The 40,993-nt window shown below is 54.3% G+C and carries 40 protein-coding genes and 1 other RNA gene (1 of these 41 running past the window's edge); 10 read left to right on the plus strand and 31 right to left on the minus strand.

Annotated elements, in window-relative coordinates; all coding sequences use genetic code 11:
- Both LC431_RS21015 and LC431_RS21020 read left to right on the plus strand, forming a co-directional pair.
- Positions 1-632, plus strand: the 3' portion of a protein-coding gene (locus LC431_RS21015) for a tagatose bisphosphate family class II aldolase (RefSeq protein ID WP_119261918.1). Its footprint begins 223 nt before the window's first position; 632 of the gene's 855 nt are visible here — the last part of the coding sequence; its start codon lies beyond the left edge, outside the window; its stop codon occupies positions 630-632.
- A 121-nt stretch (positions 633-753) separates the two neighbouring features.
- A complete protein-coding gene (locus LC431_RS21020) occupies positions 754-1,458 on the plus strand; it encodes a GNAT family N-acetyltransferase (RefSeq protein ID WP_112150852.1) in 705 nt (234 codons plus the stop codon).
- 53 nt (positions 1,459-1,511) lie between these two features.
- On the opposite strand, the gene LC431_RS21025 is transcribed toward LC431_RS21020, so the two are convergent.
- The 3 genes from LC431_RS21025 to LC431_RS21035 all read right to left on the minus strand — a co-directional run bounded on the left by LC431_RS21025 (position 1,512) and on the right by LC431_RS21035 (position 3,814).
- A complete protein-coding gene (locus LC431_RS21025) occupies positions 1,512-2,045 on the minus strand; it encodes a GNAT family N-acetyltransferase (RefSeq protein ID WP_013576753.1) in 534 nt (177 codons plus the stop codon).
- 53 nt (positions 2,046-2,098) lie between these two features.
- A complete protein-coding gene (ada, locus tag LC431_RS21030) occupies positions 2,099-3,196 on the minus strand; it encodes a bifunctional DNA-binding transcriptional regulator/O6-methylguanine-DNA methyltransferase Ada (protein WP_223510302.1) in 1,098 nt (365 codons plus the stop codon).
- Between the two features lie 96 nt (positions 3,197-3,292).
- Positions 3,293-3,814 (minus strand): GNAT family N-acetyltransferase, encoded by a 522-nt coding sequence (locus tag LC431_RS21035; protein WP_037036720.1) that lies wholly within the window; start codon positions 3,812-3,814, stop codon positions 3,293-3,295.
- A gap of 86 nt (positions 3,815-3,900) precedes the next feature.
- Here LC431_RS21035 and LC431_RS21040 point away from each other — a divergent pair, with 86 nt between their 5' ends.
- Positions 3,901-4,455 carry a helix-turn-helix domain-containing protein gene (locus tag LC431_RS21040; RefSeq protein ID WP_013576756.1) on the plus strand — a complete coding sequence of 185 codons (555 nt, stop codon included), beginning with the start codon at positions 3,901-3,903 and terminating at the stop codon, positions 4,453-4,455.
- Here LC431_RS21040 and LC431_RS21045 read toward each other — a convergent pair.
- From LC431_RS21045 to LC431_RS21055, 3 genes are read right to left on the minus strand one after another with little or no spacing between them, the layout of a single operon-like run.
- The gene (locus tag LC431_RS21045; protein ID WP_223510303.1) at positions 4,439-6,124 is read right to left on the minus strand and encodes a M28 family peptidase; all 1,686 of its coding nucleotides are present in this window, start codon (positions 6,122-6,124) and stop codon (positions 4,439-4,441) included. The two genes, LC431_RS21040 and LC431_RS21045, sit on opposite strands and share 17 nt — an antisense overlap.
- A gap of 2 nt (positions 6,125-6,126) precedes the next feature.
- The gene (locus LC431_RS21050) at positions 6,127-6,921 is read right to left on the minus strand and encodes a transporter substrate-binding domain-containing protein (protein WP_013576758.1); all 795 of its coding nucleotides are present in this window, start codon (positions 6,919-6,921) and stop codon (positions 6,127-6,129) included.
- 42 nt (positions 6,922-6,963) lie between these two features.
- On the minus strand, positions 6,964-8,166 hold the full coding sequence (locus LC431_RS21055) for a M20 family metallopeptidase (RefSeq protein ID WP_153376499.1): 1,203 nt from the start codon (positions 8,164-8,166) through the stop codon (positions 6,964-6,966).
- A gap of 196 nt (positions 8,167-8,362) precedes the next feature.
- On the opposite strand from LC431_RS21055, the gene LC431_RS21060 reads away from it, so the two are divergent.
- A complete protein-coding gene (locus tag LC431_RS21060; RefSeq protein WP_126125097.1) occupies positions 8,363-9,232 on the plus strand; it encodes a LysR family transcriptional regulator in 870 nt (289 codons plus the stop codon).
- On the opposite strand, the gene LC431_RS21065 is transcribed toward LC431_RS21060, so the two are convergent.
- The gene (locus LC431_RS21065) at positions 9,233-10,114 is read right to left on the minus strand and encodes a PhzF family phenazine biosynthesis protein (protein ID WP_037036707.1); all 882 of its coding nucleotides are present in this window, start codon (positions 10,112-10,114) and stop codon (positions 9,233-9,235) included.
- Between the two features lie 155 nt (positions 10,115-10,269).
- On the opposite strand from LC431_RS21065, the gene LC431_RS21070 reads away from it, so the two are divergent.
- Positions 10,270-11,562: a lysine N(6)-hydroxylase/L-ornithine N(5)-oxygenase family protein gene (locus LC431_RS21070; protein ID WP_013576762.1), complete on the plus strand. Its 1,293-nt coding sequence runs from the start codon at positions 10,270-10,272 to the stop codon at positions 11,560-11,562.
- Positions 11,563-11,623: 61 nt separating this feature from the next.
- Here LC431_RS21070 and LC431_RS21075 read toward each other — a convergent pair whose 3' ends face one another.
- Entirely contained in the window at positions 11,624-12,274 is a 651-nt protein-coding gene (locus LC431_RS21075; RefSeq protein ID WP_112197003.1) for a hemolysin III family protein, read from the minus strand.
- A gap of 338 nt (positions 12,275-12,612) precedes the next feature.
- On the opposite strand from LC431_RS21075, the gene LC431_RS21080 reads away from it, so the two are divergent.
- Complete coding sequence (locus LC431_RS21080) at positions 12,613-13,221, plus strand: HD family hydrolase (RefSeq protein WP_013576764.1); 609 nt, start codon at positions 12,613-12,615, stop codon at positions 13,219-13,221.
- Between the two features lie 44 nt (positions 13,222-13,265).
- Here LC431_RS21080 and LC431_RS21085 read toward each other — a convergent pair whose 3' ends face one another.
- The 23 genes from LC431_RS21085 to LC431_RS21195 all read right to left on the minus strand — a co-directional run bounded on the left by LC431_RS21085 (position 13,266) and on the right by LC431_RS21195 (position 38,660).
- Positions 13,266-14,573, minus strand: a complete 1,308-nt coding sequence (locus LC431_RS21085; protein WP_223510304.1) for an ABC transporter substrate-binding protein — start codon at positions 14,571-14,573, stop codon at positions 13,266-13,268.
- Positions 14,566-15,672: an ABC transporter ATP-binding protein gene (locus LC431_RS21090; protein WP_223510308.1), complete on the minus strand. Its 1,107-nt coding sequence runs from the start codon at positions 15,670-15,672 to the stop codon at positions 14,566-14,568. Before LC431_RS21090 ends, LC431_RS21085 begins: the two co-directional genes overlap by 8 nt.
- On the minus strand, positions 15,672-16,499 hold the full coding sequence (locus LC431_RS21095) for a phosphodiesterase (RefSeq protein ID WP_013576767.1): 828 nt from the start codon (positions 16,497-16,499) through the stop codon (positions 15,672-15,674). Before LC431_RS21095 ends, LC431_RS21090 begins: the two co-directional genes overlap by 1 nt.
- A gap of 11 nt (positions 16,500-16,510) precedes the next feature.
- Positions 16,511-17,410, minus strand: coding sequence for a carbohydrate ABC transporter permease (locus LC431_RS21100; RefSeq protein WP_112150858.1), 900 nt, complete (start codon positions 17,408-17,410; stop codon positions 16,511-16,513).
- Entirely contained in the window at positions 17,400-18,272 is an 873-nt protein-coding gene (locus tag LC431_RS21105) for a carbohydrate ABC transporter permease (protein ID WP_013576769.1), read from the minus strand. The genes LC431_RS21100 and LC431_RS21105 overlap by 11 nt, the downstream gene beginning before the upstream one ends.
- A 162-nt stretch (positions 18,273-18,434) precedes the next feature.
- Positions 18,435-18,836, minus strand: coding sequence for a hypothetical protein (locus tag LC431_RS21110; RefSeq protein WP_013576770.1), 402 nt, complete (start codon positions 18,834-18,836; stop codon positions 18,435-18,437).
- A gap of 263 nt (positions 18,837-19,099) precedes the next feature.
- Positions 19,100-19,420 (minus strand): hypothetical protein, encoded by a 321-nt coding sequence (locus tag LC431_RS21115; protein WP_223510305.1) that lies wholly within the window; start codon positions 19,418-19,420, stop codon positions 19,100-19,102.
- A 504-nt stretch (positions 19,421-19,924) separates the two neighbouring features.
- Positions 19,925-20,857 carry a ribokinase gene (rbsK, locus tag LC431_RS21120; protein ID WP_223510306.1) on the minus strand — a complete coding sequence of 311 codons (933 nt, stop codon included), beginning with the start codon at positions 20,855-20,857 and terminating at the stop codon, positions 19,925-19,927.
- Positions 20,854-21,798: an allose kinase gene (alsK, locus tag LC431_RS21125; RefSeq protein WP_153376504.1), complete on the minus strand. Its 945-nt coding sequence runs from the start codon at positions 21,796-21,798 to the stop codon at positions 20,854-20,856. Before alsK ends, rbsK begins: the two co-directional genes overlap by 4 nt.
- 15 nt (positions 21,799-21,813) lie before the next feature.
- Positions 21,814-22,494, minus strand: a complete 681-nt coding sequence (alsE, locus tag LC431_RS21130; protein WP_131638266.1) for a D-allulose 6-phosphate 3-epimerase — start codon at positions 22,492-22,494, stop codon at positions 21,814-21,816.
- 38 nt (positions 22,495-22,532) lie between these two features.
- Positions 22,533-23,618 carry an ABC transporter permease gene (locus LC431_RS21135; protein ID WP_112150865.1) on the minus strand — a complete coding sequence of 362 codons (1,086 nt, stop codon included), beginning with the start codon at positions 23,616-23,618 and terminating at the stop codon, positions 22,533-22,535.
- A gap of 11 nt (positions 23,619-23,629) precedes the next feature.
- Entirely contained in the window at positions 23,630-24,619 is a 990-nt protein-coding gene (locus LC431_RS21140; protein WP_112150866.1) for an ABC transporter permease, read from the minus strand.
- A complete protein-coding gene (locus tag LC431_RS21145) occupies positions 24,612-26,144 on the minus strand; it encodes a sugar ABC transporter ATP-binding protein (RefSeq protein WP_013576777.1) in 1,533 nt (510 codons plus the stop codon). The genes LC431_RS21140 and LC431_RS21145 overlap by 8 nt, the downstream gene beginning before the upstream one ends.
- 2 nt (positions 26,145-26,146) lie before the next feature.
- Complete coding sequence (locus LC431_RS21150) at positions 26,147-27,133, minus strand: substrate-binding domain-containing protein (protein ID WP_013576778.1); 987 nt, start codon at positions 27,131-27,133, stop codon at positions 26,147-26,149.
- A gap of 18 nt (positions 27,134-27,151) precedes the next feature.
- Positions 27,152-28,009, minus strand: coding sequence for a DeoR/GlpR family DNA-binding transcription regulator (locus LC431_RS21155; protein WP_013576779.1), 858 nt, complete (start codon positions 28,007-28,009; stop codon positions 27,152-27,154).
- A gap of 331 nt (positions 28,010-28,340) precedes the next feature.
- Complete coding sequence (locus tag LC431_RS21160) at positions 28,341-29,084, minus strand: SDR family oxidoreductase (protein ID WP_131638274.1); 744 nt, start codon at positions 29,082-29,084, stop codon at positions 28,341-28,343.
- A gap of 221 nt (positions 29,085-29,305) precedes the next feature.
- Positions 29,306-32,179, minus strand: a complete 2,874-nt coding sequence (gcvP, locus tag LC431_RS21165; protein ID WP_013576781.1) for an aminomethyl-transferring glycine dehydrogenase — start codon at positions 32,177-32,179, stop codon at positions 29,306-29,308.
- Between the two features lie 109 nt (positions 32,180-32,288).
- Positions 32,289-32,675: a glycine cleavage system protein GcvH gene (gcvH, locus tag LC431_RS21170; protein ID WP_112150869.1), complete on the minus strand. Its 387-nt coding sequence runs from the start codon at positions 32,673-32,675 to the stop codon at positions 32,289-32,291.
- Positions 32,676-32,738: 63 nt separating this feature from the next.
- The gene (gcvT, locus tag LC431_RS21175) at positions 32,739-33,836 is read right to left on the minus strand and encodes a glycine cleavage system aminomethyltransferase GcvT (protein WP_119261922.1); all 1,098 of its coding nucleotides are present in this window, start codon (positions 33,834-33,836) and stop codon (positions 32,739-32,741) included.
- A 452-nt stretch (positions 33,837-34,288) separates the two neighbouring features.
- Positions 34,289-35,515 carry an FAD-dependent 2-octaprenylphenol hydroxylase gene (ubiI, locus tag LC431_RS21180; RefSeq protein ID WP_112150871.1) on the minus strand — a complete coding sequence of 409 codons (1,227 nt, stop codon included), beginning with the start codon at positions 35,513-35,515 and terminating at the stop codon, positions 34,289-34,291.
- A gap of 17 nt (positions 35,516-35,532) precedes the next feature.
- Positions 35,533-36,711, minus strand: a complete 1,179-nt coding sequence (ubiH, locus tag LC431_RS21185) for a 2-octaprenyl-6-methoxyphenyl hydroxylase (RefSeq protein ID WP_013576785.1) — start codon at positions 36,709-36,711, stop codon at positions 35,533-35,535.
- 1 nt (position 36,712) lies between these two features.
- Positions 36,713-38,029 carry a Xaa-Pro aminopeptidase gene (gene pepP / locus LC431_RS21190; RefSeq protein ID WP_013576786.1) on the minus strand — a complete coding sequence of 439 codons (1,317 nt, stop codon included), beginning with the start codon at positions 38,027-38,029 and terminating at the stop codon, positions 36,713-36,715.
- A 58-nt stretch (positions 38,030-38,087) separates the two neighbouring features.
- On the minus strand, positions 38,088-38,660 hold the full coding sequence (locus LC431_RS21195; protein ID WP_015690331.1) for a YecA family protein: 573 nt from the start codon (positions 38,658-38,660) through the stop codon (positions 38,088-38,090).
- A 253-nt stretch (positions 38,661-38,913) separates the two neighbouring features.
- Here LC431_RS21195 and zapA point away from each other — a divergent pair, with 253 nt between their 5' ends.
- The 4 genes from zapA (at position 38,914) to asr (ending at position 40,792) form a co-directional block, all read left to right on the plus strand.
- Complete coding sequence (gene zapA, locus LC431_RS21200; protein WP_013576788.1) at positions 38,914-39,243, plus strand: cell division protein ZapA; 330 nt, start codon at positions 38,914-38,916, stop codon at positions 39,241-39,243.
- A 47-nt stretch (positions 39,244-39,290) separates the two neighbouring features.
- Positions 39,291-39,474, plus strand: a non-coding RNA gene (ssrS, locus tag LC431_RS21205) — 6S RNA.
- A gap of 39 nt (positions 39,475-39,513) precedes the next feature.
- On the plus strand, positions 39,514-40,110 hold the full coding sequence (locus tag LC431_RS21210) for a 5-formyltetrahydrofolate cyclo-ligase (RefSeq protein WP_015690332.1): 597 nt from the start codon (positions 39,514-39,516) through the stop codon (positions 40,108-40,110).
- A 271-nt stretch (positions 40,111-40,381) separates the two neighbouring features.
- On the plus strand, positions 40,382-40,792 hold the full coding sequence (gene asr / locus LC431_RS21215; protein WP_013576790.1) for an acid resistance repetitive basic protein Asr: 411 nt from the start codon (positions 40,382-40,384) through the stop codon (positions 40,790-40,792).
- Positions 40,793-40,993 lie beyond the last annotated feature (201 nt).

Genomic DNA, 40,993 nt, shown 5'->3' on the forward strand with positions numbered 1-40,993 from the left:
TTCCACTGGCGCTGCATCTGGACCACCATGAAGATCAGGGCGATATCGAAAACAAAGTCCGGTCGGGGATCCGCTCCGTAATGATTGATGCTTCACATTTCCCGCTGGCAGAAAACATCCAACACGTGTGTGAAACTGTACGGTTGTGTCATGCCTTTGATGCCAGTGTCGAAGCAGAACTCGGCCGTCTTGGCGGGCAGGAAGACGATCTGGTGGTAGACGAAAGCGACAGTTTTTTCACCGATCCCGTTGTGGCCAGGCACTTTGTTGAATCCACACGCATTGACTCGCTGGCCGTTGCGATTGGCTCCGCGCATGGTCTGTATCAGGGCGAACCGAAACTGGACTTCTGCCGCCTTGGGCAAATCCGTCAGCAGGTCGATGTCCCGCTGGTCCTGCATGGTGCGTCCGGTATTCCTGAAAGCATGATCCGTGAGGCAATAGAACTTGGGATTTGCAAAGTCAATATTGCGACCGAGCTGAAAATCGCATTTGCTGGCGCGGTAAAAGAGTATTTTGCACAACATCCGGATGCTAATGATCCCCGCAAATACATCGTGCCTGGAAAACTGGCGATGCAAAAAGTTGTTGAGGAAAAAATCAGGATCTGTGGTAGTGCCGGATGCTTATAACTGGCCTGTATTAACGAAGCGGGCTAAGCGCCCGCTTTCCGGATTTTTATTAAAGCGCCGGTTGCAGGCGTCATTCCATTCTGATTTTATGGAAGTTCATTGAGAGTAAAATGGAAACGCTATGACCACCCTTAACCACTTCGGCCAACCCATTGGTGATGCCCTTCCCGACTGGCAACCCCGCGAACGACCTTCTCATGTTCAGCTTGACGGCCTCTGGTGTCGTCTGGAGCCTCTGAACGCTGAACGCCATAGTCAGGATCTCTTCAGGGCCTGGCACAGCATTGATGATAATCGCGACTGGACATATCTCTCCGTCGATCGTCCTGCGACCCAGGCTGATTGCGATCTGTTTATTTCTCAACAGGCCAGAAGTGAGGATCCCTTGTTCTTTGCGGTTGTCGATATGCAGACACAACGCGCAGTCGGCAGTGTTTCTCTGATGCGCATTGATGCGGTGAATGGCGTTGCCGAAATTGGCTGGGTGAACTGGTCTCCGCTGATGAAACGCACGCGTTTTGGCACTGAAGCAATTTATCTGCTGCAACGCTATCTGTTCGATACGCTGAAATATCGCCGCTGCGAATGGAAATGCCACAGCCTGAATGAGCCATCAAAACTGGCCGCACAGCGTTTTGGTTTCCACTATGAAGGTATGTTCCGTCAGGCCATCATCAATAAAGGCCACAACCGTGACACCTGCTGGTATTCCGTTCTCGACTATGAATGGCCAGCGTCGAAAGCCGCGTTTGAACGCTGGTTAAGCGCAGATAATTTCACGCCGGAAGGTCAGCAAAAACAACGGCTGGAAACACTGCGTGGGTGAATATTGCCTGCGCTATTCACTGACGCAGGCGGGGGTTTGACCGCCAGGGGAATTTACAGTGCAGTCAGCACGGTAATATCAGGCCACGCATAGATTATGTTAGGCGAGCGCCAGAGTGGCCCGGCATCGGTATATCGTCCGGCTTCGCGGCCACCTAAAGCCTGGTAAAAACGAATGGCCGGTTCGTTTCCTTCGACAACACCCAACCCTGCGCTGCGAAAACCTTCAGCGGAAAGATGCTTTGCGGCTTTGGCGATCAACAGTCGGCCAATTCCCCGACGTTTAAATGCCGGAGAAACATACAGAAATTTGATTTCTGCCATGTCGCCAAATTCCGGGTTTGAGGAAGCCGAAGCCAGACAAAATCCGGCGAATGCTCCATCAGTTTCCGCAATAAAAATGCCCTGACCGTCAGCAGGATGTGCAAATTTATCCTGCCAGAACGCTTGCCGACGCGGTACATCGAGAGCCACAAAAGCCTCCGGAGGAGCAAGCTCACGATAAGTATCACGCCAGATGGCAACATGTAATTGAGCAAGAGCATCGATATCTTTGGGTTCAGCAATCCGTAAAGTGCAGGCTGGCACGGCATCCCTCGTTATAAAAAAGTTCATGAGATCATAAAGTCTGCTCAGTATAGTCAGCCCTTCTCTTCCCGCGCCAGCAAACTGCGTTTTCGTTCTACCCCCCAGCGGTAACCGGAGATATTGCCACCGGTTTTCACCACCCGATGGCAGGGGATGGCGACCGCCAGCAGGTTCGCGGCGCAGGCCCCGGCCACCGCGCGGACGGATTTCGGCGAGCCAATTTTGTTGGCGATCTCGGCATAGCTGGCTGTTGTTCCCGGCGGAATATCACGCAATGCCTGCCAGACACGCTGCTGGAAAGCCGTGCCGCGAATATCCAGCGGCAAATCCAGACCAATATCTGGCGCTTCCACAAAGCCGACGACCAGGGCAATACGCTGCTCGAAATCCGGATCACCGCCCAGTAATTCTGCCTGCGGAAAACTGTTTTGCAGTTCGTTAATCAGCTTTTCAGGGTCATCTCCCAGCAAAATGGCGCAGATCCCCCGCTGACTTTCGGCGACCAGTATATCGCCGAGAGAAGATTTACCGATGGCAAACCAGACGCGTACATCACGGCCGCCGGAGCGGAAATTTTGCGGCGTCATACCCAGTGTCGCCACGGAGGTTTCGTAAAACCGGCCATCAGAAGGATAGCCCGCCGCGTGGATCGCCTCGGTGACCGTCGCAGAATCTGCCAGTTTTTCACGTACCCGGCGTGCTCGCTGCGCCTGTTGGTACTCTTTAGGTGTCACGCCGGTTTGTGCTTTAAACAGGCGATGAAAATGATATGCACTGATGCCCACTTTGGCAGCCAGCTGATTCAGCGTCAGCATGTCGGCTGATTGTTCCAGCAACCGGCAGGCCTGAGCCACACGCTGAGCATGAAACTGCGCCAGTGAAATCAGCCCCTGACGGCAACGCTTGCAGGGACGGAATCCTGCCTGTTCTGCGGCTTCGGCATCATCAAAGTAAATAACATTTTCCGGATTAGGCTGCCGCGACGGACACGACGGTGCGCAGTAAATTCCGGTGGTTTTTACCGCATAAACAAATTTACCATCCGCATTCGCATCACAGTTGACGACCGCCTGCCAGCGAGGATCCTGGCTCTGCACACAGGCAATATTTCCCCATGCCTTATCTTTGATGACTTCTGTTTTACCTGACATTTTATGCCTCACGTTTGCGACTGGATAACTGCCAGCATAAATCGCCGTGAACACCCGCGCCCTCCGGCTCTTGCTTTCTCATTCAGCGCGGCGCCCTCAGCCTGCAACCGGTTTTAAGGGCGTTTCGAGGATCATCTGATAAAAAGCCAGATCCAGCCAGCGATCAAATTTGAAAGCCGCCTGTTTAATCGTGCCGGTATGACTGAATCCATTTTTTTCGTGCAGGGCAATACTGCCACTGTTAGCCGCATCAATGGCGCCAATCAGCGTATGCACGCCCCGTTCACGGGCAGCTTCCACCAGTGCGCTTAGCAGGATTTTTCCCAACCCTTTTCCACGATGATCTTTATGGATATAAATCGAATGCTCGACCGAATATTTATACGCAGGCCAGGCGCGGAACGTGCCATAACTGGCAAAACCCAGTAACGTCCCCTGCGCGTCTTCCAGCCCAATCACCGGAAAGTTATGGGTCAGTTTAGTGGCAAACCACGATGTCATGCTGTCGATATGGCGTGGCTTATAATCATAAAGCGCCGTAGATGTCAGAATCGCATCATTAAAGATATCCAAAATTGCGACAGCATGCTGGCGTTCAGTGCAGGTAATCATTTTCATCAGTCGTTCCCCGGTGGCTTCCGTTATGCGTTTAATTCCACTATAGTAGAATTATTTCCACAAAAGTAAACAACGGAACTTACCTCATGTCAATCGACCAATTGATCGCCACGCGCCTGCAGGCTTTGCGAAAATCTCAGGGTTTAAGCCTCGAACAACTGGCCAGCAGTTCGGGCGTCAGTAAGGCAATGATTTCGAAAATTGAGCGGCAGGACAGCAGCCCGAGCGCCAGTCTGTTAGGCCGCCTCGCGGCCAGTCTGGGCGTGTCGCTGGCGCAGTTGCTGTCAGAAGATAACGAGCAGCCTGCACCCTTGCGCCCGCTGGCGCAGCAGGAAGTCTGGCAGGATCCGGATATCGGTTATCTGCGCCGTCAGGTGACGGCGCATGAGGAAAACGGCGGCGCGGAACTGGTCGAAATTACGCTGCCAGCGGCGGCTCGCGTCAGTTATCCGGGCTGGAGCCATCAGGCCTATAAACAACGTTTATGGATGGTGGAGGGGTCGCTGACGATTGATTATGGTGATGAAAAATATGCGTTAACCGCGGGTGATGCGCTGACGTTCGGCGTTGATTTGCCCATCACATTCAGTAATCCCGGCACCAAGCCCTGCCGGTATCTGCTGGTCATGAGCGACAAATAGCCTCCACGCTGTCCAGCAGCGCCAGCGCACGGTCACGCTGACGGCGAAAGCGCGTTGCCATCATCAGCCACATTTCCGGCGAGGTATCTTCCCGCCGTGCAGCCAGTTCCTGAAAACCGGGGAACGCACCGCCGCGATAACTCAGATCGTAATGGAAGTCATCCACGGAGCTGTAACGCAGGCGATGTAAACCGGCGATCGCCTGTTTCAGTTGCCGCTGCCAGGTCTGCGGATCCGCCTGCCAGTTCGTGGTCAGTTCGCTCAAAACAGGCTGTAATTGTTGTAATTTTTCAGCCACGGTAAAGAGATCAAATTCAGGTGAAATTATGGCGGCGAGTTCTGCCAGCGATTGCTGCAAACCGTTCAGGTAAGCCAGCGGATCAAGCGGCAGCGCGGGTTGTGTCAGCAGGCCTTCCAGCCAGTGCGCGTGGATTTGCGTATCGCGCCAGAGAATATTCAGATCCACTTTATCGTAAGTGTCGTCTTGCGTGTGCCACCACCAGCCGCCGCCGCTGCCCGGCGACTGACTGTTTTTTTCCAGCGGGACTTCGCGAAAGGCAAAATGCAGTGGCAGACCGCACCCCCAGAATGACTGATCGCCGCCTTTGCCCAGGGGGGTAATGCGCTGCGCCGGTTCACCGGTCACGGCTTTCACCGCCGCATTTAAAAAGGTCTGTGATTCCGCACCACTGGCATTGAGCACAACATTCACCGCATCCTTACACCCCGGTGAATCGACGTTAATATGTGCCACGCAATGCTGTTTCAGTTGCTGGCGGTAGTTGTCAGCGTACCAGGCCGAGCCACCATAACGGGCGTTGGAATGGCCGGGCCACCAGATAATCCGCAGTCCGCGCAGCAACGTTTGTGGTTGCTGATGAATATGAATTGCCATCGCCAGACAAAGCGCATTACCGGTCGCGTTATCCGTGACGCCTTCGTGCCAGGAATCATAATGTGAAGAAAGGAGAACGAACTCCGGCGAACGGCCGGGAATTTCCACCACCGGCATGCTGCATTCAGCAACGTGAAAATTCAGTTCCGTGGCGATTTCCAGCGTCATCAGCGGGTGTTGCTGATACTGCGCCAGCAAACGCTGACCATCCTGATGATTAACGGAAATCACCGGCAAGCGCGGATAACGCAGAAAATCATCCGGTTCCGGCGTCCCCCAGACCGGCCCGACGGTTTCTTCATGCAGTGCGGTTTCAGCCGACCCCCAGATATGGATAAGTCCGGCGGCACCTGCAGCGCACAGGCGTTGCACGTAATCTTCAAAGCCCTGCCCCGCAATCACAATTTTGCCTTTTACGTCCTGCGCCCAACGTTGCCATTCAAGGTCGGTACGCGGCTGACAGGCACCGTCATCGTGATAACCCTGTGCTTCCACGCCCTGCGGAAAATGGGCCGAGAACGAACGGGTTTTGGCGTCGCACTGCCATTGCGGAAATTCAGGCAGCCGCAATCTTCCGGCCAGGGGATCGCTGAGATACAGCGGGCACTGCATCAGCCGCGCATCCAGTCCGTGATCCTGCAACACAGACACCATGTGCTGCGCCGCCCGTTGTGCATCATCGCAGCCGGAAAGCCGGTGCAACCCGGAAAACTCGCGCAACAGGTCATCCATCAGCGGTAACAAATGCTCACGAACAGGCGGGCGCAAACTCATGATTATTTAGCCTTTTCCTGATGAACGGATATATCCAGCGGACCGAAGTATTGCGTCTTAATCTTTTCCCAGGTGCCGTCGGCAATGATTTTCGCCAGCCCGTCATTGAGCAGTTTTTTGATATGGTCGTCGCCTTTACGCAGACCGTACGACGAACCGATACTGAACAGTTTGTCGTCGCGCACTTCCGGGCCGGTCAGGGTAAAATTCTTGCCTTCCGGTTTGTTGAGGAAACCAAAGGTCACCGCCACCGCCGGGCTGAGCGCGCCGTCTAAACGACCGGCCACCAGATCCTGATAAATGGTGTCCTGATCGGCATATGCCACCACATCCACCCCTTTCGGCTGCCAGAAAGTATTGGCATACATTTCCTGAATCGACCCCTGCTGAACTGCGATACGTTTGCCCTGCAACGATTCCGGCGTCGGCAACAGCGGACTGCCTTTTTGCACCACCAGTTTGGTCGGGATGTGATACACAAAATCGCTGAAGTCGATCACTTTACGACGTTTTTCGGTCGCACCCTGCGGCGAAATGAAATCCACTTTTTTGGCGATCAGCGAAGGAATTTCAGCGTCAAAGCTGCTGACCACATAGTCACATTTCACTTTCATCTCTTTGCAGATGGCATTGGTGACGTCAATTTCAAAGCCGGTCGGCGTGCCCGCCGCATCACGGAACTGGAATGGCGGATAACTTAAATCTGCGCCGACACGCAAAGTTTCGCCTTCGGCATGTGCCAGCGCACTGCCAAACGTCAGTGCCATAACGGCAGCCGCCAGTGTTTTTTTCATCATTATCCTGTCCTCTTACCCAAGGTTATTATTTTGATTGTTAAGTTAAAAATGAGACTTCCAGTTTAAAAACTCTTCCCGCACGGCCTGAAGTTTTGCGCCGTCCTGACACAAATCCACTGTCGTCATCGCCAGCGCTTTTGCCGCCTGCAACATGGCCTGCAAACCGGCCCCGGAACCGGCCGCTTTGGCAAATTCCGGTGTATGCGGCAGCACATCACCGATACGGATATACGGGTGGATCGCCGCTGTTATCTGACTGACATTGCCGATATCCGAAGAACCGATCCCGCCACTGAGCGGCGGCGGAACCACTTCCACACCCAGAATGTCCAGATTCTGTTTAAAGTATTCCGCCAGCGTCAGATTGTTATTGCGCTCGGCGTAGGTCAGCCCTTCTTCAACTTCCAGCCGCGCACCGGCCATCAGCGCCGCGCCTTGTGCCGCATCAAACACTTTTTGTTTAACAATGCTCAGCCCTCTGACCGTACTGGCCCGCATCAGGAACTTCGCCTCCGCATAAGCCGGAACAATATTGGTCGCGCTGCCGCCGTCGGAAATGATGCCGTGCACGCGCACATCGTCGGTGAACATTTGACGCAGGGCGTTAATGCCGTTGAAAGTGTGGATCACCGCATCGAGTGCGCTGATGCCGTTTTGGGGTGCCGACGCCGCATGCGCCGCTTTGCCATAGAACTTAAACACCGCATCGACACACGCCAGCCCGCCGCGCACCACCATGGTTTTGTCGCGCGGATGGAACATCATTACGGCGTCCACATGGTCGAAAATGCCTTTCTCGCTGAGAATAATTTTGCCGCCGCCCTCTTCTTCTGCCGGTGTGCCGATCACTTCCAGCTTGCCGGTCAGCAGATGCGATTGCTGTTTCAGCGCCAGCGCGGCCGTCACGGATGCCGTGCCAATCAGGTTATGTCCGCAGGCATGCCCCAGATCCTTCAGCGCATCGTATTCCGCCAGCAACGCGATCACCGGACCCGGCTTGCCACTGTCATAGGTTGCGCGAAACGCCGTCGCCAGGCCGCCAGGTTGTTCCTCAATCTCAAACCCCGCAGCGCGCAGTGGTGCAATCAGTGCCGCTGCGGATTCGACTTCCTCAAAGCTGAGTTCAGGGTTGGCATGAATATTCATCGCCAGCGCGCTGGCCTGCGCGGCGAGTGAATCCACAGCCGCAATAATCTGAGTTTTCTGTTCCCCGGCGTGATGAACTGATGTAGTGCAATTCGACATGTTTATTCCCTGCGATGGTGCAAAAAACCAAAAAATATTTTCGGATGAATAAAATCTGGCACTGCGATAAGTCGTCTCTGTGCCTTACAGAAATAGGGCTTTTGACGTTTTCGGTCAAATTGAGCCTTTTTATCTGTTGCGTCTTTTACGCAAAAATTATTTTATGACTAAGGGATTTTACTGGCGGCGGAAAACGATGAACGAGAAAGACTGGCTGATATTGCGGGCGGTATATCAGCATAAAAACATTACCCGGGCGGCAGAGCAGCTTTATACCTCGCAGCCCGCGCTCAGTTACCGTTTGCGCCAGATTGAACGCAAGCTGGCGATCCGTCTGTTTGAAGAAGGACAAAAAGGACTGGTCTTCAGCGCGCAGGGGGAATATCTCGCGCAACACGCGTTGACCGTGCTCAACGATTTACAGCAACTGAAACTCAATCTGCACAGTCTGGATCAGGAACAGCAGGGAGAGATTTCGCTGGGCGTGTCGAGCAACTATGCAGCGTACCGTCTGCCACCATTACTCAGCCAGTTCCGGCAGACGCATCCGGGGATCCGCGTGAATCTGATGAGTGGTTTTAGCGAGGAAATCATTCAGAAACTGTTGCGCGGGGAAATTGATATGGCGCTGGTCAAGGACGATTTTAACTGGAAGGAAGGCAAGCATCTGATTGAGGAAGATGACTACGTGCTGATCAACAGTCAGGATTTTGATTTCGCCCTGCTGCCGCACATGCCGCAGATAAAAATTCATCACGGCCCGCACGTGACACAACTGATTGAGCGCTGGTGGAATGCCAACTTTTCCCATGCGCCGACTATCACGATGGAAGTCGACAAACTGGAAGTGTGCATGGCGATGGTGGAACACGGGCTGGGTTACGCGATTGTCGCCACTTATTTACCGCTGCCGGAGCATTTTTACCGCCGCCCGATTAACGTGGACGGCGCGACGGTAAAAAACCGCACCTGGCTGCTGCACCGCCATAACCTGAACGCCACGCCGTACATGCAGGCATTTATTCATCTGTTACAGACGGCACAGCACGGGCTGACGCCCCGCTGATCAGAGATCTAACGTGCCGTCGATCAGCGTACAGGTATCGCCACCGATCCAGGGTTCGCCATCCACAAACGTGACCGTCACGCGGCCATCGCGCTGGAGTTTGGTGCCCTGCCGCACGCGGTAAGTTTGTGCCATCTGAGCGCCATCCGGGAAATTCGCCGCTTTCAGCACCCGGGCCAGACAGGCATTGGCGCTGCCGGTGACCGGATCTTCTTTCAGCACACCGTCCTCATCGATAATCGCCCGCACTTCATAATCCGCCGGGCCATTTTTATCGTGTAAACCATAGACCGCGATACCGTTAATCCCGAGTTGTTTTTGTAGCTGGCTGACTGCCGCGGCATCGGCGGTGATGTTCAGGCAATCCTGCGCACTTTCCATCCGTACGACCAGCCAGATGATGCCCATATCAACCGCAACCGGCATGACATCAGCCTGAATATTACCGCCGCGCAGCGCGGTTTCCAGCAAGGTGTGATGTTCAGCCGCCAGCGGTTTCATCTGCGCAGGCGGCGCGGAAAATGCCTGACCGCCATCTGCCAGTTGCTTCACCTGCACCAGCCCGACACCGCATTCCTGCACCAGATATCCCGCGTTTTTTGGCTTCAGCCCGCTTTGCAACAGCGCGTACGCCGTGCCCAGCGTCGGATGTCCGGCGAACGGCAGCTCTTTGTCGGTCGTAAAAATCCGCACACGGTAATCCGCTTCGGGTGAAACCGGTTTGAGCACAAACGCCGTTTCCGCCAGATTGGTCCAGCGGGCCATCGCAAACATTTCGGCATCCGTCAGTCCTTCCGAATCCAATATCACGGCCAATGCATTGCCTTTGAGTGGCTCAGCGGTGAACACATCAACTTGTTTAAAACGGCGCAGGCGGGTCATAGCAAATCCTTTTAAATCATTAAGAAAGAGAGGGCAAACTGACTGAGTTTAGGAATATTTCGATAAGTTATCGAGAAAAATGTCAGCCGCTGTCGGCTGACCTATGCTTAATAACGTCGTTTCCAAAATATCCTAAAAACATAAGGAACAGAAAGATGCCCGTGAAGGATTTAATTGGTATTGGTATCGGCCCCTTTAATTTAAGTCTCGCCGCCATGGCAAAAGACACAGAAAAACTCAACGCCGCTTTCTTTGATGCTAACCCGGAATTCAGCTGGCATCCCGGTATGTTATTACCCACGGCGACCATGCAGACCTACGTCCTGCAGGATCTGGTCACTACCGTTGCGCCGCGCAGCGAATTTTCGTTTATTAATTATCTGGTTGATCAGAAGAAGATTTACCGTTTTCTGGCCACGGAACAGCTGATCATCAGCCGCGATGAGTTTTCCGACTATCTGCGCTGGGCGTGTGACCGCATTGCGGGTTTGCATTTTTCCGAACCGGTTGAGCGCATTGATTTCGACGATAAGCGACAGGAATTTATCGTACAGAGTGAAAAAGGCGAGCACCGCGCGCGCAATATTTGCCTCGGCACCGGTCATGCACCGTGGATCCCAAAACCGGCACGGGCGGCGCTGGGTGATAACTGTTTTCACGCCGCAGAAATAGAACTACGTGAGCCAGATTTCACCGGTAAACGTGTGGTTGTTGTCGGCGGCGGACAAAGCGGTGCCGACATCGTTCTCAACGCGCTGAGCGGCCACTGGGGCGAGTTCACCGAACTGAGCTGGATATCACGACGCCCTAACTTCCAGCCGCTGGATGAATCCATTTTCACCAATGAATATTTCACGCCGGAGTATGTGAATTACTTTTATACGCTGCCGGAAGAGGTGCGCGAGCAGGAAATCGAAACACAAAAACTGCCCTCTGATGGCATCAGTTATCACACGCTCGAAGACATCTACAAGCAGCTTTATCACCGTTTCGACGTGCTGCATCAGCGGCGTAACGTGCGTTTGTTGCCGCACCGTGCACTGGATCATATCGTGCGTAATGCGGCCGGCGATTTCAGTTTGCAGGCAAAACACGGGCTGGAAAAATGCGAGGAACATTTCAGTGCCGATATTGTGATCCTGGCAACCGGCTACCGTCCCGGTTTGCCGGATTATCTCGAGCCATTGCTGGATCGTATTCCTTATGACCGCGAGCAGCATCTGCCGCTGCAGCCGAATTTCAATCTGCGCTGGGACGGCCCGGAGCAGAACCGCATTTACGCGGTGAATGCCGGTATTCACAGCCACGGCAGCGCCGAGGGGCAACTGACACTGACTGCGTGGCGATCGGCGAAAATCCTCAATCATCTGCTGGGCGAAGCGCATTACGATCTGCGGCCGGTGCCTTCACTGGTGCAATGGTGGTCGGACGACGCGGGTAAGAAATAGCAGGCACAAAAAAGCGGAGCATCAGGCTCCGCTTTCCTTTTACTGAATTGAATTAAATACATCAGACGTAAAAATAGATGGCTAAAAAGTGGCAGGCGCTGCCGCCGAGCACAAATCCGTGCCAGATCGCGTGGCCGAACCGAAAGCGTTTCGAGGCGTAGAAAATAACGCCCAGCGTGTATATCACGCCGCCCAGCGCCAGCAATATCACACCGCCAAGAGAAAGTGTGGTCGCAAGCTGGTAAATCACAATCAGTGACAGCCAGCCCATCGTCAGATAGGTGACCAGCGAAAGCACCTCAAAACGGTGCGCGAATGCCAGTTTAAAAATCACGCCGAACAGTGCCAGCCCCCAGATCACCGCCATTAATCCTTTCGCCAGCGGGGAATTGAGCCCGACGAGCAGGAACGGTGTGTAGGTTCCGGCGATCAGCAAATAAATCGCGCAGTGATCAAGTTTTTTCAGCCAGTATTTGGCTTTCTGATGCGGTATCGCGTGATACAGCGTGGAGGCCAGATACAGCAAAATCATGCTGCCGCCGTACAAACTATAACTGGTGATCGCCATGGCGCTGGCGTTATCGCCTGTCGCCTGAACCAGTAACAACACCAGTCCGACAATCCCGAAAACCAGACCAACGCCGTGACTCAGGCTGTTGGCAATTTCTTCGGCCCACGGATATCCCTGTGGGGATGGAGACAACTTACCCATACGTTGAGAATCCTCAAGACAAAAAAGGGAAAATGATTGTTAATAAAACGGTTCAACAGAATCAGATTAACTGAGAACCATTCCAGTGTACATCTGTAAGCTTAAAATGAGTATTATCTGATGTAACAGTCTCTTAGGCAGATCATCATTTCATTCACCCCGTTGTGTGAAGCCCTTCAATTCATTCAATTTGTTTATAATTTATTCAGATTACATTTTTGAGACACATGCATTTTCCGCACCCAAAAACATGATTTTTTTATATCAAGCGACTAAGGTGTAGCGGAAAAGTGAAATAACGCCGTTTACCATGCCGTCAATATGACTAAGGTTTTAGTATGTCTGCAGCCACTACCCCGCTGAATTTCGGCGCAATGACCGAAGTTTTTCAGTTCCTGATGGAAATCGACAAACTGAAAAGCGTGCAACGTCGCACCAAAGTGTTAGGCACTGAGCGTCAGGAAAACTCCGCAGAACATAGCTGGCATTTCGCCGTGGCAGCAATGTCCCTGGCCCCTTTCGCACCGGAAGGCGTTGATATCAATAAAGTCATCCGTATGGCTTTGATCCACGACATCGTCGAAATCGATGCCGGTGATGTGCTGGTTTACGATCTCGCTGCCCGCGCAGCAGTTCATGATCAGGAAATCATTGCCGCGAAACGCCTGTTCGGCCTGCTGCCTGCACCGCTGAACACACAATTCCTGGATTTGTGGAATGAATACGAAGCGGGTGAAACCCCGGAAGCGCGCTTTGCGCTGGTGATCGACCGCGTGATGCCGATGATCATGAACCTGAATAATCAGGGGCAGAGCTGGGTGGAGAACAATATCCGTCTGGAGCAGGTGTTAGCCCGTAATGCCTTTATCGCCGATATCCATCCTGAACTGTGGCTGCATATCCGCAGCCATCTGGACAACGCCCACCAGCAGGGCTGGCTGAAGTAATTTTTTTGCTCCTTCCCCTCGTAAAGGGGAAGGAGCGAGATCACCTACTTTGGAACAGTCAGTGCCGTTGATTCCACATAAGGTTTCATGATGGTGTCGGCGTCTTTCTGTGCCTGTGCCGCCGCCGCTTCCGGCGTGACTTTCTCATCATTAACCAGCGCCGCCAGCTGATTTTCCATCGCCTGACGCACCGCCACGGTTTCATACGTCGCATACCACGGATAGGCGTATTTCAGCTGCTCCAGCGCAATCGCCGCACGCGGATCTTTCGCCAGATATTCTTTCATTTCCGGTGTGTCATAAGACGCCATACGCGGTGAAAAATAGCCGGTAAAGCGGCTCCAGGCACCGTTCACTTTCGGGCTGACCAGATATTGCAGGAAGGTGTAAGCCGCTTTTTTCTGGTCATCGGAAATGCCTTTAAAACTCACCAGACTCGCCCCGCCGATGGTGACACCGTTACGCACTTTGGCAGGCATCATCGCCACGCCCAGCTCAAAATCTTTAGTATTTTCACGCATAAAGCCCAGTGCGCCGGTGCTCAGCATCGCCATGCCGAGTTTGCCGGAAAAGAACGCCGCGCTGATTTGCTTGGAGTTCAGCACACCCGACGGCATCACTTTGTCGCGGTATACCAGATTCTGCCAGAAGCGCAGCGCGCCCAGGGTGGATGGTTTGTCGTAATACACTTCGCCCGGATAATCGGCGTTGTAATACTGGCCGCCATTGGCGCGGGTCAGTGCCGACAAAATCCAGCCGCCGTAGTCATCGTTGGTCGATGGCAACATGATCCCCCACTGACCTTTCGCCGAATCCGTCAGCTTTTTCGAGTCTTCCAGCAATTCATCCCAGTCTTTCGGCGGCGCGGTAATGCCTGCGTTAGCGAACATGTCTTTGTTGTAATAGAGAATAGGCGTCGAATTATGGAACGGGATCGCGTAAGTGACGCCGTTAAGCTGAGCGTTCTGGCGCATGGCGGGCCAGAAGTTTTGCGTCAGGAACGGCGTGGCTTTCTGGTCGCCGAATTTGAACAGTTCGTCCATCGGCAGAATTTCGTTTTTGATCGCCAGATCCGCCGTGAAGTTAGCGGACATGATCACCAGCGCCGGTGGCTGGCCAGATTTCGCTGCCGCTTCAGCTTTCACTTTGGTGGTGTCATAGCTGCCGGTAAATATCCCGCGCACTTCCACATCATTTTGTGACTGGTTGAACTCTTTGATAACGCGGGTCATTTCCATGGTCAGCTTGCCGTCAACCGGTGCAGGGAACATGAAATCGATATTTTCTTTGGCGGACGCCGTGCCTGCGGCAATAAAGCCGATGGCGAGCGCCAGCACAGATACTTTACGCATGATGGTGATTCTCCCGGTGCAGATTCTGCTGGTTTTGGCCTGAAAAAAGATGAAGGTCGTGCAAAGAGAAATACAAAGTAATGCGGTCGCCGGGTTGTGGAATGTCCCCGCTGTTTTCCCGCAACTGGTTTTTACGTACGTAACGGATTTTCCCGAGCGGCGTGTCGGCATGGCACAGATACTCCGCGCCGAGCAGCTCGCGATAGGTCAGCGTCGCCTGCAATTGCAGGCTTTCGCCTTCCACCGGCCGGTCGCTGATGTGTTCGGGTCTGATGCCCAGATACACCTCATTGAGCGCCTGCGCATGTTCAGTTTGCGGCAGACGGACCGGCTGGTTTTCGACTGTCAGCACGCCAGCGGCGCACGGCAGCAGAAACAGATTCATCGACGGGGTGCCGATAAATCCGGCGACAAACAGGTTGGCCGGATGCGCGTACAGCGTTTCCGGCGCGCCAATTTGTTGCAGATGGCCTTTATCCAGCACCGCGATCCGATCCGCCATGGTCATGGCTTCCATCTGATCGTGAGTGACATAAACGGTGCTGGTTTTCAGTTGCTGATGCAGTTGCATGATGCCGTCACGCACTTCCGTGCGCAGCCGCGCATCGAGATTCGACAGCGGTTCATCCATCAGAAACAGCTTCGGATCGCGCACAATGGCGCGCGCCATCGCCACACGCTGACGCTGGCCGCCGGATAACTTACCGGGTTTACGTTTGAGCAACGGCTCCAGTTGTAATAATCCGGCGACACGATCCACCCGCGCCTGGTGCTGATCTTTCGGCTCATTGCGCATACGCATGCCAAAGGTGATGTTCTGTTCCACGGTCATGTGCGGGAACAGTGCGTAGTTCTGGAAGATCATTGAGAAATTTCGTTCGCGCGGCGACAGCCCGGAGATGTCATTGCCGTCGAGCATAATGCGCCCGTCGCTGACCTCTTCAAGACCCGCCAGCAGGCGCAACAGGGTACTTTTGCCACACCCCGACGGCCCGACCAGCACCAGAAATTCGCCGTCGGCAATCTCCAGCGACAGCTTATTCACCGCCGTGCTGCCTTCAAACTGTTTGGTAATATTTTCCAGACGAATGCCAGACATCATTGCTCATCCGCCGGGCAACTGATTTGCGCGTCATACAGATACGGCCCCGGATATTGCGACAGCGGATGCAGATAGCTGACCAGCCCGGTGTTATCCACCAGACGGTGCATCACGCAGGCCGCCGGTTCGAGGTTATAAAACGGTGCCGGATTGTGATGATAATACGGCACCTGATGCACCGTACCGGGAATGGTGGTGATGATCGCCTGTTTGTACTGGGTGAAAATCAGGCGGTGCGTGTGGCCGCAGAACACGCGAACCAGCGACGGGAAACGGTCGATCAGCGCCAGCAGCTGATCGCCGTTTTCGCAGGAAATCGCGTCCATCTGCGCCGAACCCACTTTCACCGGCGGATGGTGCATAAACACCGCCGTCGGTTTATCGCCGCCCTGCTCCAGCTGACCTTCCAGCCACGCCAGCGTTTCGAGCGTCAGGTACCCTTTCGATTCTCCGGCCAGGCTGGAATCGACAAACAGCAGACGCATCGGGAAATCATCGATGGCGTAACGCATATTTTGCGGGTCAGTACCGAGCTGCGGACACAACGGATGCAGCGCTTCCAGAAACTGCGCTTTGTCGTCGTGGTTGCCGGGAATGATAAACAACGGATAGCGCAGGTTGCCCAGCGTGCGGCGCGCCACTTCATATTCCTGCGGCAAACCGCAGTTAACGATATCGCCGGTGATCACCACCGCATCCGGTTGTTCTTCCAGCGCGTTAAGCTGGCTGACCACTTCGGCGTTACAGCCGTTCACGTCGATAAAGTCATACAGTTTGCGGCCGTGGCTGCGAAAGTGCATGTCAGAAATCTGAGCTAAAAACATGGATGACTCCTTTATTTGATGCCCGAGAAGCCGAAGCTTTTCAGGAACTGTTTCTGAAAAATAATGAACGCCAGCATCAGCGGCAGACACACCATCAGCGTTCCGGCAGTAATTAAGCCCCACTGCCCGCCCGATTCCGCACCCATCGCGAAAGACACCAGTCCGACGGTCAGCACCTGTTTGTCCGGATCGTTAAGCACCATCAGCGGCCACAGGTATTCATTCCAGTGATAGGTAATGCTGACAGTGGCAAAGGCGAGGATGGCGGGCCACGACATCGGGATCAGCACGCGGAACACCACCTGCCACCAGCGGCAGCCCTCCATCAGCGCGGCTTCTTCGATTTCACGGGGAATGCTGAGAAACGCCTGACGCATCAGGAATACGCCAAACGCTGAGGCGAAATACGGCATCATCACGCCGGTCAATGTATTGAGCAGCCCGAACTGTTTGAGGATCATCATGTTCGGCACCATCATAATCACCGGCATGATCATCAGCTGGATCAGCAGCAGGTAGAACAGCGTCTGTTTGCCGCGAAATTCGTGATATGCGAACACGTAACCGGCAGTGGTGATCGTCACCAGCTGAACCAGAAAGGTGCCGAAGGAGAAGAAAATAGTATTGGCATAAAGCCGCAGCCAGTCGGCGCTGTCCCACGCATCACGGAAGTTTTGCAACGTCAGCGGGAAGCGCGGCAACAGCGAGGCCATATCCGGCGAAAAACTGCTTTCACTGAATGCTGACGACAGCATCCACAGGAAAGGCGCCATCCATAAAAAGGCCGCGCACAGCAGTAAAACCGGCAGTGTCGAACGGCGCGCACCGCGCAATAACATCGATGGCGAACGCACGCCCGCCCGCAATTTTTTACCGGTCATCACCGGCGCTTCAGACGTTTCAACGCTCATAGTGAGCTCCTCTTTCCAGCACACGCAGATTCAGCATCGAAAAACCAAACAGCAACACCAGCGTCAGGAATGTCGCCGCCGAAGCTTTGCCTAAATCATGGGTGTCATTCGCCAGACTCTGGATGTAATACAGCAAGACGGTAGTGGCGTTATTCGGCCCGCCCTGTGTCATCACTGCGACGTGATCTATCTGGGTAATCGAATAAATCAGCGCGATAGTGACCACAAAACTGATGGTCGGGCGCAGCAGCGGCAGCGTGATATAGAAGAAAACCTGCGGGCGCGACGCCCCTTCCATCAGCGCCGCTTCGCGTGCCGAGGCGGGGATCGACTGCAATCCGGCGAGGAAAAACAGCATGTAATAACCGGCGAATTTCCACACGCCGATCACGCTCAGCGCAATCAGCGCACTGTTGCTCATACCGAGATAATTGTTATTCATCGGCCCGAATGCTTTCGCCAGGTAGTAATCCAGCAGCCCCATACCGGGCATGAAAATGAACAACCACAAGGTGGCGGCACTGACCAGCGGGATAATCATCGGGAAGAAAAACGCGGTACGCAGCCAGCGGTTCAGCGAGGTGTTTTCCCACAGCGCAACCGCCAGCAGCAGCGCAAGAATAATGCCGGGCACCACGGTCATCAGGATGTACGCCAGATTATTGAGCAGCGCGCGCCAGAAGACTGAATCCTGGATCAGGCGCAAATAGTTTTGCAGACCGACAAACGGCGGCGCGTCTGACGACAGACGACTGTCAAACAGGCTGTCCGTCGCTGACTGAAATAAGGGGTAATAGGTGAATAAAAACAGAAAAATCAGCGTCGGCAGCAAAATCAGATAAGGGAACAACGTGCGGCGCATTACAGGGTACCGGTCAGCGAAATAAGGTGCCTATCCTGTCCTGCATTTGTGTCAGCCACATGGCGGAAATGTGATGGTTATTTGAATGAAATATGAGCATTGTTACTGAACAAAATAGAGGTCGGGTTTAAGATTGAACGGTAACATGCGGATAAACCCCCACTAAAATGGGGTTGAGTTGAGGTATATAAAGACAGAATCAGATTGGTTGGTAAAACTATAAATAGTTCCTTTAACTGTAAAATAGAGATATCTGCCCTTCAATTGCATTTGGACATTTGAATCTGAAGTAAAAAGAACAGAAGGATAATCTCTGACATCCGCCAGAAACTCTTTCTCTGTTTTTACAGATGGATAAAGATAATATTTATACGTATTTTTGGTCGTTGCACCCGCACTACCTTCAGTCACATAAAGGGTATTAAACTCGCCTATACTTTCCTTTCGTATAATCGTTTGTTCATAAGGTGAAAAATCTAATACCACCTTAATTAAATATCCCAGGAAAGCTATAACCAACACGATGAAAATATATATTTTCCTAAAAACCCGTTCTTTTGGCATAATCAATTCCTGCTCTTATCCATGTCTGATCTTTAGGATCATCCCAATGGGAGTTTGGTCCCTCATAACTACATTTTAAACCACGCAGATATTAATCACTTTGATATTAAAAACAAACCTTTTAAATATAAACACATTAACTTCAACCATACAAAAAACATATTAACCCACGTGGGGTATATTTTATATTTATCTTAAGATCTACACGAAACCAACACCCGGCCTCCCAGCCTTCCCCTCGTGAGAGGGGAAGGAGAAAAAGATTAAACCCGTATTTTTGCTATCCCGAGCGCAATCCCCGCCTTCTCTGACAACTCAAACAGTGCCGGAAGCAGATGCGCAGAGGCTTTCAGATAGGCGCTCACCTGCGAAACGCCTTCCGGCGGCAACAGTTCGCTATTTTCCAGCCCTTCACTCAGGCACAGCAAACCCTGGCAAAGCCCTTCAGCGGATTCAGACGCGACAGCGCCGAGATCGTAAAGCTGGGGATCGGTGAAATGGCTCAGATCCAAATCGGCAATCAGGGCACGGAAAACGGTGAGGGAATTTTCGGGATGGGTGGTTTCGGTATTCATGTCAGTCATGATGATTATTCCAGTACTAGATTTTGAATTTCATCACGCCTTCAGGTTCCAAACTAAAGGTGTGACTCAGGCAGGTTTGGAACTCCGGATCTAGCGACCGGCCAACCATTAAGATTGCCCTGCCTAAGCCACGAATTGAGTGTGCACGTAGCCCCTGAAAAAACACAAGTTTTTTCAGTTCCAGATGTTCGGAGTTCCAAGTCCGGCTACGGATTTTGCCGCAGCGAAGCGACTATATTCCTGCCATTTTTCGAATGAAATGGGCTGGATGGATTTACAGGGAGTTACTTTGAAATCTGGAAGATGTCTCGCAGGAATAACGCCGGTCGACTCCCTCACCTGCGAAGGGGAGGGTTGGGGTGGGGTATTAAAGCAAAATCAAAAAGTTGAAGTGTGCTTTGACAGAAGGTATAAGCCCTTAAAACCCCCTCCCAACCTCCCCCTTCGCAGGGGGAGGAGTAAAGAAAAACCTGCAGCTTTCGCAGGAACAAAAGAAAACCCGCTTCAAACCACCACAACCCCCATCCTCTCCCGCGCTTCTTCGTATGTCGGCATCGATGCCGCCGCGCCTGCTCTTTCCACACAAACCGAGGCGTAGGCGGATGCGAACTGCGCGGCATCCGGGAGTGTGGCTCCGGCGGCGAGTTGGGAGGCCAGCGCGCCGTTAAAGGCGTCACCTGCACCAGTGGTATCCACCGGGATCGCCGGACAGGCATGGATAATCTGCGTTTCGCCGTTGACTGAAAGCAATGCGCCCTGCGTGCCTAACGTGATGATCAGTGCCTGGATCCCTTTAGCGTGCAGCGCGTGGGCGGCGCGTTGGGCAGAGGGAATATCGCGGACTTCAATACCGGTCAGCAGCGTGCATTCCGTGGCGTTCGGCGTCAGTAAATCAACCTGCGACAGCAGATGGTCGGAAACCGGCTGGAACGGCGCGGGGTTGAGGATAATGTAGGTGTCATTTTCCTTCGCGATGCCGATCAGTTTTTCAATCGCAGGCAGATTGTTTTCGAGCTGCGTCAGCAGGATATCAGCGGCGGCGACGGCCGGACGGCATTGTTCGACTTCTTCGTCGGTGACCGTCAGGTTGGCGCCCGGATCAACGGCAATCATGTTTTCGGCATCGGCTCCGGCGACATAAATCAGCGCGTTGCCGGTCGGGCATTCGCTGGTGGAGAACAACGTGACGGCGTCGAAACCGGCGCTGTCGAGATGGCGGCGGGCAAACATGCCGAAATCATCGCGACCAACTTTACCGATGTAATGCACCCGCGCACCGGCACGCAGTGCGGCGACCGCCTGGTTGGCGCCCTTGCCGCCCGCGCCCATCATGCTGTTGCGGGCAATCAGGGATTCCCCCGGTTTGGGGAAACGCACCATGCCTGCCACGATATCGAGGTTGAAAGACCCAAATACGCATACCTTGCCTTTGTTCATGCCTCTCTCCTGAAGGAAAATGTTCCGGCGGCCAGAGCTGGCTGCGACGGAAAAACGCGCTGTGCGGCTAAACAAGCGCCACGACAACCGGTCTCGTCGGTGACGGCGCTGAAATGAATGGTCAGACCGTTCGCCGGATACGGGCTGCGCAGATGGCTGCGTAGCTGCTGTTCCAGTTCGGCCAGCGGGAAGTTTTCCATCGCCAGCACACCACCGCCCAGCACCAGATATTCGGGATCCAGAATGTTCATTTCGCTGGCGACGGTGCGCGCCAGACGTGCCACAAATTCAGTTAAATCCACATGCCCGGCATGACGTACAAACAGGTCAGCGAACGGCGTTTGCGGCGCATGTTGCCGCGCCCAGCCGGTCAGCCAGTTGCCGGACGTCAGCGTTTCGACGCAGCCGGTTTTGCCGCACGGACAAAGCAACGGATTCCCCGCCAGCGGAATGTGGCCGAGTTCACCCGCACCGCCGTGCGCGCCGTGGTAAAAATCACCGTGGATCCACAAACTGTTGCCCAGCCCGGTGCCGAGATACAGCCCGACGGCAACATCCGGCAATGCGCCGTGCTGCATTAAATCCCACCACATCAGATGGTTAACGTCTTTGTCCATCGCCACCGGCAGGTGTAAACGTTGCGAGAGCAGCGCCGCTACCGGCTGATTATCCAGCGCGGAGATAAACGGCAGCGACAGCACGGTCTGGCGGTCGCGGGACAATATGCCCGGCAGCCCGAGCATCACCTGCGCCACCTGATTATGCGGGTCCTGTTCCTGCAAATACGCCGTGATCAGGTTTTCCAGCCCCTGTAACGGATCGGACTGCCCCGCCCAGCTTTGGGTAGGGGTTTTGTGGTAGCCGCGAAAATTTTGCTGGCTGTCCATCAGCATTAAACGGGTATTGGTGCCCCCGACATCCACTCCAAGAAAGTGCGGCATACGGCTCTCCTGCCCTCAGGCTGCGTGACGCGCCTGACGCATCTGATCGAGCATTTTGTCCCAGGCAACATCCAGATCGTTGTCCAGCGTGAACAGGCCGGAACTGCCGACGATCAGCACTTCCGCGCCCGCGCCCATCAGATCCTGATAGGTGCGCAGGTTGCAGGACCCGTCGATTTCGATCAGATAGCGGTAGCCTTTTTGCTGTTTGAGATCACGCAGTTGCGCGATTTTCTCCAGCATTTCAGGGATGAACGGCTGACCGGCGTAGCCCGGATCGACGGTCATCACGGTGATTTTATCCAGCAGATGAATGTAGTGCTGGATGTATTCCACCGGTGTCGCGGGGTTGAGCACCACGCCGACTTTTTTACCCAGCGAACGGATCTGGTTGATGATGCGGAACGCGTCGCGGTTAATGGTTTCGGCGTGCGGACAGATAAAATCGGCACCGGCAAGGGCTATCGGCTCGATAAAGTCAGCCGGGTTTTCCACCATCATATGCACGTCCAGAACCAGCGGCGTATGCGGGCGGATCTGCTCAATAAAGAACGGCGACAGCGTGATATTTTTGACGTAATGCCCGTCCATGATGTCGATGTGCAGCATGTCGGCGCGACGGTTCAGCACCTCGAGTTGCTGTTTAATGTCGATCAGGCTCATGCACATCAGCGACGGAGAAATTTTGTATTCCATGATGTTTTCCTAAGTCAGAGGCAATTTTAAAAAACTGTTTAAGGTTGAGCCGCCCGCGCTTTGGCAGCGCTCATTCGCCCCGCCCTTTTTTGCAGATAACGGCTGCGGAAGAATTTCAGCGCCAGCACCACAATCAGTACCGCGCCCCACATCGCCAGGCTGAAATGCGGGCTGACGTTCATCAGATTCAGGCCGGTGGAAATCACCTGCAGGACAATCAGCGAGAGCACCACGCCCGCGACTTTACCGAAACCCCCGTTGGGATCGGTGCCGCCGAGAATGATGGCCAGTACCGTCAGCAGCAGATACGAGTCGCCGTAGCCCATGCGCGCCGAGTTGAAACGCGCCATCATGATGAGTCCGGCAATCACGCATAACATGCTGGAAATCACGTAGATGGCGATCAGCACGCGGTGGGTATTCACGCCGCTGAAATGGGTGGCGTTGATGTTGCTGCCGCTCATGTAGATGTATTTACCGAGGCGGGTGCGTTCTAAAAACACCGCGATTAAGGCTGCAGTCAGCAGGAAGATAATCAGCGGAACCGGCACGCCGAGCAGGGTTTCCGCGCCGATAAAGCGCACGATGTCCGGCATACCGCTGATCGCCGCACCGCGTGAAAGGTAGATGCCGACGCCGTTCACCATGGTCATGGTCGCCAGCGTCACCAGAATCGGATGGGCGCCGACATACGCCACCAGCGCGCCGGTCAGCATGCCAATCACCAGCGCCAGAATCATTGCGCCAACCAGCGCCAGCGTCAGCCACACCGCCTGCATCGCCATGCTGGCATCCGGCGGCAACCAGGTGAGAAACACCCATGCCATCAGTAAACTGGTCAGGTTAGCGGTGGCGATAATGCACAGGTTCAGACCACCGCTGAGGATCGGGATAAACATCGCCAGCGTCAGTAAACCGAGTTCCGGCAACTGGAAGGCGACGCTCATAAAGGTGGCATCACTGAAAAACCGCCCCGGCATCGCCAGGCTGAAACCGATGATCACCACCAGCAATAACAGCGATAATCCCAATGTCGTGCTATCTATTTTCAGGGAAGCGATTTTCAGGCGAGGCCGCGCATCGGGCTTCGCTTTAAGACTCACATTTCTGCTTTTTGCGAACATAGCGGTTTTCCTCAGGCGAAGCCGACTTCGGTTTCTTTGCGTTTCTTGTAATGGGTGACGGTGATGGCCGCGACGATCACCACGCCGATGACGATATTCATGAAGTAACTGGAAACGCCGATCAGGTTGAGGCCGTTTTTCAGCACGCCAATCAGGAACACGCCCATCAGGGTGCCGACCACGCTGCCTTTGCCGCCGTTGAGACTGGCACCGCCGAGCACTGCCGCCGCCAGTACATCCAGCTCGCCGCCGACCAGTGCATTCGGCACCACTTCACCGACGCGATACACCTGCACCAGCCCGCCAATCGCCGCCATCGCGCCGAGATATCCGTAGGCAAAAAGATGCAGCAAACCGACGCGAATACCGATACGGCGTGCGGATTCCTGGTCACCGCCGACCGCAAATAACTGGCGTCCGAGATGGGTTTTGTTAAGCAGGATCCAGCTCAGTCCGGCGACCACTAACATCACCACCACCGGCAATCCAATCTGATAATGCTGCTCGCCGACGCTGAACGGCAGCACACGGATTGGCGTCGTCAGCCAGTCCGGCAGGTCGTACAAACTGGTGCCGTTGGTCAGCCACATCAGCATGCCGAACAGCAGCGACTGCATACTGATGGTGACGATGATCGACACGATGCGCAGGCAGTAGATCAGAATCGCGTTGATCATCCCGAGCACCGTGCCGATGGCGACCGCCAGTAAAATGCTGCCGGTCGGGCTGCTCAGGCCGTAGTGAATCGCCAGCGTGGCGATGAGGTACTGCACGACAGAAGCCACGGCGGCGAACGAAATATCGATTCCGCCGGTGACCAGCACCACGAACAGACCGAGGGCAAAGATGCCGCTGACGGCGTAGCTTTCGGTCAGATCCAGCAGGTTCTGTAAAGTCAGAAACTGGTTGGTGAGTAAGGAAAAGGTGACGATCACCACCAGCAATACCCAGGCTAAATAACCTTCGTTGCTGGACGGGCGTAACCGGCTGAGCTTAAGCATTGACCGCCTCCGCAAGTTGTTGCTGGGTAATCGCGCCCGGCAGATATTCGCCAACCACCGTGCCTTCACTGAAATGCAGCACGCGGTCACAGTTGAAATAGACTTCCGGCACTTCGTCGGAAATCAGCAGGATGGAAATCCCCTCTTCCGCCAGTTGGTGGATCAACTGATAAATGCTGGCTTTCGCGCCGACATCGACGCCGACCGTTGGCGAATCGAGGATCAGGATTTTCGGCTGTGTCAGCACCCATTTCGCGAGGACGATCTTTTGCTGATTGCCACCGGAAAGGGTGGAAATCGCCTGTTCGGGACTGGCGACTTTGACGCCGAGTTTTTCGATCCACTGCTGAATGATCTTGTTTTTGCGGTATTCGTCGATCAGATGAAAACGGCTGCGCAGCTGATCCATGATCGCCAGCACGGTGTTGTCGCCCACCGATTGTTGCTGGATCAGGCCGAGCGTCAGGCGATCTTCCGACACATAACCGACGCCGGATTTGATCGCGTCTTCATGGCTGCGAAAACGCACCGGCTTGCTGTCGAGGTAGATTTTGCCGCTGTCGGGTTTGGTCATGCCGAACAGACTGAGTGCCAGTTCGGTGCGGCCGGAACCGAGCAGACCGCATAAACCGAGCACTTCTCCGGCATGCAGTTTGAAACTGACGTCGTGATACTGGCCTGCGCGGCTGAGTTTGTCGGTTTCCAGCATGATGCGTTCGTCATTCATGTTGGCGGCTTTCAGGCGGTAATCGAGTTTCAGGCCGGTCATCAGTTCGGTCAGGCGTTCGCTGCTGACTTCAGAGGCCGGGAATGTGCCGACCTTTTTGCCGTCACGGATCACCGTGACGCTGTCTGAAATCTCCAGCACTTCATCGAGGCGATGGCTGACGAACACCACGCTGATGCCTTTGCTTTTGAGATAATGCACGGTGCGCAGCAACTGATTCACTTCGGTGCGGGTCAGCGAGGCTGTCGGCTCATCCATAATCACTAACCGCGCATCGGCGACCAGCGCACGGCAAATCGCCACCTGCTGGCGCTGGGCAATCGGCAGCGCCGAGACTTTGCTGTCGAGATCCAGCGTGTAATTCAGTTCAGTCAGAATGCGCTGCGCGGTTTCCCGCAGGCGTGACGGGCGATACCAGCCCATCAGCCCCTGCAGGTTGTGGTCGAAGGCGATGTTCTCGAACACGCTGAGGTTCGGGAACAGCGACAAGTCCTGATAAATCACCTGCACGCCAAACTGACGTGCCTGATCCGGAGAAAGTTTGCTGAAACTCTGGCTACCCTGCGACGGCGAGCTGAGCGTGATCTGGCAACCGTTGTCCGGCTGATAAACCCCCGAGATCACTTTGATCAACGTACTTTTCCCGCAGCCGTTGGTGCCCGCCAGGCAGTGAACTTCGCCCTGCATCAGCCGCAGGGAAATGTCGTTGAGTGCACGCTGCCCGCCAAACGTCACCGACAGGTTTTGCACATCAATCAGCGGCGCGTTCTCTGTTTGAATGATCTCGGAGATTGCCATGATTACAGCCCCATTTTGACCAGTTTCGGCAGGTTCGCTTTGTCCAGGCTTTCGGTTTCGTTGCCCAGAATGGTGTGCGTTGCTTCATCGACTTTCACTTTGCCCATGCCTTCAATGGTCATGCCGTCAGTGATTTTTTCGCCTTTCTCCAGCTTCTCGGCGATGCGCACAAAGACTTCACCCGCGACCATCGGGTTCCAGATAAAGCCGCCTTTGATGGCCCCGGCTTTCACCAGACTGGCGCCCTGACCCGGACTGAATGGCCCGAACACACAGATGTCGTCAGTTTTGCCACGGTTAAGCACCGCGCGGCCTGCGCCAATCGGGCCTTGCGAGCCGATCGCCAGAATGCCTTTCAGGTTGGCATCTTTGGACATCAGGTCGTTGGTGGTACGGATGCTGTCATCAAGGGATTCGCCGACACCAAATTTGTCGCCGACCAGATGCATATCCGGATAATGTTCTTTCTGGTAATTGATGGCGGCATCGGCCCATTTCTGATGGAGCGGCACGGTAAGACTTCCGACATACACCGCATAGTCGCCCTTCTCTTTCATGCACTGCGCCAGCGCGATCATGTGATTAATGCCGTGCTGCGTGGCATCGACCATTTCGAAATCCCAGTCGGCATATTTCTGATCCGGCGATTCATGCACGATGACTTTTATCCCGGCGTCGTGAGCGCGTTTCAGTACCGGCTCCAGCACGCGGGCATCGTTGGGCACCACGCCGATCACATCTACTTTCTGGGCGATCAGATCTTCAATCGCACGCACCTGCAACGCCGGATCCGCACTGGTCGGCCCGACCTGCCACGCGTCTATCCCGCGTTTGGCCGCTTCGCTTTTGATCCCGGCTTCCATCGCGTTGAACCAGGCGTTACCGCCGACTTTCACCACCACGCCCATACGAATTTTGTCGGCGGCGTGCGCAGACAGGGACAACATGGCTGTGGCGAACAGGCAGGCAAGAACGGATTTCTTGATCATGTTTACTCTCCTGGGAGGTCAGTTATGTGCCGCAGCTAACGGGCCGTTGCGGCTGTTTTTAGTTTTTTTCTGTAGGGGTGACGGAGAAACTTCAATCACGTTAACGTTGCTCCAGGCCAGTTCCTGGCGGAATTCTTCATCCTCCAGATGGTCTGTTATCAGTGTGTCGATTTCCCGGTAGTGGCAGATCCGCGCAAAAGAGCGGCGGCCGAATTTGCTGGAGTCAGCCAGCAAAATTTTGTGCTCGGAGGAAAGCAGCATTTGCTGTTTCAGCCGTGCGTGATGCTCGTTACTTTCACGGATACCGCCTTCGTGGCTGATGCCGTGACAGGAGAAAAACAGTTTGTTGATGACGAACTCTTTCAGCATTTGTTCGGCCAGCACACCGACAAAATCTTCGTATTTCGCCGAGTATTCACCGCCCAGTCCGATCACCCGCACGTTAGCTTTCACCGCCAGCGTCTGGATGATGTGCACCGAGTTGGTCAGCACCACCAGCTGAATGTCAGGCAACTGGCGCGCCAGAAACCAGCTGCTGGAACTGCTGTCGAGCAGCAGGCAATCGCCGGGATTGATCAGCTGCAAAGCCCGTTTGGCGATACGCGTTTTGCTGTCCGGCGACTGATTGCTGCGGTCACGAAAGGATTCACCCTGTTCAATCTGCGACGGCACATAGGTTTTTTCTGCCGCCGAATGTTCTTTAAACACCGCGCCGCCATGGCTGCGTAACAGCACGCCACGCTTTTCCAGCAGCGCCAGATCCCGCCGCGCGGTTTCCAGCGAGATGCGGCATAACTGCGCCACTTCCTGAACAAGAATGCGTCCGCGCTGGCTGAGAATTTCGGTGATATATCGATGTCGCTCTACTGGCAGCATGTGGTGATTCCTCTTTCCCGATGTCAAATAGGATACGCAGCCGGATGTTTATGGAATGCGCAGTGCCTCAAAGGCGACTGTGCGCATTTTTTGCCACAATCGTCCTGTGATAGTTGTCACGAAAAGGTGAGAAAATATGAAATGTTAAAGTTTGGATCTGTGGTGGGAACGGCATTAAATCGTCATTTGCGTTGCAACAGAACAGCAACAGATTTGCAAACGGTCACAATTCCTCGTGCAATTTAATGACCGTTAATGACCGGTTGTGTGGATTTGACCGTTTTGGGGGAGTGAACGGGGAGCGAACCCCGCTATCAATGATTTACGCTGACTATCTGCCGCCAGCCAGATCGAGAAAGCTGCCGGTGGCGTAAGAGGCGGAATCCGACAGCAACCAGGCAATCGCCTGTGCGACTTCTTCCGGCTGACCGCCGCGCTGCATCGGCAGATTGGCTTTCACGCGATCGACGCGTCCCGGCTCACCGCCGCTGGCGTGCATGTCGGTGTAGATCAGACCCGGACGCACACAGTTAACGCGGATACCGTACGCCGCCACTTCCAGCGCCAGACCGGTTGTCAGGGTATCCACCGCACCTTTCGATGCCGCGTAATCGACATATTCACCCGGCGCACCTAAACGGGAAGCCGCCGAGGACACATTCACAATCGCCCCGCCTTTTCCGCCATGCCGGTGTGACATGATTTTCACCGCCTCACGGCAGCACAGGAAATACCCGGTTACGTTAGTAGACAGCACTTTGTTGATACGTGCAGCAGAGAGATTTTCAATGGTGGTCTGCTGGAACAAAATCCCGGCATTATTCACCAGCGCGGTGATCGGGCCGAGTTCGTTGCTCAGCTGTTTGAACATCGCGACAACCTGCGCTTCATCGGCAATATCAGCCTTCAGCGCGATGGCTTTGCCACCGGACTGATGGATTTCATTGATGACAGATTGCGCTGCGGTTTCGTTATTCACGTAATTCACACCGACGGCGTAACCCTGCTGCGCAAGAAGGAGAGCCGTTGCACGGCCGATGCCGCGACTGGCGCCGGTGACGAGAGCGATTTTCATGAGTGTAAGATTCCATTGGGGGGAAATGAGGAAAGTGCTTACTCCTCCCCCTGCGAAGGGGGAGGCCGGGAGGGGGTTTTAAGGACTAACACTTTGACAAAGCTAACTTTAATTTTTGGATTCTGACCTTAATACCCCACCCCAACCCTCCCCTTCGCAGGGGAGGGAGCAGCCCGAGTTTTTTACTCCTCACCCTTCTCAGCGAGGAGCAGATCGGCGTCTTACTCGTAATCTGACATCGGTACACACGAACAGAACAAATTCCTGTCCCCGTACACGTCATCCAGACGTTTCACCGTCGGCCAGTACTTGTTGTCGTAACCGGCCGGGAATACCGCCACTTCGCGGGTGTACGGATGGTTCCAGTCGCTGACCAGCTCGTTCTGCACGTGCGGTGCATTCACCAGCGGGTTGTCTGCCAGCGGCCATTCGCCTTGCGCCACGCGGTCGATTTCACTGCGGATTGCCAGCAGCGCATCAATGAAGCGATCCAGTTCCACTTTGCTTTCTGATTCGGTTGGTTCAACCATCAGCGTACCGGCCACCGGGAAGGACATGGTCGGGGCATGGAATCCGTAGTCGATCAGACGCTTGGCGATATCCATTTCACTGATACCGGTCGTCTCTTTCAGCGGACGAATATCCAGAATGCATTCGTGCGCCACACGACCATCACGGCCGGTATACAGCACCGGATACGCGTCTTTCAGACGGGTCGCGATGTAGTTCGCATTCAGAATTGCCACCTGGCTGGCTTGTTTCAGACCTTCCGCGCCCATCATGCGGATATACATCCAGCTGATTGGCAGGATGGAAGCACTGCCGAACGGTGCCGCAGAAACCGCGCCGTTTTGCGTCAGCACGCCGTCAATCTGCACCACGCTGTGACCCGGAACGAACGGCGCCAGATGCGCTTTCACACCAATCGGGCCCATGCCAGGACCGCCGCCGCCGTGCGGGATACAGAAAGTTTTATGCAGGTTAAGGTGCGAGACGTCCGCGCCGATGTAACCCGGCGTGGTAATGCCGACCTGTGCGTTCATGTTCGCGCCGTCGAGGTAAACCTGACCGCCGTACTGATGCACAATCTGGCAAACTTCGCGGATAGTTTCTTCGTAAACGCCGTGCGTTGAAGGGTACGTCACCATGATACAAGACAGCTCATCGCCCGCTTTCGCCGCTTTCTCACGCAGGTCGCTCAGGTCGATGTTGCCCTGTTTATCACACGCAACCACTACGACGGTCATGCTCGCCATCTGCGCGGAAGCCGGGTTGGTGCCGTGCGCTGAACTTGGGATCAGGCAGATGTGACGACCGCTTTCGTTACGGCTTTCGTGGTAACGACGGATGGCCAGCAGACCCGCGTATTCGCCCTGCGCGCCGGAGTTTGGCTGCATGCAAACTGCGTCGTAACCGGTAAGCTGAACCAGCCATTGTGACAGCTGACCAATCATCTGCTGATAACCGCCAGCCTGTTCTGTCGGACAGAACGGGTGCAGATCGGCAAATTCCGGCCAGGTTATCGGGATCATTTCTGCCGCAGCGTTCAGTTTCATGGTGCAGGAACCCAGCGGGATCATGGCCTGATTCAGCGCCAGATCTTTTTTCTCCAGACGGTGCATATAACGCATCATCTCGGTTTCGCTGTGGTACTGGTTGAATACCGGATGGGTCAGGATCGGATCCACACGCAGCATAGCAGCAGGAATGGAGTTGCTGTCGGTCGATGCCGCCTTGTCCAGTTTGTCGATATCCAGACCGTTGTCGTCACCCAGCAGGGCAGCGAACAGAACCTGAACGTCTTCGCGGGACGTGGCTTCGTCGAGGGTGATACCGACTGCGCCGTGAATGTCAGTACGCAGGTTCAGACCGAAACTCAGCGCGCGTTCCAGCACGGCGGCTTTGTCTTTGACTTCAACAGTCAGCGTGTCAAACCAGGTGTTATGACGCAGCGTCAGGCCACCCTGTTTCAGGCCAGCGGCCAGAATGTCGGTCAGACGGTGAATACGTGACGCAATGCGTTTCAGGCCTTCAGGACCGTGGAATACCGCATACAGACTGGCAATATTCGCCAGTAAAACCTGCGAGGTACAAATGTTGGAGTTGGCTTTTTCGCGGCGGATATGTTGCTCGCGGGTCTGCATCGCCATACGCAGTGCAGTTTTGCCTGCGGCATCACGGGAAACCCCGATGATACGGCCCGGCATGGAACGTTTGAATTCGTCTACACAGGCGAAGAATGCCGCGTGCGGACCACCGTAGCCCATCGGCACGCCAAAGCGTTGCGCGGAACCGAAGACCACGTCTGCGCCCTGCTTGCCCGGTGCAGCCAGCAGCACCAGCGCCATAATATCAGCGGCAACGCTGGTAATAATTTTGCGGGATTTCAGTTCGCCCAGCAGCGCGGTGTAATCGTGAACTTCACCGGTGGTGCCAACCTGCTGCAGCAGCACGCCGAACACGCCTTCCAGCTCGAGCACTTTTTCGGCTTTATCAACGATGATGTCAAAACCGAAGGTTTCCGCGCGGGTGCGTACCACATCCAGCGTTTGCGGATGCACGTCGTCTGCCACGAAGAAACGGTTGGCATCTTTGAGTTTGCTGGCACGTTTTGCCAGCGCCATCGCTTCGGCTGCAGCAGTCGCTTCATCAAGCAAAGAAGCAGAAGCCAGATCCAGCCCCGTTAAGTCTAAAGTCAGTTGCTGGAAGTTCAGCAGCGCTTCAAGACGGCCCTGTGATACTTCCGGCTGATACGGCGTGTACGCGGTGTACCAGCCCGGATTTTCCAGCATATTGCGCTGGATAACCGGCGGTGTCAGCACCGCGCTGTAACCCATACCGATGTAGGATTTATAGCGTTGATTCTGGCTGGCAATGGCTTTCAGCTCAGCCAGCGCCTGATGTTCCGTGACGGCATCACCGACAGCCGGCGGGCCAGGTAACTGGATATCGACCGGAACGATCTGCTGGATCAGCGCATTTAAAGAATCCGCACCGACCGTCTCCAGCATCTGTTGCTGCTGCTGAGAAGACGGACCGATGTGGCGGCCGATAAAGGCTTCGCTGTGTTCGAGTTGGCTGAGAGTCTGAGTCATTTGCTACGCATTCCTGAAATCTGCTGGAGGTGTCTTGGGATACTGACAAAAGCTACGGGTCTGGAACTGCCCCGCAAGCGGGTTGCGGGGCGGGTAATGCAATGTGTAATTACTCGTCGATGGACGCTGAGTAGGCTTGTGCATCAAGCAGCTTGGCCAGTTCGCTTTCGTCTGACGCTTTAATCTGGAACAGGAAACCGGTGCCGTATGGCTCGCTGTTGACCAGCTCCGGAGAACCTTCCAGTTCGCTGTTAACTGCAACGATTTCGCCGCTAATTGGAGAGTAAATATCTGACGCCGCTTTGACGGATTCAGCCACGGCGCAATCTTCACCGGCGGCAACTTCACGGCCGACTTCTGGCAGATCAACGAAAACCATATCGCCCAGTAACTCCTGTGCGTGTTCGGTGATGCCTACGGTATAAACGCCGTTGCCTTCTGAACGTATCCACTCGTGGGAGGATGCGTATTTCAAATCTGCTGGAACATTGCTCATGTTACTTTCTCCAAAAAAAGTGCTTAATTCAGCGTTAACCGGATAATTTTTATCACGAATTCGTTACTGCACCAGCGGTTTGCCGTTACGGACAAAACCGGGTTTGGTGACTTTTACCGGCATTTCACGGTTGCGGATCTGCACAATGGCATTTTCGCCAATGCCTGCCGGAACGCGTGCCAGTGCAATACTGTAGCCCAGCGTCGGAGAGAATGACCCGCTGGTGATCACGCCTTCCAGCGTGTTGCCCGCGCTGTCGGTGAATCGCACCGGCAGTTCGTTACGCAATACACCTTTCTCGGTCATCACCAGGCCGACCAGCTGTTCGGTGCCCTGCTCGCGCTGTCTTTCCAGTGCGTCACGGCCAATAAAGTGACGGTCTTCCGGTGTCCAGGCGATGGTCCAGCCCATGTTGGCCGCCAGCGGCGAAACGCCTTCGTCCATTTCCTGACCGTAGAGATTCATACCGGCTTCCAGACGCAGCGTGTCGCGCGCGCCCAGACCGGCGGGCTTCACGTCTGCTGCCAGCAATTTCTGCCAGAAATCCGCCACCTGCTCTTGCGGCAGCGCGATTTCATAACCCGCTTCGCCGGTATAACCGGTTGTCGCGATAAACAGGTCGCCGGACTGCACGCCAAAGAACGGCTTCATGCCCGCGACAGCTTGTTTTTGCCCGGCGGTAAACAAGGTTTCCGCTTTTTCTTTCGCCTGCGGCCCCTGTACAGCGACCAGCGCCAGATCATCACGCACCGTCAGTTCAACAGCGTACGGTTCTGCATGCTGCGAAATCCATGCCAGATCTTTCTCGCGGGTAGCGGAGTTAACCACCAGACGGAAATAATTTTCGTTGAGGAAGTAAACAATCAGGTCGTCGATCACGCCGCCGGACGCATTGAGCATACCGGTATAGAGCGCTTTGCCGGGAACGGTGAGTTTGGCGACATCGTTCGCCAGCAGGTAACGGAGGAATTCACGGGTACGGGCACCGTGGAGATCGACAATGGTCATGTGCGAGACGTCAAACATACCGGCATCCTGACGCACGATGTGGTGTTCATCCAGTTGGGAGCCGTAATGCAGAGGCATCATCCAGCCGTGGAAATCGACCATACGCGCACCGCACGCAACATGTTGTTCATAAAGCTGAGTCTGCTTAACCATCTTATTCCTCATTTGAATACAAATGCATAAACGGCACACCACGTAAAAACCCAAAATCATTCGTGTTAGATCAAGGCGGCAACTGAGTGAATCCCCGGGAGCATACATAAGTATGTGACCGGGGTTCGCGAAGGAAGCCAACGCGGAGATAGCTCGAATGATGACGGGATTTTGCGTGGTGGCGCAAACGATACCCTTGCTCGAACTTACCACTGAATCTCCCTGCTAACCATAAGTTAAAATATGCAGAGCAGAATGAATGTCAGTGATCTCACAAGGGCATTGTGCAGAGTTTTTGACTGGTAAACTGGGGTTTGTGGCGCAAAATCTACAAATAAACATCAAAAGTATCGATGTTATATAACGACAAGGCCGGATTTCTCACCATTTGCAGAATGAGAAATCCGGCCCCGGATTAGAAAAAGTAATGGAAAAATTGAGCTAAAATTAGATTATTTCAATCGAAGCGAATCGTCCCGTAACCATTCCGGTAAATCATTCAGCCCCATTGCCTGGCGGACCAGTTTCGGCTTCACGCCCGGCAGGGAATCCGCCAGCGTCAGGCCAATATCACGCAGCAGTTTTTTGGCCGGATTGTCACCGGCAAACAGTTCGCGGAAGCCCTGCATCCCGGCAAGCATCAGCGCAGCGCTGTGTTTACGACGACGCTCGTAACGACGCAGGTACATGTGCTGGCCGAAATCTTTGCCTTCTTTTTGCAGGCGTTTGATTTCGGAGGCCAGTTCTGCGGCATCCATAAAACCTAAGTTGACACCCTGCCCGGCCAGCGGATGCACGGTGTGTGCCGCATCGCCCACCAGCGCCAGACGTTGTCCGGCAAAACTGCGGGCATAACGGCCGGTCAGCGGAAAGGTCACGCGATCGCTTTCTACGGTACAAATACCCAGACGCAGGTCAAAGGTACTGGCAAGGATTTTGTTGAACTCTTCCGGCTCAAGCGCACTCAGGCGCTGCGCTTCATCCGGTGACACTGACCAGACGATAGAAGACAGATGTGCATCCGCCAGCGGCAGAAATGCCAGAATACCTTCGCCGTGGAATACCTGCCTTGCGACAGACTGGTGCGGTTCTTCAGTGCGTATGGTCGCCACCAGTGCATGATGGCGATAATCCCAGAAGGTCAGCGGAATATCGGCGTGCTTACGCAGCCACGACTGTGCGCCATCCGCGCCGACCACTAAACGCGCGCTGAGCTGACGTTCATCACTCAGGGTAATGAAGGCTTCATTTTCTCCCCACGCCACATTTTTCAGTGTTGCCGGTGTGAGCAATGTGATGTCGGAAGATTTTTCCGCACGTTGCCACAAGGCGCGGTGGATCACCTGATTTTCAATAATATGGCCCAGATGGCTGAAACCGTATTCTTCGCCGCGGAACGCGATTTTGCCGAAGCTGTCGCGATCCCAGACTTCCATCCCCTGATAGGCATTGGCACGCTGCGCAATAATGTTGTCCCAGACGCCGATATATTTCAGCAGACGTTCACTGGCAGCATTGATCGCTGAAACCCGCAAGCCAGGCTGTTCCGGCAAGGGCGTATCAAGATCCGGCTGCTGATTTTCCAGTACGGCAACACGCAGACCGCTGCCCTGTAATCCGCACGCCAGCGCCAGACCAACCATTCCGCCACCGGCGATAACCACATCAAAAGATTGCATAATTTTTCCTGTAGGGATTAACGGTCAACCCAACCTAACGTTCTGCGAGTGAAAGCATCGCGTAATGGCGTAATGCCTTCCATCGCCAGTAAACCGAGATTGCGCCCGACCATTAACGGCAGCCAGCGATTGGCAAAGAGGTGGATCAAGCCATCGGTAACGCCGACGGTTGCCTGCTGATCGGGCTGACGGCGCTGCTGATATTCACTCAGCACGCGGTAACTGCCGACATCGGCACCTTGTGCAGCAGCATTAGCCAGTGTTTCCGCCAGCGTCATGACGTCACGCAGACCGAGGTTAAAACCCTGTCCGGCAATCGGATGCAGCGTTTGCGCCGCGTTGCCAACCAGCGCCAGACGGTGGCTGATGTGACTATTGGCTTGCTGTAATTGCAGCGGATAACTGAACCGTTTACCGGCCTGCCGGAAGGTGCCCAGTCGCCAGCCGAAAGCTTTTTGCAACTCACTGAGGAACTGCGCTTCGCTCCAGTGATCAATCTTGCCTTTCGCTTCGCGCGGATGACACCAGACCAGTGAACTGCGGCCATCGGACATCGGCAGCAGTGCCAGCGGACCGTGTTGGGTGAAACGCTCGAAAGCACGATTGTGGTGCGGCTCGCTGGTCGCCACGTTGGCGATGACGGCAATCTGGCCATAATCTTCACGCTGCCAGCCAATATTGCAGGCTTTTGCCAGCGAAGAATGCGAACCGTCAGCGGCCACCAAAAGCTGTGCTGTCAGCGTTTGACCGCTGTCGAGCGTCACGCTGGCGGAATCTTGTGAACGCGCGACATCCATAACTTTCGCCGGACAATGCAGCGTGACGCCGGGTGCATTTTTCAGCATCGCAAACAGGCGCTTACCGACTTCATGCAACTCAACCACCTGCCCCAGCGCCTCGACGCCATAATGCGCGGCATTGAGATTCACAAAGGCCGCGTGACCACGATCGCTGACATGGATATCACGGATTGGCGTGGCGATTGCCGCCAGGGCAGACCAGATCCCCACCCGCGATAATTGCTGGCAGGTTCCCTGTGCCAGCGCAATCGAGCGGGCATCAAAGCCCGGGTGTCCGTGATGTTCCGGCGCAGTGGCTTCCACCAGATGCACCGCCAAACGTCCCTGCGTCAGCGAGGAAATCGCCAGCGCCAGCGTGGCACCGGTCATGCCGCCGCCAACAATTACGATGCTCATATTATTTCTTTGCCGCCGCCATTAACGCTTCAATATCATCGGCTTCTTTCACCACATCGCCGGTCAGAATTTCAATACCGGTGGTGGTGATCAGAATGTCGTCTTCAATACGGATACCGATGCCGCGGTACGCTTCCGGTACGTCGGCATCCGGCGCGATATACAGACCCGGTTCAACGGTCAGCACCATGCCCGGCTCCAGCGTACGGCTGCGATCCACTGAGCCATAATGGCCGACATCATGAACGTCCAGCCCCAGCCAGTGGGAAAGACCGTGCATGAAGAACTGGCGGTGTGCCTGCTCCGCGTAAAGGGTTTCAACATCACCTTTCATCACGCCCAGTTTGACCAGACCTTCAATCATCACGCGAACTGCGGCTTCGGTCGCGGCCTGAATGCTGCTGCCCGGCCCGAACACTTCCAGCGCTTTATATTCTGACGCCAGCACGATGTCGTAGATTTCGCGCTGCGCTTTGCTGAATTTGCCGTTCACCGGGAACGTGCGGGTGATATCACCGGCATAACCCTGATATTCACAACCAGCGTCAATCAGCACTAAATCGCCGTCACGCAGTTCACATTCGTTTTCGGTGTAATGCAGGATGCAGCCGTTTTCGCCGCCGCCCACAATGGTGTTATAGGAAGGATAACGTGCACCGTGACGGGTGAATTCGTGATGAATCTCGCCTTCAAGCTGATATTCGAACATGCCCGGACGGCATTTTTCCATCGCACGGGTATGGGCCAGCGCGGTGATGTGTCCGGCGCGGCGCATAACGGCAATCTCTTCAGCCGATTTGAACAGGCGCATGTCATGCACCCACGGACGCCAGTCGGTGACAGTGGCCGGGGCCGAGAGATTCTGACGGAAGCCTTTGCGCAGTTTTTCCATGGCACGGTTAACGATTTCATCCGCATAGGCGTAATCGCCCTGTGCGTGATACAGCACGTCGAGACCGTTAAGCAGCAGATGAAGCTGATCGTTGATATCATCAAAAGGCAGCGCTTTGGTCACGCCAAGCCTGGCGGGCGCGGCTTCCTGACCTAAACGACGACCAAACCAGATTTCAGCGGTGAGATCACGGACGCGGTTAAACAGGACGCTGTGGTTATGATTTTCATCACTTTTCACCAGGATCAATACCGCTTCCGGCTCATTGAAACCGGTGAAATACCAGAAATCACTGCTCTGACGATACGGGTATTCACTGTCGGCACTGCGTGGTGCTTCGGGCGCAGAAAAAATTACCGCAGCACTTCCCGGGGCCATCTTCGCTAACAGCGCCTGACGACGATTCTCGTACTCTTGCTGAGTCATCACCTTCTCCTGAAATCGTTTTAATGAGTGCAATCAGTTTATGTAATGCAATGTACCATCAATGCAAAGTACGGTGATTTTCCGCAGCCGTCGGGCGGCTGTGGCCAAATTCACCAAAGCACAGAATGGCGGCAACACGGACGTACTCCACCACTTCCTCTAAAGATTGCGCCAGTTGTTCCTGATCTTCATCTTCGTCGTAGCCCAGTTGCGCGATGCTGCGCAAATCGTCGATCGCTTCACCGACTTCGCCTTTCACTTTGGCGAGTTTTGGCTGCATCATGCCCAGGCCAAGCAGGAAATGGTTAACCCATCCGGCCAGCGCATCGGCACGCTCAAAGATGTGTTTTTCATCGTCGGGCATCAACATTTTGAATTCGAAGCTGTCATCTTCGAGAGTGTCTGACGTCACTTTGCGCAATTGTTGCAGCAAATCTGCCAGCGTGTGCGGGAAGGCCATACCTTCGTTAGTCAGATCATGCACCATCGTCAGCCAGCTGCCGTCGCGATTGCCACCGCACAGCAAACCACTGATCAAACCGTGCATTTCTGCTGCGGTCAAAGCAACCGATTGTTGTTTCAGGTTTTGATCCAACGAATCGTAAGTAGGGTAAGTATTCTCTATAGACATGCGCATTCGCCATCGTTGGCAGGTTAAGTTCGTGTTATGCTACCACCAAGGTCTGTCGTAGTACCAGATTAGCAGCCCGTGATGGGGTGGTCTTAAACATGAATGGCACGCTCTGAACAATCGGGCAGCAGTCAGCCGGTCATGGGGTTGTAACCTGGTATTGAGATAGTTATAGTGGCGCCCGCTTCCAACATCCTGCGCCAGGTCGTAGTGGTCACGTTGGGGCGGACGAATAAATTAGCAGGAAGGTGGCATGTCTGCACAACCGGTAGATATTCAAATTTTTGGTCGCTCTTTACGGGTGAATTGTCCGCCAGAACAACAGGAAGCACTGAATCTGGCAGCTGAAGATCTTAATCAGCGGTTGCAAGATCTGAAAGTTCGCACTAGAGTCACCAATACGGAGCAACTGGTATTCATCGCGGCATTGAACGTATGTCACGAACTTGCTCAGGAAAGGTTGAAAACGCGCGACTACGCATCCAATATGGAACAACGTATACGGATGTTGCAACAAACCATCGAGCAGGCATTGCTCGAACAAGGCCGGATCTCTGAACGTGAAGGGGCGCCTTTCGAATAACACACGTTGCTGACTGACTGGTCACAGGTCGTCAGAAACGGTAAAAAATTTCTCTGAGATGTTCGCCAGCGGGCCCGTCCCCTGAGCCGATAATTAGTACCAACAGAATGTGATGATCCGTAATCGGTGCGCATGCTCGGTCCGTCCGAGAAGCCTAAAGATTGCGACAGCACGTTCACCTTGAACCATGGGTTCAAGGGTTACAGCCTGCGACGGCATCTCGGAGATTCCCCTTTCTTTTTGGTACATCCCTTTCTGGTGTTTGTATCTATGCCCTACACGCCGCTTTTTGCTTCTGCCCGACAAACCATCCGCAGTGAAATACGCCAACGCAGAAATACGCTGACCGCTGAACAGCAAACTCATTTTGCGCTGCAGGCTGCAGAACGCGTTGCAACCCATCCGAAAATTCATTCCGCCACTTCAGTCTCCCTGTTTCTGTCCTTTGATGGTGAGCTGGATACCGCACCGTTGATCGCCCGTTTGTGGAACGAAGGCAAACAGCTTTGTCTGCCAGTGCTGCACCCTTTCTCGCCGGGTAATCTGCTTTTTCTGCGTTATACGCCCGATACGACGCTGGTGCGCAACCGGCTCAACATTCTTGAGCCACAACTGGATGTCACGCAGGTGATCCCGCTGGCGCAGCTGGATATCATCCTGACGCCGCTGGTGGCGTTCGACAGTGCGGGGCAACGTTTAGGTATGGGTGGTGGCTTTTATGACCGCACACTTGAGCGCTGGAAAGAAGGCGGGCCGTATCCGATCGGATTAGCGCACGATTGTCAGCATGTCGATGCTTTACCGGTGGAACACTGGGATGTGCCTTTACCTGAGGTCATCACGCCTGGAAAAGTGTGGAGATGGTGATGCCAGACGATATAAATCCACGGTAAGCAGAGTGCCAGCCAGAAATAGAAAGCATACCTCATAAGTATGTTGTAACTAAGCTTGAAATCCGCACGTCTCCCTCGCTTTTTAAAAACCCAACCCATTGAAATTAATAATACTTTCTCTTTATACATACCGTTACACGCCGAAACCAATCACTCACGGACAGCAAGGTTTGTCACGCCTATTATTCTCACATCGGCCCCGCAGTGGGGTAGACACACAAACCAAGATCCCTGAGGAATTAAAGATGAAAAAAGTATTAGCTCTGGTTGTAGCCGCTGCAATGGGCCTGTCTTCTGTCGCTTTCGCTGCTGAAACTACCGCAACGCCGGCACCTGCTGCTACCACAACCACCGCAGCTCCGGCTCATGCCACTAAGCATAAAGCACACAAGAAACCTGTTCAGAAAGCGCAAGCTGCCAAGAAACACAAAAAAGCCGCTAAAAAAGCACCAGTCGCTCAGAAGGCGCAGGCGGCTAAGAAACACGTGAAACACGCTAAAAAAGCGGCTCCTGTTGCTCAGAAAGCGCAGGCGGCTAAGAAGCACGTGAAACACGCTAAGAAAGCGGCTCCTGTTGCTCAGAAGGCGCAGGCGGCTAAAAAGCACGTGAAACATGCTAAGAAAGCTGCTCCGGCTAAAGCAACTCCGGCAGCATAAGAAGTCACTAAGAAGTCTTTGTGAACGAATCTGTTCACTCTTATCAAGACTGAAAAATTTAACACCCGGTTCGCCTAATGCCGATCGTTTAAGGATCAGTTGACCGATCCGGTGGCTCGTGTAAAAAGGGTTCATGCTCATCATGGACCCTTTTTAAATGGAACTTTCACAAGCTCTCGGTATTATCAATCTTACTGCCCC

Source organism: Rahnella sp. GSA61A (assembly GCF_019969905.1).
GTDB lineage: Bacteria > Pseudomonadota > Gammaproteobacteria > Enterobacterales > Enterobacteriaceae > Rahnella > Rahnella aceris.

Excerpts from the sequence above, each read along its gene's own strand:
- rbsK (WP_223510306.1), bottom strand. The coding sequence starts at position 20,857 with ATGAACAAAGGCAAGGTATGCGTATTTGGGTCTTTCAACCTCGATATC.
- ada (WP_223510302.1), bottom strand. The coding sequence starts at position 3,196 with ATGTCAGGTAAAACAGAAGTCATCAAAGATAAGGCATGGGGAAATATT.
- LC431_RS21145 (WP_013576777.1), bottom strand. The coding sequence starts at position 26,144 with ATGGCAATCTCCGAGATCATTCAAACAGAGAACGCGCCGCTGATTGAT.
- LC431_RS21110 (WP_013576770.1), bottom strand. The coding sequence starts at position 18,836 with ATGCCAAAAGAACGGGTTTTTAGGAAAATATATATTTTCATCGTGTTG.
- LC431_RS21095 (WP_013576767.1), bottom strand. The coding sequence starts at position 16,499 with ATGTTTTTAGCTCAGATTTCTGACATGCACTTTCGCAGCCACGGCCGC.
- LC431_RS21160 (WP_131638274.1), bottom strand. The coding sequence starts at position 29,084 with ATGAAAATCGCTCTCGTCACCGGCGCCAGTCGCGGCATCGGCCGTGCA.
- LC431_RS21140 (WP_112150866.1), bottom strand. The coding sequence starts at position 24,619 with ATGCTTAAGCTCAGCCGGTTACGCCCGTCCAGCAACGAAGGTTATTTA.
- LC431_RS21075 (WP_112197003.1), bottom strand. The coding sequence starts at position 12,274 with ATGGGTAAGTTGTCTCCATCCCCACAGGGATATCCGTGGGCCGAAGAA.
- alsK (WP_153376504.1), bottom strand. The coding sequence starts at position 21,798 with ATGCCGCACTTTCTTGGAGTGGATGTCGGGGGCACCAATACCCGTTTA.
- LC431_RS21085 (WP_223510304.1), bottom strand. The coding sequence starts at position 14,573 with ATGCGTAAAGTATCTGTGCTGGCGCTCGCCATCGGCTTTATTGCCGCA.
- LC431_RS21135 (WP_112150865.1), bottom strand. The coding sequence starts at position 23,618 with ATGTTCGCAAAAAGCAGAAATGTGAGTCTTAAAGCGAAGCCCGATGCG.
- LC431_RS21045 (WP_223510303.1), bottom strand. The coding sequence starts at position 6,124 with ATGAGTTTGCGCCCGCCTGTTCGTGAGCATTTGTTACCGCTGATGGAT.
- LC431_RS21065 (WP_037036707.1), bottom strand. The coding sequence starts at position 10,114 with ATGACCCGCCTGCGCCGTTTTAAACAAGTTGATGTGTTCACCGCTGAG.
- ubiH (WP_013576785.1), bottom strand. The coding sequence starts at position 36,711 with ATGAGCATCGTAATTGTTGGCGGCGGCATGACCGGTGCCACGCTGGCG.
- gcvH (WP_112150869.1), bottom strand. The coding sequence starts at position 32,675 with ATGAGCAATGTTCCAGCAGATTTGAAATACGCATCCTCCCACGAGTGG.
- LC431_RS21040 (WP_013576756.1), top strand. The coding sequence starts at position 3,901 with ATGTCAATCGACCAATTGATCGCCACGCGCCTGCAGGCTTTGCGAAAA.
- pepP (WP_013576786.1), bottom strand. The coding sequence starts at position 38,029 with ATGACTCAGCAAGAGTACGAGAATCGTCGTCAGGCGCTGTTAGCGAAG.
- LC431_RS21090 (WP_223510308.1), bottom strand. The coding sequence starts at position 15,672 with ATGTCTGGCATTCGTCTGGAAAATATTACCAAACAGTTTGAAGGCAGC.
- gcvP (WP_013576781.1), bottom strand. The coding sequence starts at position 32,179 with ATGACTCAGACTCTCAGCCAACTCGAACACAGCGAAGCCTTTATCGGC.
- ubiI (WP_112150871.1), bottom strand. The coding sequence starts at position 35,515 with ATGCAATCTTTTGATGTGGTTATCGCCGGTGGCGGAATGGTTGGTCTG.
- LC431_RS21020 (WP_112150852.1), top strand. The coding sequence starts at position 754 with ATGACCACCCTTAACCACTTCGGCCAACCCATTGGTGATGCCCTTCCC.
- zapA (WP_013576788.1), top strand. The coding sequence starts at position 38,914 with ATGTCTGCACAACCGGTAGATATTCAAATTTTTGGTCGCTCTTTACGG.
- LC431_RS21035 (WP_037036720.1), bottom strand. The coding sequence starts at position 3,814 with ATGAAAATGATTACCTGCACTGAACGCCAGCATGCTGTCGCAATTTTG.
- LC431_RS21050 (WP_013576758.1), bottom strand. The coding sequence starts at position 6,921 with ATGATGAAAAAAACACTGGCGGCTGCCGTTATGGCACTGACGTTTGGC.
- LC431_RS21100 (WP_112150858.1), bottom strand. The coding sequence starts at position 17,410 with ATGAGCGTTGAAACGTCTGAAGCGCCGGTGATGACCGGTAAAAAATTG.
- LC431_RS21195 (WP_015690331.1), bottom strand. The coding sequence starts at position 38,660 with ATGTCTATAGAGAATACTTACCCTACTTACGATTCGTTGGATCAAAAC.
- LC431_RS21155 (WP_013576779.1), bottom strand. The coding sequence starts at position 28,009 with ATGCTGCCAGTAGAGCGACATCGATATATCACCGAAATTCTCAGCCAG.
- LC431_RS21105 (WP_013576769.1), bottom strand. The coding sequence starts at position 18,272 with ATGCGCCGCACGTTGTTCCCTTATCTGATTTTGCTGCCGACGCTGATT.
- LC431_RS21060 (WP_126125097.1), top strand. The coding sequence starts at position 8,363 with ATGAACGAGAAAGACTGGCTGATATTGCGGGCGGTATATCAGCATAAA.
- asr (WP_013576790.1), top strand. The coding sequence starts at position 40,382 with ATGAAAAAAGTATTAGCTCTGGTTGTAGCCGCTGCAATGGGCCTGTCT.
- LC431_RS21210 (WP_015690332.1), top strand. The coding sequence starts at position 39,514 with ATGCCCTACACGCCGCTTTTTGCTTCTGCCCGACAAACCATCCGCAGT.
- alsE (WP_131638266.1), bottom strand. The coding sequence starts at position 22,494 with ATGGAATACAAAATTTCTCCGTCGCTGATGTGCATGAGCCTGATCGAC.
- LC431_RS21080 (WP_013576764.1), top strand. The coding sequence starts at position 12,613 with ATGTCTGCAGCCACTACCCCGCTGAATTTCGGCGCAATGACCGAAGTT.
- LC431_RS21070 (WP_013576762.1), top strand. The coding sequence starts at position 10,270 with ATGCCCGTGAAGGATTTAATTGGTATTGGTATCGGCCCCTTTAATTTA.
- gcvT (WP_119261922.1), bottom strand. The coding sequence starts at position 33,836 with ATGGTTAAGCAGACTCAGCTTTATGAACAACATGTTGCGTGCGGTGCG.
- LC431_RS21115 (WP_223510305.1), bottom strand. The coding sequence starts at position 19,420 with ATGACTGACATGAATACCGAAACCACCCATCCCGAAAATTCCCTCACC.
- LC431_RS21055 (WP_153376499.1), bottom strand. The coding sequence starts at position 8,166 with ATGTCGAATTGCACTACATCAGTTCATCACGCCGGGGAACAGAAAACT.
- LC431_RS21150 (WP_013576778.1), bottom strand. The coding sequence starts at position 27,133 with ATGATCAAGAAATCCGTTCTTGCCTGCCTGTTCGCCACAGCCATGTTG.